Consider the following 57,148-nt stretch of genomic DNA (forward strand, 5'->3'; position numbering starts at 1 on the left):
TCCCCAGCACCCGGATCCGCCCATCTACCGCGAGCTGATGCGCACGTGGGCCGACCGCGGCCGCACCCTGCCCGGGCGCCACGACCCGGAGTGGATCCGGCTCGCGGCGCCGCAGGTCAAGCGGGGGCAGTTCAGCGTCCCTCGGGACCTGCTAGGTGACGGGCGATGACCATCCGCTGAATCTGGTTCGTGCCCTCGACGATCTGGAGCACCTTGGCCTCGCGCATGTACCGCTCGGCCGGGAAGTCCGCGGTGTAGCCGTAGCCGCCGAGCACCTGGACGGCGTCGGTGGTGACGCGCATCGCCGTGTCGGTGCAGTGCAGCTTGGCCATGGCCGCCTGCTTGGCGAACGGGCGGCCCGCGTCGCGCAGCCGCGCCGCCGCCAGGTACAGGGCGCGGCCCGCCTCGATCTGGGTCGCCATGTCGGCGAGCATGAAGCGCAGACCCTGGAAGTCGGCGATCGGCTTGCCGAACTGCCGTCGCTCGGTCGCGTACGCCACGGCCTCGTCCAGCGCCGCCTGCGCCACGCCGATCGCGCAGGCCGCGATGCCGAGCCGTCCGGAGTCGAGCGCGGACAGGGCGATCGCGAAGCCCTGGCCCTCCTCACCGAGGCGCCGCTCGTCGCCGACCCGGACGCCGTCGAAGTGGACCTGGGCGGTGGGCGAGCCCTTCATCCCCATCTTCTTCTCGGGTGCCGCGGCGCTCAGGCCGTCCGCGTCACCGGGCACGAGGAACGCGCTGATCCCACGCGGCCCTTCCTCGCCGGTGCGCGCCATGACCGTGTAGAAGTCGGCGATTCCGCCGTGCGTGATCCAGGCCTTGGTGCCCGTGAGCACCCAGCCGTCGCCGTCCCGCACCGCCTTGGTCCGCAGGGACGCCGCGTCGGAGCCGGACGCCGGCTCGGACAGGCAGTACGCGCCGAGCAGTCCGCCGCCGAGCATCGCGGGCAGGTGCTCGACCTGCTGCTGCTTGCTGCCGTAGGCGGCGAGGGCGTAGGAGGCGAGGGTGTGCACGCTGACACCGAGGCCGACCGTCAGACGGACGGCGGCGAGCTCTTCGAGGACCTGGAGGTAGACCTCGTACGGCTGGTCGCCACCGCCGTACTCCGCGTCGTACGGCAGGCCGAGCAGCCCTGATTCGGAGAGCAGGGTGAAGACCTCGCGGGGGAACCGCCCGGCGTCCTCCTCCTCGGCCGCCTTCGGGGCGATCTCGCGCTGCGCGATGTCGCGGACGAGCGAGATCAGATCCCGGGCCTCGTCCGTGGGCAGTTGACGGTCCACCGGCTGCGGGGCGCGGTCGGGCATGGCGACGATCCTCCCTGTCGGGCACATCGGCGGTCTGCCGCCTTGGGTGGGGCGACTCCGCCGGGTCTCACTGGTGCCGGGCCGATGCTCGCGTTCCCGGGTCTCGGAAGCTGCTGACCAGCGGCTGCGCTGTGAGTATGCCCGATCGGAGGCAGCGCGTCACCAGTTAACGACCGCTTACTTCAAGAAGTATCGAGCGACACGCGCGGCCATGGAAATTGGTCCGAACCATTGACGTACTGGTCTAGTCCTCCTAACTTGGCGGGACGATTCTCATCATCGCGTTCATGCCAATCGGCGCACGTCCCCCTCTCCCCCACGGAGGAGACTCCCCGATGCACACTTCGCACCGCCCCCGCACCCGGTTCCGGGCGCTCGTGTCCGCCGTCTGCGCGGCCGTCCTCAGTGCCGGCCTGCTCGCCGGCGCGGGCACCGCCACCGCCGAACCCGCCGCGGAACCCGCCGCCTCACCGAGGCTCGCCGCCGGCTCCAAGGTCGTCGGCTACTTCACCGAATGGGGCACCTACGACCGCAAGTACTACGTCAAGAACATCGAGACGTCGGGCTCGGCCGCCAGGCTCACCCACATCAACTACGCCTTCGGCAACGTCACGGGCGGCAGGTGCGCGATGGGCGACTCCTACGCCGCGACCGAGCGGACCTACGCCGCGGCGGAGTCCGTGGACGGCGTGGCCGACACCTGGGACCAGCCACTGCGCGGCACCTTCAACCAGCTGCGGGAGCTGAAGAAGAAGCACCCCGGCCTGAAGGTCCTGTGGTCCTTCGGCGGCTGGACCTGGTCGAGCGGCTTCGGTGAGGCCGCGCGCAACCCGGCGGCCTTCGCCCAGTCGTGCTACGACCTGGTCGAGAACTCCAGGTGGGCCGATGTCTTCGACGGCATCGACATCGACTGGGAGTACCCCAACGCCTGCGGCGCCACCTGTGACACCAGCGGGCGGGAGGCCTTCAGGAACCTGATGGCGGCGGTGCGCGCCAAGTTCGGCTCCGGCAACCTGGTGACCGCGGCGATCACGGCCGACGCGACGAGCGGCGGCAAGATCGACGCGGCGAACTACGCGGGCGCGGCGCGGTACGTCGACTGGTACAACCCGATGACGTACGACTTCTTCGGCGCCTGGGACGCGGCCGGCCCGACGGCCCCGCACTCGGCACTGCACTCCTACCCCGGCATCCCGAAGGCCGGCTTCCACACCTCGGCGACCATCGCCAAGCTCAAGGGCCTCGGCATCCCGGCCGGCAAGCTCCTCCTCGGCATCGGGTTCTACGGCCGCGGCTGGACCGGCGTCACCCAGTCGGCGCCGGGCGGCACGGCGACCGGGCCGGCGAAGGGGACCTACGAGATGGGCATCGAGGACTACAAGGTGCTCAGGAGCCGGTGCCCGGCGACCGGCACGGTGGGCGGCACCGCGTACGCCAAGTGCGGCAGCGAGTGGTGGAGTTACGACACCCCCGCGACCATCGCGACCAAGATGACGTACAAGAACCAGCAGGGGCTGGGCGGCACGTTCTTCTGGGAGCTGAGCGGGGACACGGCGGGCGGTGAGCTGATCAAGGCGATCAGGTAGCCGGACCCACGGGGGCCTGGGGCGGAGGACCACGAGACCTCCGCCCCTTGGCGCGGCCCGCGGCTCAGTCGCCCCGCCGGGCGGGCTCGGGAGCCTTGTACGCGGGGTCGAGCTCCTCGATGGCGCGCATGGCGCCGCCCAGTGTCCTCACCAGCAGATCGCGCATGGTGTCGCGGGGCAGTTCCGCATGGTCGATCCAGTCGAGGGTGGCGCCCTCCACGCTGCACACCCAGGACAGCAGTCCCATGCGAGCGAGGGGGGCGATGTCGGTGCGGCCGTACGCCCCCTCGGCGATGGTCGCGACGATGGCCTCGCGCACGCCGTCCCGGATGGCGTGCACCTCGGTGTCGAAGCCGACCCCGCCGCTGACGATGGTGCGGTAGGCGGCCTGGTTGTGCTCGGCGTAGCGGAGATAGCTGTCGATGGTGCGGTGGACCCGGTCCACCGGCTGGAGTTCGAGGCCGCTCGCCGCGTAGGTGACCAGGTCGGCGACGGAGTCCTGGATGATCGCCAGGTAGTAGCCGCGCTTGGACTGGAAGTAGTAGTAGATGAGCCCCTTGGCGACATGCGCCTGACGGGCGATGTCGTCCATGGACAGCGCGTCGTACGACGTGTCGGCGAACAACTTCCGCCCGATGGTGATGAGTTCGGCACGGCGCGCCACCGAACGCTCGGTGCCGCGAGCCTGGGGACGGGACACGTCACGTTGTTGACTAATATTCAATTTAGACCCTGGATCTCATCGGGCGGCGGGACATCGGCAGTATGGCAGACCTGCGCCACCCGACCGTTCGAGTCTGATCGATTTTGATGAGAGCGCCCCGGCCCGCGGCGGTATATGTCCGCCGATGAGGTCCTGTGTGGGTCAGGTCACAGCAACCCGAGCTGGGTGACGAGCATCGCGACGACCACGACGAGGGTCCAGCCCATGACGTGCTCGACGATCCTGGGGCCGTCGTCCTTGGGGCCGCCGGTACCGATGCGGGCGGCTGTGACTGAGTGCGCGGTCATATGCCCCACCTTGCCATCGGCCTGGGCCTTTGCGGCAGAGACGTTGCTCACAGCAAAGGCCCCGGTCACCCGGGGCCCTTCCACCCTTCACACCCGGCGGCTCAGCGCACGCCCACCGCGGCGAGCGCGCGACGCTGACCGGGCGACGGACACGCCGGGAAGTAGAGGTAACAGACCCCGCCCGTGCCGGAGACCACCTTGCCGCCGGCGTTGTACCGCTTGGTCCGCAGCCAGATGTTCTCCCATTCGCGACGCTTGTAGACGCGTCGCACCGCCTGGTTGGTCGGCGAGTTCGGGTCGTTGGCGATCACGTCGCCCTCGGCGGTGAAGCCGATGACGGTCATCAGATGCCCCGCGGTGCCGTACCCCGCCCCGGTCAGCTCCTCCTTCAGGAAGGACTGGGACGTTATGGCCGGGATGCCGGCGGCGATCAGCGTCTCCAGGTCGGTGAGGGAGCCGAGCCGGGTGACCACACCCTGGAGATCCTTGAAGGTGGCCGCGTAGGCGGCGTTGAACGGCCAGTTGCCGCACCCCTCGTACTGGTAGTCGAAGGTGAAGCGAGCCGCGTGGCAGACCTGCGGGTCGGCGAACGACGGGTCGACCCAGGCGAGCTGCTCCGGGGTGAGCCGGCCGCCCCAGTACTCGACGATCATCTGCGAGGAGGTGGGGCTGCACCAGGCCTCGCCGCCGTTGTCGTACTCCGGGTACTGGCCGATGTGGATCTCCTGCGAATAGCGCGGGACGATCAGCTCGTGGGCGAGGCCGGGGGTGGAGGCGGGGACGGTGAAGCGGTCGGGGACGTCCGAGCCCATCGCGCCGACCCGCCACACCTTGGGGGTGAGCCGGGTGCCGGGCTTGCGGTAGAGGGTGAGCCGCAGCCGGTACGAGGTCAGGCGCAGTCCGGTGGCCGGGTCGTCGATGGCGAAGGTGTCCGTCCAGATGCTGCTCCTGCCGTCGCTCTGGTCGTCGACGGAGGTGCGCCTGATGTCCTGGTCGCCGGCGGCCCAGCGGCCCATCACGTACCAGGGGGTGGCGGTCCCGTCGGAGTACGTGCCCTGCAGCTCGATCTGCAGCCAGGTCCCGTCGGGGGTGTGGGCGTTCCAGGAGGCGATCACCTCGGTCGCGGGGACGCCGAGCCGGTGGACCGGGGAGGTCCAGGTCGCGTACTCCCAGCGGGCGGTCCGGCCGGTGTGCGGGTCCGTGTAGTCGATGCTGCCGGCCGGAGCGGCGATCACGAGGCCGGGGCGTGGGCCCGGGACGGGTCGCGTGCCCCGGCCGGTGCCGCAACGCCAGTCGGGGTACGTGGTCCAGGCACGGTTGTCGACGGTACGGGCCGCCACCCGGGCGGCGGCCACGCCTTCGGCGCCGGTGTCGGCTGCGGCACGGCCCGCGCCGCCGGCGACGGCTGCGGCGACCGCGGCCGCCAGGACGGTTCTGCGGGACGGCTGTTCGGCTCTGCTCATGGGCGAAGACCCCCAGGTGTCCGAGTCGGGCGGGTCCTGTGCACGGCTGTCCGCCAACTATGGCCGCAGGCGGCACGCTCTGCCAGCACTTGGACTCCGGGCGCGCCTACGAATATTGGTATGGACCACTGATGGAAGCCGGCCGCCCAGGAGCCTCAACGACCCTTTCTGCGCGGCGAGATGAGCGAGCGGGGTCTCGGCGTACGGCACCGCGGGAGGGTACGGCGCCAGGAAGGCGCGCCGCGCCGCGAAGGCGTACGCCACCGCGACGGCGTACGCCGAGACCGGTGCATGACCGTCAGACGACGTCCATGGCCGCGACCTCGTCGGGCCGGCCGTAGCTGACCGGACCGTGGAAGCGGCGGCGGGCGCTGGCGAACCACCACACGGTGGCCACGACCAGGACGACGGCCAGGGCGATCGGAGCGTAGTTGAAGGAGTCGGCGGTGACGGGCGAGGCGTGCGGCAGCATGAACAAGGTGCTGCTGAGCAGGATCCATGTCACCGCGACGACCCCGACCGGCCGGCCCCAGCGGCCCAGGTGCCAGGGCCCTGGCTGGAACTCGTCACCCAGGCGCAGCCTGAGCAGGATCGGGACCGCGTAGGCGAGGAACAGCCCCACGACGTTGACGCTGACGATGGCCGTGAACGCGGTGTGCGACCACCAGCCCGGCAGCACGAGGGCCAGCGAGCAGGCGACCGCCAGCCACACCGCCTTGACCGGGGTGCGGGTGCGTGGTGAGACCGAGTGCCACCAGTGGGAACCGGGCATCGCACCGTCCCTGGAGAAGGCGAAGATCTGCCGGGTGTTGCTGGTGAGATTGGCGAGGCCGCAGAAGAGCATGGCGCCGATCACGATCAGCAGCAGCGCCTTCGCGGTGCCGAGTCCCAGTCCGTCGATCAGGATCTGCACCGGCGGTGCGTCGGCGCTCGCCACACGGTCGTAGTCACGAATGCTGTAGACCAGTGCGAGCATCAGGACCAGGCCCGTGATCGCCGACCAGCCGATGGCGCGTGTGATCCCTCTCGGCGCGTTCACCGTCGCCCGGACCGTTTCCTCGGACATGTGGAAGCTGCCGTCGAAGCCGGTGAAGGTCCAACTGGTGACGAGCAGGCCCAGCATGCCGCCGTAAAGGGCGCTCGTGAAACCGGTGTTGTTCACGAAATGCGTGGCAAAGGACGCCGGCTGATGGTGATCGGGCACGACGATCAAAGTGCTCACGATGACCACGAGCCCGATCAGCAGCCACCAGACGGAGATCCGGTTGAGTATCGCGACCAGGTGCACGGTGTAGGTGTTGGCGAGCCCTTGGAGCACGATGATCAGGGCCGTGAGCAGCACGGTCCGGTGCGGGCTCGGTTCGTACGAGGGCCACTGCAGGGCGAGGAAGGCCTGGAGGAAGGTGGCGGCCGCGTACCCGGTGGCGGCCGTGCCGCCGACCTGGCCCACGAAGTTCAGCCAGCCCGTGTACCAGGACCAGGCGCCCTTGTGCCGTTTGGCGAGCTTTCCGGCGGAGAAATACAGCGCGCCGCTCGTCGGATAGGCCGAGGCGACTTCCGCCATCGATGCCCCCACGAAGAGCACCATGACGGACACACCGATCCAGCCGAAGACGAGAATGCTCGGGCCGCCCGCGTTCAGGCCGAACCCGAAGCCCGAGAAGATTCCCGAGATGATGTTGATGATGGTGAACGAGATGGCGAAATTGTCGAACGCCTGAAAGCGCCGCGTGAGTTTTCTCGGATAACCCATCGCATGCAGGGTCGCGTCGTCGTCGAGCAGGAGCGGATCCGCTTCCCCACGCGCTCTGCCGCGCGGGGCCGTTATCCGTTCAGACACGGTCGGACCTTTCTCTTGGGTGGGGGGTCGCGGTACGTCAGACGGCCGGTACCGGCAGACCGCAGGCGCGACGCGCCCGGGACAGCTGCTCGGCTGGGTCGCCGAAGACGCACCAAGGCATGCGCGAGGCGTACGGCCCCATCGCCGCGAAGGCGGCGCATGCCTCCTCCTCGCGCCGGGACATGACCAGGCCGTGTGCGAGGTAGGCCAGGTCGAGGACCGGCGTGAAGCGGTATTCGGCCACCGTGGGCAGCCAGTTCCGGTGGATCGCCAGGGCGGTCGAGGTCCACTGCGGCTGCTCCCAGACACGGTCGGCGAGCAGCTGGGTCGGGTCGTAGCACTCCACCAGGGCGACCAGCGGCAGCAGGCGCAGCGGCGAGTCGGCCGGCGCGCGCTGGCCGAGGAAGGCGGCGACGTCCCAGGCTGCGGTCACCGAGCCGCCGTGCCGGGGGAAGAAGCAGGCCAGGAAGCGGTGGTGGGCCTCACGGTGCCAGGGGTCGAGGGAGAGGACGTGGGCGAACAGGCGCCAGGGCCCCGGGGGTGCCGTGAGCAGTCCGCGCGGTGCCCGGTCGCGCAGCCTGTGCAGCCGGGCCATGGCCAGCTTGGCCACCCAGGGCGTCGGATCGGCGGGGTCCGCGGCGGCGGCACGTTCGCAGGCGGCCAGCGCTATCCGCTCCAGCGCCTCGGTCCGCGGGTCACGCGCGTCGGCCGCGCGCAGCGCCCGCAGCACGGCCACCCGCGCCCACAGCAGCGCCGCCTCGGGGCCGGGCTCCTCGGCGAGCCAGCGCTCCACGAGGTCGGAGTCGGCGGCCTCCGAGGCGAGCACGAGGGAGCGGTGCGCGCGCAGGGCGAAGTCGCCATGGGTTTCGGCCAAGGCGTCACGGGCGCTCAGAAAACGGCCGGCGCGGACATCGACGCATACGCTGGCGAGCACACGGTCGTCGGCCGCCGGATGCCACACATACTGCCCCTCGAATAACCCCGCGGCCATCTGCCCCAGCCCATCCCCCGTAACGGCACCTCACAGTTGCGCACCAGGCACCTTACTCAGCGTGGGCCTCAACCGGAACGTAGATTTCACTGTGGCGGCCGGAGTTTTTCGGTGCCAATGCGCAATCTGCCGGCTAGTTCAAAGCGACACCTTTTCCCTTCCCCTCCCCCACCGGTGCCGTCACCCGCTTTCACCCGCTACTAGAATGTTCCAACGAAATATGCCGACCTCCACCTCACCCCGGGAAAAACGATTCACGACCTCGCCACCCGGCTCCGTCGCCTCCCCCCGTCCTGCGGCCCGGTCCGCCTGATCGGCGTGGACGGGCACGCCGGTTCCGGAAAGTCCACGTTCGCCGGGCGGTTGGCCCGTTCACTGGGCGCCGCGCCGGTGCTGCACCTGGACGACATCGCGAGCCACGGCGAACTGTTCGAGTGGACCGGACGCCTGCTGGCCCAGGTGATCGAACCGCTCGCACGAGGCGAGAGCGCCCGTTACGCCCCCTACGACTGGCGGGCCCGCCGCTTCGGACCGCCGCTCACCGTGCCGCCCGCGCCGGTGATCGTCATCGAGGGGGTCGGCGCCGGCCGCCGCGCGCTGCGGCCTCATCTCGCCCGGCTGCTGTGGATGGAGCTGCCGCGCGAGGAGTCCTGGTCACGGGGCCGCGCCCGCGACGGGGAGGAGCAGCGGGAGTTCTGGACGGGATGGGTCGAGGCGGAGCGAAGGCACTTCGCCGACGACCCGTCCCGGCCGTTCGCCGATCTTCTGATTCGGCAGTGCGGCAAGGGGTACGAGGTGCTCAACGGGCCTGCCGGGACCGTTGAATCGAACCATCCCCTCACCCTGGGTGACGATCCAACGGCAATGTGCTGAACGCGTGAAAGGCCTTGCGGGACAAGTTCCCGGAGTGCTTCAACTCGGCTTGACCCGGGGGCCGTACAGGACTTACGTTCTCAATGTGCGGCCAATCGAGGCCGCCCCAGGACGCGAAGCCCCCGGTTGTTCCCCCGTGATCGGGGGCTTCGTTCTGTCCTCACCCCACTTCTCCGGGCGCCGAGAGGCGTGATCCGATCACCCTCGGTCACCGAGCGCCCCTGCGCCCCATCTGCTCCCACCTCGCCGAACGGCCTGTGCGGCACCCTGGGGCGGGCCATGCCCCCGCGGGTACGATGCCCTCGGTGCGACCTACGGACGGCCGCTCTGCGCACCGTTGCAACTCCGGTTCGCGGTACGGCCGTTCGAACAAGGCGGCCGGCGGACGAGCGGTCGGCCAACCGACGGGGGCACGGTTTGTGGGGGACGTGATGGACTTCGGCACGCAGGGCCCCGAGGCCCCGGCCGACCTCGCCTGGCTGCGAGGTGTGGACGCCTACACGATGGGGGCGTATCCGCAGGCGGAGGAGGAGTTCCGCACCGCGGTACGCATCGATCCCGGGATGGCCGACGGCTGGCTCGGACTGCACGCGCTGCGCGTCGACACGACGACCGCGCTGCTGCGGATGTTCCGGCACCGGGACCGCTTCGGGGAACAGCGCTCCCGGCACCGGCGGACCATCAACTCCTGGTACTGGCTGGGCTGGTGGGTGCAGCCGGTGCTGGAGAGCCCGCGCGATCTGCTGCTGGCCCACGCCTCGCACTGGCTGGACGGACGGCATGTGCCGGAGCTGGACCGGGCGCTGGCCGGGCTGCCTCCCGTGGACGCCGACCACCAGGTCCGCTTCCTGCACGCGTGCCGTGCCTATCTGGTCAAGGACTGGGAGCAGCTCGTCCGGCACACCGACCCGCTGCTCGACGACCCCATGCTCGGCATCGAGGCGGGACTGTTCGGCGGCATGGCGCGGGTGCGGCTGGAGATGTACGGCCAGGCCGAACCGCTGCTGTCGGCCGCGCTGATGCGCTGCCGCAGCGAGCAGCCGCAGCGCAAGGAACTGCGGTACTGGCTGGCCCGTGCGTACGAGGGCACCGGCCGGTCGGCGGCCGCCTTACCCCTCTACCGCGCCGTCCACCGGGTCGACCCCGCCTTCATGGACACCTCGGCCCGGCTCGCGGCGATCGCCGAGGGCGACGGGTACGACGACACCGCCGACCTCGCGGCGATCACGCTCACCGGGGTCGGGCAGGACATGGCGGACGGCCCCGACGGGCTCGACCCGCTCTTCGGCACCGAGGGGCGGGACCTCAGGTTCCCCGACCCCGATCTGCCGTCGGCCGGTCCGCTGCCGTCGGTGGTCGATCCGGCGGTGCGCGAGAAGACGGCCCTGTCCTCGCAGCCGCTGCCCGCCGGGCCCACCGACCCGGCCCTGCTGGAGGAGGCGCTCGCAGAGCTGGAGCGCATGGTGGGTCTCGAGCCCGTCAAGCGCCAGGTCAAAGCCCTGTCCGCGCAGCTGAACATGGCCCGGTTGCGCGCCGGGCAGGGTCTGCCGGTGCAGCCGCCCAAGCGGCACTTCGTCTTCTCCGGCCCCTCGGGCACCGGCAAGACGACGGTCGCCCGCATCCTGGGCCGCGTGTTCTACGCTCTCGGACTCCTCGGCGGCGACCACCTGGTGGAGGCCCAGCGGGCCGACCTGGTGGGCGAGTACCTGGGCCAGACCGCCGTGAAGGCCAACGAGCTCATCGACTCCGCGCTCGGCGGGGTCCTCTTCGTGGACGAGGCGTACTCCCTCTCCAACACCGGCTACGGCAAGGGCGACGCGTACGGCGACGAGGCCCTGCAGGTGCTGCTGAAGCGGGCGGAGGACAACCGGGACCACCTCGTGGTGATCCTCGCCGGTTATCCGGAGGGCATGGACCGCCTGCTGGCCGCGAACCCGGGCCTGTCGTCCCGCTTCACGACCCGCGTCGACTTCCCCTCGTACCGGCCCCTGGAACTGACGTCGATCGGCGAGGTGCTCGCCGCCGAGAACGGGGACGTGTGGGACGAGGAGGCACTGGAGGAGCTTCGGTCGATCGCCGGGCACGTGGTCAGCCAGGGGTGGATCGACGAGTTGGGGAACGGACGGTTCCTGCGCACGCTGTACGAGAAGAGCTGCGCCTACCGGGATCTGCGGCTCTCGACCTATCCCGGGGCGCTGACGAGGGACGACTTGTCGACACTTCGGCTCCCGGACCTGATGCAGGCGTACGGGGAGGTGCTGTCGGGGAGGGGGCCGCAGGATCCGTCGGCGATGTGACGGACCCCGCGGCACGGCACCGGCGTCAGCCGGCCAGCGCCTCCTCCGGCTCCCCGCTGTTCAGCCGCGGCCCGGTGACCCGTACCTCGGCGAGGTCGCGGTGAGCCGGATCCCGTACCTCACCGACCAGGAGTTCCAGTACGTCCTCCAGCGCGACCAGGCCGAGGACCTTGCCCGAGGCGTCGGCCACCTGCGCGAGGTGGGTCGCGGCGCGGCGCATCACCGTGAGGGCGTCGTCGAGCGGCAGTTCGGACCGCAGGGTCGTCATCGGCCGCCACACCTGCTGCGGCACCGCCCGTTCCGACTCCTCCAGGTCCAGTACGTCCTTCACGTGCAGATAGCCCATGAAGGCGCCGTTCTCCGTCGCCACCGGGAAACGGGAGTACCCGGTACGGGCGGTGAGCTCGACGATCTGGCCCGGCGTGACCGAGGGGCTGACGGTGACCAGGGACTCGCGCCTGAGGAGCACGTCCGTCACCGGGCGGGAGCCCAGCTCCAGGGCGTCCCCGAGACGTTCCTGTTCCTCGGGGTCGAGCAGGCCCGCCTGGCCGGAGTCCTCCACGAGCCGGTTGAGCTGCTCGCTGGTGAACACCGCCTCGATCTCGTCCTTCGGCTCGACGCGGAAGAGCCGCAGGACGGCCTGCGCGACCGCGCCCAGGGCCACGGTGATCGGCTTGCAGAGGCGGGCGAACCAGACCAGTCCGGGGCTGAGCCACAGCGCGGCCTTCTCCGGAGCCGCCATCGCCAGGTTCTTCGGCACCATCTCGCCGATGACCAGATGGAAGAAGACCACCGCGGCGAGCGCGATGACATAGGTGAGCGGGTGGATCATGCCGTGCGGCAGATGGATCCACTCGAACACCGGCTCCAGCAGATGCGCCACCGTCGGCTCGGCGACCGCGCCGAGCGTCAGCGAGCAGACGGTGATGCCGAACTGGGCCGCCGCCATCATCTGCGGCAGCCGCTCCAGCCCGTACAGCACCTGGCGGGCGCGCGCCGTGCCCAGCGGTTCGATCTGGCTGCGCCGGACCGAGACGAGGGCGAACTCGGCGCCGACGAAGAAACCGTTGGCCAGGACGAGCAGCGCGGCGAAGAGGAGTTGGAGCACGCTCATCGGGCGACCTCCACCACGGCCCCGGTCCGGACCAGCCGGACGCGCTCGGCGCGGTAGTGGCCGACCCGGCGCACCGACAGCCGCCAGCCCGGCAGTTCCGCCTTGTCACCCACGGCGGGGATCCGGCCGAGCAGGTCGGCGACGAGCCCGGCGACGGTCTCGTACGGTCCCTCGGGCACGTCGAGCCCTATGCGCTGGAGGATGTCGACCCGGCAGCTGCCGTCGGCGTCCCAGGCGGGCCGGCCGTCCTCCGGTGGGGCGGCGGCCAGTTCGGCCGGTTCGTTGAGCACGTCGTCGTGTTCGTCGCGGACCTCGCCGACGATCTCCTCGACGATGTCCTCCAGGGTGACCACCCCGGCGGTGCCGCCGTACTCGTCGACGACGACCGCGATGGGCTGCTCGCTGCGCAGCTGGGCGAGGAGGGGCTGGACCGGCAGGGTCTCGGGGACGAGGAGCGCGGGGCGGGCGATACGGCCGACCGGGGTACGCAGCCGGTCACGCGAGCGGATCGCCAGGGCGTCCTTCAGGTGGACCATGCCGACGATCTCGTCGATCTTCTCCCGGTACACCGGGAAACGGGACAGGCCCGTCGCCCGCGTCAGGTTCACCACGTCCTCGGCGGTCGCCGACGACTGCAGCGCGCTCACCTTCACACGCGGCGTCATGACGTGCTGCGCGGTCAGCTCGCCGAGCGACAGGGTCCGGACGAAGAGGTCCGCGGTGTCCTGCTCCAGGGCGCCCGCCTGGGCGGAGTGCCGGGCGAGGGAGACCAGTTCGCCGGGGGTGCGGGCGGAGGCCAGTTCCTCGGCGGGCTCGATGCCCATGGCGCGCACCAGACGGTTGGCGACCGAGTTCAGCCCGGCGATCACCGGTCGGAACAGCCGCGCGAAGGCGTGCTGCGGGCCGGCGACGAAGCGCGCGACCTGCATCGGCCGGGACACCGCCCAGTTCTTGGGCACCAGCTCACCGATCACCATCTGCACGGCCGAGGCCAGCAGCATGCCGACGCCCACGGCCACACCGGGGACGGCACCCTCGGGGATGCCGACCGCCCTGAAGGGGCCGCCCAGCAGCTGGGCGAGCGCCGGTTCGGCGAGCATGCCGACGACGAGGGAGGTGATGGTGATGCCGAGCTGGGTGCCGGAGAGCTGGAAGGACAGCTCCTTGAGCGACTCGACGACCCGCAGGGCTCGTCGGTCGCCTTCGGCGGCGGCCTTCTCGGCGTCGGTCGTCTCGACCGTGACCAGGCCGAACTCGGCCGCCACGAAGAAGCCGTTGGCGAGGATCAGGACGAACGCGGCCGCCAGAAGCAGCAGGGGGACGCTCATGATGCCGCCGCCCCGGTATGTCGGGAGGGGGCGGCGCAGGTACTACAGGACGATCCGTCCATCGCTGGAGGGAATCACTCCTCGGGTAGCAGGGGGGACCTCTGGAGTCCGCTCGGAACATCAGAGGCGGAGGCGCCATGGAAACGCCTCCGCCAACAGATTAATCAAGACACGGGGATTTACGTCAGGGTGAACGTCACCGAGTCAGCCCCGCGGTTCCCCGGGCTCGCGCAGGGAACGGGCTTCCGCGAGGGCCCGCAGGGCGCGTGCGTCGGCGATGGCGCGCTCCTTGGCGATGCCGGGCTGGATGCCGAGCGCGGGCAGGCTGGTGCCGTCGCTGAGGTTGAGGAACACCCAGGGATCACCCGGGCGGAGGTTCACCTGGACGATCTCGGCCCAGTCGAGCCGGCGCCTGGTGGCGATGTTGACCACCGTCACGCCGCTCTCGTCGGCGACGACCTTCACCCGGGCCAGCATCGCCAGCACGCCGGACATCAGCGCGGCGGTGAAGACGAAGCTGAGGCGCTCCCCCGGGCTGAGCCGCTCCAGCAGCAGGGCGACCGTGGTGATCACCACGAAGATGGCGACGCCCGCGGTGAGCAGGACGGCCCGGGTGCGGCCCGGCCGGAAGGTGACGGGCAGGGTGGGAACTTCGGACATCGGCGTACGGCCTCCCGGGTTCAGAGGCGGCAGGCGTGGATGGCCGTGGTCAGGATGGCCCGGGCGCCGATGTCGTACAGGTCGTCCATGATGCGCTGGGCTTCCTTGGCCGGAACCATGGCCCGCACGGCGACCCAGCCCTCGTTGTGCAGCGGCGAGACGGTCGGGGACTCCAGGCCGGGGGTGAGGGCGACGGCCTTCTCCAGCTGCTCGACGCGGCAGTCGTAGTCCATCATCACGTACGTCCGGGCGACCAGGACGCCCTGGAGGCGGCGCAGGAACTGCTGCACCTTGGGCTCCTCGCCGTCCGCGCCGGTACGGCGGATGACGACGGCCTCCGACTTCATGATCGGCTTGCCGACGACCTCCAGTCCGGCATTGCGCAGCGAGGTGCCGGTCTCGACGACGTCCGCGATGACCTGGGCGACTCCGAGCTGGATGGCGGTCTCGACGGCGCCGTCGAGGTGGACGACGGAGGCGTCGACGCCGTTGTCGGCGAGGTACTTGGCGACGATGCCCTCGTACGAGGTGGCGACCGTCTTGCCCTTCAGGTCCGCGAGCTCGTCGCCGACGGTGCCGGGCTTGGTGGCGAACCGGAAGGTGGAGCGCGCGAAGCCCAGCGGGAGGATCTCCTCGGCATCGGCGCCGGAGTCGATCAGCAGGTCACGGCCGGTGATGCCGATGTCGAGCTGCCCGGAGGAGACGTAGATCGCGATGTCGCGGGGGCGGAGGTAGAAGAACTCGACCTCGTTCTCCGGGTCGACGATGCGCAGTTCCTTGGACTCGCGGCGCTGCTGGTAGCCGGCCTCATGCAGCATCTCCGCCGCAGGGCCGGACAGTGAACCCTTGTTGGGGACGGCGATGCGCAGCATGAGGTCGGCTTCCTTCGTTCGCTCTTACGGGTGTGCTGGGTGCTGGTGCTCAGAGGTGGGCGTAGACGTCGTCGAGGGAGATGCCGCGAGCGACCATCATCACCTGGACGTGGTAGAGCAGCTGCGAGATCTCCTCGGCGGCCGCTTCCTTGCCCTCGTACTCGGCGGCCATCCAGACCTCGGCGGCCTCCTCGACGACCTTCTTGCCGATGGCATGGACGCCCTTGCCGACCAGTTCCGCGGTGCGGGAAGTGGCGGGGTCGCCGTTTGCGGCCTTGTGCTGGAGCTCGGTGAAGAGCTCCTCGAACGTCTTCTTGGACATGGTGGCGCCCACTCTACGCGTAGTGCCGCTCCACCTAGCGCCACGGTTCAGATACTGAGCGGAGGGTGGCGGCGGTGGCGACCGCCGCCGTCACCGCCTCGTGTCCCTTGTCCTCGTTGGAGCCCTCGATACCCGCCCGGTCCAGGGCCTGTTCCTCGGTGTCGCAGGTCAGCACGCCGAAGCCGACCGGGACGCCGGTCTCGACGGAGACCTGGGTGAGGCCCTGGGTCACGCCCTGGCACACGTACTCGAAGTGCGGGGTGCCACCGCGGATCACGACGCCGAGGGCGACGATCGCGTCGTAGCCGCGGCCCGCGAGGACCTTGGCGACCACCGGGAGTTCCCAGCTGCCGGGGACCCGCAGCAGGGTCGGCTCGTCGATTCCCAGGTCGTGCAGGGCGCGCAGGGCGCCGTCCACCAGACCGTCCATCACCTTCTCGTGCCACTGTGCCGCGATGACGGCGACCCGCAGGTCACCCACATTGCGTACGGACAGCTCCGGTGCGCCCTTGCCGCTCACGTTCTTGCGTCTCCTCGGTGTGCTCTTACTGGTTGGTGCAGGTGGCCAGGGAGGCCGCGGGTGCCGGGTCCAGCCACGGCAGGTCGTGTCCCATCCGGTCGCGCTTGGTGCGCAGGTACCGCAGGTTGTGCTCGCCCGCCTGTACGGGCATCGGCTCGCGGTCGGTGACCTTGATGCCGTGGCCGACGAGCGCGTCGGTCTTGTCCGGGTTGTTGGTCAGGAGGCGGACGCTCGTCACCCCCAGATCGGCGAGTATCTGCGCGCCGGCGCCGTAGTCGCGGGCGTCGGCGGGCAGACCGAGTTCGAGGTTGGCGTCGAGGGTGTCGCGACCGCGCTCCTGGAGTTCGTAGGCGCGCAGCTTGGACATCAGTCCGATGCCGCGTCCCTCGTGGCCGCGCAGGTAGACCACCACTCCCCTGCCCTCGGCCTGGATGCGCTCCAGGGCCGCCTCCAACTGGGGGCCGCAGTCGCAGCGCTGGGAGTGGAAGACGTCTCCGGTGAGGCACTCGGAGTGGACGCGCACGAGGACGTCCTCGCCGTCACCGATCTCACCGTGCACGAGGGCGACGTGTTCGACGCCGTCGACGGTGGAGCGGTAGCCGTAGGCGGTGAAGGTGCCGTGGGCGGTGGGGAGGTGGACCTCGGCCTCGCGGCGGACGAGGGGCTCGGCCGGCCGGCGCTGCCCGGAGAGAGCGGTCCGCAGGCCGGGGAGGGTCCGCTCCCGCTCGGCCGGGGCCGGCTCCTGCCCGGCCGGTGCCGGGGACTCGACGCGGCGGCGGTGGGCGATCAGGTCCTCGATGGAGATGATCGTCAGGCCGTGCTTGCGGGCGAACGGGATCAGCTCGGGCAGCCGCAGCATCTCGCCGTCCTCGCCGGCGATCTCGACGATGGCACCGGCCGGGCGCAGTCCCGCGAGCCGGGCCAGGTCGACGGCGGCCTCGGTGTGGCCGTCGCGGACGAGTACGCCGCCGGACCGGGCACGCAGCGGGAAGATGTGGCCGGGGCGGACGAAGTCGGCCGGCTCGGCGGTACCGCTCGCGAGGAGCTGGAGGGTGGTGGCGCGGTCGGAGGCCGAGATGCCGGTGGTCACGCCGTGGGCGGCGGAGGCGTCCACGGAGACGGTGAACGCGGTCTTCATCGACTCGGTGTTGTCGTCGACCATCTGCGGCAGGCCCAGCCGGTCCAGTTCCTCGCTCTCCATGGGCGCGCAGATCAGGCCGCGGCACTCGCTCATCATGAAGGCGACGATCTCGGGGGTCACCTTCTCGGCGGCGATTACGAGGTCGCCCTCGTTCTCACGGTCCTCGTCGTCGACGACCACGATGGGGCGGCCCGCAGCGATGTCGGCGATGGCCTGCTCGACGGGGTCGAGCGTGAGGTCCTCGACCGCTTCGGTGCTGTACAGAACGGGTGCCGTGGTCATGCCGGCGCTCCTTCCAGGACGGGCCGCGCGTCCCCGCGGGAGCGCAGCCACCAGTCGCGCATGCCCCACAGGGCGAGTGCGCCGTAGATGACGTAGACGAAGCCGGAGAAGGCGTAGCCGTTGGCGAAGTTGAGGGGCACGCCGACGAGGTCGACGAGCAGCCACGCGAACCAGAACTCGACCATGCCGCGCGCCTGGGCGTACATGGCGACGATGGTGCCGACGAAGATGTACGCGTCCGGCCAGGGGTCCCAGGACAGGGTCGGGTACGCCTTGAAGAGCAGCGCCACCGCGACCGTCCCGGCGGCTGCCGCCGCGAGCATCGCCGCGCGCTCACGCCAGGTGGCGAACCGTACGGCGATGTGGCCGTCCTCCGCCCGGCCCTTGCCGCGCTGCCACTGCCACCAGCCGTACAGGGCGACGACCATGACGACCGCCTGCTTGCCGGCGCTGCCGGTGAGGTGGCCGAAGAAGGCTCCGAAGAGGATCAGGCCGGCGAGGAACTGCACGGGCCAGGTCCACAGGGAGCGCCGCCAGCCGAGAGCGAGGGCGGCGAGGCCGAAGAGGTTGCCGACCATGTCGGACCAGAGGATGTGCTGACCGAAGAGCGTGAAGGCCTCGGAGTTCAGCGAGTTCACTTGGCCGCCGCCCCTTCGGAGGAGAGCCGGTCGCCCAGCATCCGCTCGACGTACTTGGCGATGACGTCGACCTCGAGGTTGACCGGGTCGCCGGGCTGCTTCAGGCCGAGCGTGGTCAGGTCGAGGGTGGTGGGGATGAGGCTGACGGTGAAGTGGTCGGCTCCGGCGTCGACGACGGTGAGGCTGATGCCGTCGACGGTGATGGAGCCCTTCTCGACCACGTACCGGGAGAGGTCCGCGGGGAGCGAGATCTTCACCAGCTCCCAGTTCTCGGACGGCTTGCGCTCCAGCACCCGGCCGGTGCCGTCCACATGGCCCTGCACGATGTGCCCGCCGAGGCGCGCGCCCACGGCGGTGGGTCGTTCGAGGTTGACGCGGGAGCCGACGGTGAGGACGCCCAGGCTGGACCGCTTGAGGGTCTCGGCCATCACGTCGGCGGTGAACTCGTCGCCCTCGTGGTCGACGACCGTGAGGCAGACGCCGTTCACCGCGATGGAGTCGCCGTGCTTGGCGCCTTCGGTGACGACGGGACCGCGCAGTCGGAAGCGACAGGCGTCGTCGAGGGTCTCGACGGCCGTGACGTGGCCCAGCTCTTCGACGATTCCGGTGAACACTTCCCGGGTCCTCCTGCCTCGTGGGGCACGGACTCCGGGGCTGTCGATGACGACAGAATGTACGAGCAGGGACGCCGGGGGCGACGCCGGACAGGGCTCGTCCCATGGACGAACCGGTACGGCGGCGCGCACGAATGCCCGCCCGCCGCGCACTGCCTCCCATCCGGACTTTAACCGTCGGTCCAGGAATTTCACCTGGTCAACCGGCCGCTGGAGGCGACCGGGTCGCGGACTGTAACCGCCGGTTCGGACTTTCACCGACCCCGGAGTGCGCTGCTTCTGGTACAGGGCCAGTGTGCCACGCCCGCCAGACGTCCATGCGTGCGAATGCTGTGGGGTGCCTCACAGGCCACGGGGTCGACCACCCCGCACCGGAATTGGTCCATACCTATTGACCTTAGTGGTCTAGTCCTCCTAGGGTCGACGGGACCGATCCGCCAAGACGGCCCGGTGGCGGTGACGACGGCCCTTGCCCGCCGCCGGGTCTGCCCACACCCGCTCGCCGCAGCTCTGGCAGGGTGACCGTCATGACGACCGCCACCGCCGACGAGTTCGAGACGCACCGCCCCCGGCTGTTCGGGCTGGCCTATCGGATGCTCGGCTCCGCCGACGAGGCCGAGGACACCGTCCAGGACGCGTTCGTGCGCTTCAGCGGCGCCGACCGCAGCGCCATCCGGTACCCGGCGGCCTGGCTGGCCAAGGTCGTCACCAACCTCTGCCTGACCCGGCTGACCTCGGCCAGGGCCCGGCGCGAGCAGTACGTCGGGCCCTGGTTGCCGGAACCCGTCGTCACCTCGGACGGCACGCTCGGGCCACTGGAGTCCGCCGAGCAGCGGGACGCCGTGTCCATGGCGATGCTGGTGCTGCTGGAGCGGCTCACCCCGACGGAACGGGCCGTGTACGTGCTGAGGGAGGCGTTCGCGTACGGCCACCGGGAGATCGCCGAGGCGCTGGACCTGACCGAGGCGAACTGCCGTCAGCTGTACCGGCGGGCGGTCCGGCGGGTGGGTGAGCCGCGGTCGCGCTTCGAGTCGACTCCCGAGCGGCAGGAGGAACTGGTCGCGTCCTTCGTGGCTGCGGCACGGGAGGGTGATCTGGCCCGCCTGGAGAAGGTGCTGGCGGCCGGCGTGGTCTGGTCGAGCGACGGTGGCGGCAAGGTCTCGGCGGCCCGGCGGCCGGTCGAGGGCCGGGAGAAGGTGTCCCGTCTCCTGGTGGGCCTGGTCGAGCGGTTCATGGAGGGCGTGCACTTCACCACGGCCGAGGTCAACGGCGAGCCCGCGGTGGCCGCGTGGGCGGGCGGCACGCTCGTCGGCCTGGTCGTGCTCGAACTGGGCGACGGTCTCGTCGTACACGCCCGGGCCGTGGTGAACCCCGACAAGCTGGCGTTCGCGGGCCGTCAGCTGACCGGGGCGCAGAAGACGCCGTAGGCCGGATGTCACATTCCGCACCGGGTATTCGGTCCCAGCTGACGAGGGGCGGCTCCATCCGGGAGCGCCCGGCGTCCGAAGGGACCGAACGACATGACCACGATCCTGGTGACCGGCGGCACCGGAACGCTCGGCCGGCTCGTCGCCGAGCGGCTGCGCGCGGACGGGCACGAGGTGCGGGTGCTCAGCCGGCACGCCCAGCCGTACGCCGTCGATCTGCGCAAGGGCGGCCCCGGGCTGGACGCGGCGATGGCGGGCGTGGACACCGTCGTGCACTGCGCGTCCTCGCCGGGCGGCGGCGACGAGGAGGCCGCCACGCGGCTGATCGCGGCGGCGCGCGAGGCCGGTGTCCGGCATCTGGTGTACATCTCGATCGTCGGCGTCGACCGGGTGCCGTTCGGCTACTACAGGAGCAAGCTGGCCGTGGAACGACTGGTCGAGGAGTCCGGGCTCGGCTGGACGGTGCTGCGTGCGACGCAGTTCCACGACCTGATCGCGCAGTTGTTCGGGATGTTGTCCAGGTCGCCGGTCATGCTGGTGCCGGCCGGGGTGCGGGACCAGCCCGTCGAGGTGGCGGAGGTCGCCGACCGCCTCGCCGGCCTGGCCGTCAGCGCTCCCGCGGGACGGGTCGAGGACATGGGCGGTCCCGAGGTGCGGTCCCTGGACTCCCTGGCCCGCGCCTATCTGAAGGCGACGGGCCGCAGGCGACGTGTGGTGAGCGTGCCGCTGTGGGGCAAGGCGTACCGGGGCTTTCGTTCGGGAGGGCATCTGGCCCCCGGGCTCGCGGTGGGCAAGGGCACGTTCGAGGAGTATCTGCAAGGACGGCTCGCGGGGCGGCGGGAAGCCTGACGCCGCGCTTTCGCAGCACCGAGGCCGGCAGCTGTCCGGCGCGGCGGCGCCGACCGCTCCGCGGAACCACCGGTCCACGGCGGAGCCGCGGTCTCAGCGGCCCCGCGGTGCGAAGAGCTCGTCCTGGGCCGTGTCCCGTGCGGTGAGCAGCGCTCCACGCAGGACGGCGCCACCGCCGAGGCTGCTGGGGCGCACCACCGTCACCAGCGGCGACATCCGCCGAATCCGCTCCTCGACCCGCCGGGCGAGCACCTCACCGCCGGCCTGCCCGACCTCCCCGCCGAGCACCACGCAGCCGGGGTCGAGGATCGCCACCACGGAGGCGACGCCTATGGCGACACGGTCGGCGAGGGCGTCGAGGAATCGGGCGGCGCGTGCGGCGGCGCGGGGGCCGACGGGTGCTTCGGGCCGGGGCTGGGGGTCGGGTTCGGGTTCGGCTCTGATGTCGGCTGCGGCGGCCACTGCAGCTCCGGTTTCGGCCCCGGTGCGGGCGTCGGCCTCAACTCCCGCCAGCGCAACAGCCGCTCTGACGACCCCCGCCGCCTCCGGCTCGTACGTGGCGACTCCCTCGGCGGTCACCCCGTACGCTCCCGCCAGTTCCACGATCGCCGCCGCCCCCGCCAGCGAATGGAAGCCCCCCTCGCAGCCCCCGGAAGACGGCAGCCCCCTGGTCCCCGGCACCGGCAGGAACCCGATCTCGCCGGTGCCGCCCGAGGCGCCGCGGCGCAGTGCGCCGTCGAGGACGACGGCCGCGCCCGTGCCGTGGCCCAGCCAGAGCAGGACGAAGGTGTCCCGGTCCCGGGCCACTCCGTCGCGCTGTTCGGCGAGGGCCGCGAGGTTGGTCTCGTTCTCGACGGTCACGCGGGATTCGGGGAAGCGCTCCTGAAGGGCGGCCACCAGGCGGCGATGCCATTCGGGCAGCCCGGTGGAGTCGCGCAGCTCGCCGGTCCCCGGGTCGATCAGGCCCGGCGCGCCGATGCCCACCGTGTGCAGCCGGTCGGCCCCCGCCTCCTTGACCACGCGCTCCACCAGGGCCACGGCCTGCTCCACCGCGGGCCCCGTCCCGGTGTCGCCGCCGATCGGTACCGACGCCTCGGCGAGCACGTCCCCCACGAGGTCGGACACCACCACCGAGACGCCCTCGGTACGGACGTCCAGCGCCGCCAGATGGGCGCGGTCGGCGACGATGCCGTACACCCTGGCGTTCGGCCCGCGCCGCTGTTCCCCGGCCTCGCCGACCACCCCGATGAGACCGGCAGCGGTGAGGCGTTCGACGAGGTCGGCCACGGTCGGCCGGGACAGGCCGGTCAGCTGCTTCAACTGCCCTGCCGTCAACGGGCCCTCCTGCTGGAGCAGGCGCAGGGCGAGCCGGTCGTTGATGGCCCGGGCGGTGCTCGGGGATGCGGGCATGCCGGGATCCTTCCAGATCGACGGCGCCGTACTGGGCGGCCGGTAAATCCCCTATCTATCAGGAAGGGACCCTGATAGTTTACGCCGCGGCACATGCTCAGGGCGGTAGGGGTCGGTGACCGAGGACCAGGAAGGGTCGCACATGAGTCAAGTGGTCTACGACCTGCGCGAAGTGAAGCGCGCCCGGTACGCCGTGGCGGCCGTCTTCGCCGTGCACGGCGCTGTCACCGGCTCCTTCGCGACGCGGGTGCCGTGGATCCAGGACCATGCGGGGGTCAGCGCGGGCCAGTTGGGCCTCGCCCTGGCCTTCCCGGCGCTCGGCGCGTCCCTGGCGATGCCGGTCGCGGGCAGCATCACCCACCGCTTCGGCGCCCGCAACGCCTTGCGCGCACTGATCGCCCTGTGGACGCTCGCCCTGATCCTGCCGTCCGTGGCACCCGACCTCCTGACGCTCTGCCTGGCCCTGTTCACCTTCGGCGCCACCGCGGGCATGGCGGACGTCGCGATGAACGCGCTCGGTGTGGAGGTCGAGAACCGCCTCGACCGGTCGATCATGTCGGGCCTGCACGGCATGTGGAGCGCCGGCGCCCTGGTCGGCTCGGCGGCCGGCACGCTCGCCGCACACCTGGGCACCGACGCCCGGCTGCACCATGCGCTCGCCGCGACGGCCCTCACCCTCCTGGGCATCCTGGCCTGCCAGTGGGTGCTCGACCTTCAGCCCGCCGAGGACGAGGAGCCGCCGCCCCGGTTCGCGCTGCCGCCCCGCTCCGCCCTGCTCATCGGTGCGATCGGGTTCTGCGCGGTCTTCGCGGAGGGGGCGAGCCTGGACTGGTCGGCGGTCTACCTCCAGGACCAGCTCGGCACCTCGGCCGGCCTCGCGGCGGCCTGCACCACGGGCTTCACGCTCACCATGGCGCTCGCCCGGATCGCCGGCGACAGGGTGGTGGACCGCTTCGGAGCCGTCCGCACCGTCCGCTTCAGCGGCGTCCTCGCCACCCTCGGCGGTGTGCTCATCGTCGCGTCGGACCACCCGGCCGCTGCGATGGCGGGATTCGGATTGCTGGGACTGGGCATCGCGGTCGTCGTGCCACTGTGCTTCGCGGCGGCGGGCCGTAGCGGCCCCAACCCCTCCCAGGCGATCGCGGGCGTCGCGACCATCACCTACACCTCGGGCCTGATCGCACCCAGCGCGATCGGCGGGATCGCCCAGGCCACCAGCCTGGTGGTGTCCTTCTGCCTGGTCACCGCGCTGTCCTTCGGCCTCGTGGTGTGCGCGAGCGTGCTGCGCTCCGGTGACCGCGACCGTACGAAGGTCAGTCGGCCGGACGCAGCAGTTCCCGACCCGCGGCCCTGAAGGCGTCGCTCCACGGCGCCGGCCGCAGCGTCCCGGCGTCCAGCCGCACCAGCACACGGCTGCCGTGGGCGTAGGTGACCGCCCCGTCGGCCGAACAGAAGCGGAAGCCGTAGGTGAGGCCGGTGTTGCCGAGCCGTTCCAGCCACAGGTGGACGGCGTAGGCGCCCGGCCTGGTGACCGGCGCCTCGTAGCTGACGCGCAGTTCCTTGACCGCGTTGCAGGCGTCACCGGCCGCCGCCCAGTCGCCCTCGAAGCGGAAGCCGTGTTCCTGCCAGAGCTCGGCCCAGGCCCGCTCGACCATCAGGGGGTAGCGGGCGTTGTGCAGCAGGCCGAGCGCGTCCAGGTCGTCGAAGTGGACGGTGACGGGGACGAGCCGGCCATAGGACAGGGCGGGCGCGATCGGGGCTTCGGCGGTCACGGGCGGGACTCCTGAGACGTACGAGTTGACAGATCCCAGTCTAAGCGGACGCTCAGCATGCCTGTTCGGCACCCCTGTCGGCTCCTGCTCAGCCGCCGCTCGCCGTCGGCCGGCTCCCGGTCAGCCGCCGCTCGGACCCCATCGGCCCCCGGCCGACCACCGACCGGCCCACACCGGCCCCGGCCTACCACCGACCGGCCCCCACCGGCCCCCACCGGCCCCCAGCCGACCACCCACGGCCCCGGTGGGCCCCGCGCCCGACGCCCCCGGACAATGGTCCGAACGCCCACCCGCACGACGAAAGCGAACCGCACCATGGATCTCGGCGTCCGCTGGAAACTGCACGGCGACGGACGCACTCCGGCGCCCGGAGCGGTGGTCCGGCCCGACGAACGGCTCTCCTGGCCCCGCACGGCCGGGCTCGGCGCCCAGCACGTGGTCGCGATGTTCGGGGCGTCCTTCGTGGCGCCGGTCCTGATGGGGCTCGACCCCAACCTGGCGATCATGATGTCCGGCGTCGCGACGGTCCTCTTCCTGCTCGCCACCCGGGGCCGGGTGCCCAGCTACCTCGGCTGCTCCCTCTCCTTCGTCGGCGTCGCCGCCGTCATCCGGGCCGACGGCGGTTCGAGCGCGACGGTCACGGGCGCCGTCCTGGTTGTCGGCGCCGCGCTCTTCCTGGTCGGCCTCGCCGTCCAGCGCTTCGGGGCGCGGATCATCCACGCGACGATGCCACCGATCGTCACCGGCGCGGTGGTGATGCTGATCGGCTTCAACCTGGCCCCGGTGACGGCCTCCACTTACTGGCCTCAGGACCAGTGGACGGCGCTGCTGGTGATGCTGTTCACCGGACTCGCGGTCGTCTGCCTGCGCGGCTTCTGGTCGCGGATCGCGATCTTCCTGGGGCTGGTCTTCGGATACGGCATCTCCTGGGCCTTCGACCGGATCTTCGGCAGGATCCACTCGGTCGACGCGAGCGGCAAGCTCACCGACCACTGGCGCCTGGACCTGTCCGGTGTCGCCGAGGCCGACTGGATCGGCCTGCCCAATCTGCACGCCCCGTCCTTCCAGTGGTCGGCGATCCTGGTCGCGCTGCCCGTCGTCATCGCCCTGGTCGCCGAGAACGCCGGCCATGTGAAGGCGGTCGGCGAGATGACCGGCGACGACCTGGACGGCAACCTGGGCACCGCGATCTCCGCGGACGGCGCCGCCTCGATGCTCTCCACGGCGGTGGGCGGCCCGCCCAACACCACGTACTCCGAGAACATCGGTGTGATGGCCGCGACCCGCGTCTACTCGACCGCCGCCTACTGGGCCGCCGCCGGCTTCGCGCTGCTCTTCGGCGTCTGCCCCAAGTTCGGCGCTGTCGTCGCCGCGATCCCGGGCGGTGTCCTCGGCGGCATCACCGTCATCCTGTACGGCATGATCGGCCTGCTCGGCGCGCAGATCTGGATCAACGCCAAGGTGGACCTGCGCAATCCGCTCAACCTCGTCCCGGCCGCGGCGGGCATCATCATCGGCGTCGGCAACGTCACGCTGGAGTTCACCGACACCTTCGAGCTGAGCGGCATCGCGCTGGGCACGCTGGTGGTCATCACCGGCTACCACGCGCTGCGGACCTTCGCCCCTGCCCACCTCAAGACCCAGCACCCGCTGCTGGACGAGGGCACGTCCTCCTACGACGAGGCGAGCGCCACCGGCGAGGGCAGCGCCACCGGCGAGGGGACTCAGCGCGCCAGGTCATAGGCGTACGAGGCCGTGAAGGTCCCCGGCCTGCCCTTGCACCCGTCCGACTCCCCCGGCAGCTTCACCCACAGGTAGGCGTCGATCCGTGCCTCGCCCGTGCTGAGCGTCGGCGCCCGGCCCAGCTTGCGGCCGGCGGGATCGCACCACTCCCCGTCCGGCGGGGCGCCGGCTCCGTTGCGGCTGGTGTCGATGACGGCACCGAGGCCGGGCGGGCCGCCCAGGGCGTCCAGCACCTGCCGGTCGTAGGCGATCTCGGCGGCCGTGGTGTGGAAGTTGGAGACGTTGCTGAAGACGCCGTCGGAGGACGCCGGTGAGGCCGCGCCGGCCTGCCTGAGCCACTCCGCCTGCTCCCCCGGGGCGTTCCACCCCGAGTGCCCGGCGTCGTAGTAGACGCGGGCCCGGGGGTTCGCGGTCTTGAAGGCACGGCCCGCGCGGGCCAACGAGGCGAAGCGGTCGGCGCGTTCAGCGGCGGAGAGGCACTCGGACTGGGCTATGGAGTCCGGCTCCAGGATCACGATGACATCGCCGGAGCCGAGCCCGGCGGCGAACCGGTCGATCCAGGCGTCGTAGGCGGCGAGGTCGGGCGCCCCGCCCTGGGAGTGCCCTCCGCAGTCCCGGCCCGGGACGGCGTACGGCACGACGACGGGCACCCGGCCCAGCGCCGATCCGCCCGAGGTGACCGCGCGGACCCGGGCGGTGATGGTGTCCGGCGTGAAGTCGGCGAACCAGACCGCGGCCGGCTGCTCGGCGATCCGGGACCGGATGACCGCGTGGCGTGGGTCGTCGAGGTGGTCGCGGACCCAGTCGAGCACCTGGGAATCGGGATGGCGGTAGAGGCGGGCGGACACGGCGGCCCGCTGCTCCTGCGTCTTCTCCGTCACGGTCGGCGAGGGCGGCCCAAGGGTGGGCTCGCTCTTCGGCGTCGGTGGAGCGGGCGTGGGCGAGGTGGACCTCGTGGCCGACGGGGACGGCGAGGGCATCAGCGGCAGGGACCGCAGGCTCGGCGAACGCGTCACGTTCGGCGGCGCGGCCTCGTCGGTACGTCCTGTGCCGTCGAGCGCGGACACCATGCCGGTCACGGTGCCGACGGCGACGACGACCGTGGCCGCCACGACCATGGCGTGGCGCCGTGCCGCCCTCCTGCGCTCGGACCTGCGCGCGGCCAGTCGCTGGGCACGTAAGCCAGGCACCGTTCCGCTCCCCCTCCCCCGACGGCGGGCCCGTTCCCCCGTTCTGGGGAAGCGCCGGTCCCGCCGACACCGCCGTCAGCCTAAAGCTGGGACTCTGCCCCCATGGCGCAATGCGAACAATTCACCACACCCGTGGACGCGATCATCCGCCGTATGCGCGCCCTCGACGCGACACTGCCCGAGCGGGACGGGGTCGCGGTCTTCAACCGCGTCTACCTCACCGTCACCCAGGCGCTGGACCGGGACATCGACCGCGGCCGGTTCGCGGACACGCGGGCCGCGATCACGCTGGACGCGCTGTTCGCGGAGCGGTATCTGACGGCGGTGGAACAGGCTGAGGACGATCGGCGTCCGCCCGCCTGCTGGCGTCCCTTGTTCCAGATGCGCCGCCATCCCGGCGTACGACCGCTGCAGTTCGCGCTCGCGGGCATCAACGCGCACATCGGGCACGATCTGGCGCTCGCCGTGGTGGACACCTGTCGTAGCCTCGGCTGCGAACCGGCCGACCTGGAGGACGAGTTCGATCGGGTGGGTGATCTCCTCGTGTCGCTGGAGGAGCGCATCCGCGAAGAGCTGATGCCGGGTCCCGATCTGCTGCAGATCGCCGATCCGCTCACCCATCTGCTGGGCTCCTGGAGCCTTGAGCGAGCCCGGGACGCGACATGGTCGGCGGCGCGGGCGCTGTGGGCGCTGCGCCGACTCCCGGACCTGGTGGAGGAGTTCACCGAACGGCTGGACGCGGTGGTGGGATTCTCGGGACGCATGTTGCTCACGCCACTGCCGGACTGATCTCGGCCACACCCGGCGCGTGAACGCTCAATCCCCTTGCGCTCGCGTTATGTTGAGCGTTGAACTGCCCTTGGGCGATTCGACGCGAAGGAGCGTAGGCATGGCCATCCGTCTGGGACTGAGCCTCCCCCAAGCACCGCAGTACGACATCGGACGCGACGTACCCGACGTGGCGCGAACCGCCGAGGAGATCGGCTACGAGAGCCTGTGGGTCTACGAGCGGGCCCTGTTCCCCGAGCCCGCCACGCAGGGCCTGTACGGGGTGCCGGGCCTGCCCTGGCCCGACCACTACCGGGGCGTCCCGGACCCCCTGGTGACCCTGACCCTCGCCGCCGGGGCGACCGAGCGCGCGCGGCTCGGCACGGGCGTCCTGGTGGCCCCGCTGCACAACCCTTTCCAGCTGGCCAAGGCGCTCGCCACGCTGGACGCGGCGAGCGGCGGCCGGGTGACGGTGGGCTTCGGCACGGGCTGGTCGCTCGACGAGTACGCGGCGGCGGGCGTCGCCCCCTTCGAGGAGCGCGGCCGCATCCTCGACGAGGTCCTCGACGTGTGCCGGGCGGTCTGGGGCCCGGATCCGGTGTCGTACGACGGCTACATCACCAAGATCGCGTCGGCCGTCGTCGGGCCCAAGCCGGCCCGGCCGATCCCGGTGCTGTTGCCGGCCAACAGCAAGAAGGCGCTGACCCGGCTGGTCGACCGCGCCGACGGCTGGCTCCCCGTGGCCATGGGCGCCGATCAGCTCGCCGAGCAGTGGCGGCGGGTGCGGGACGTCGCCGCCGAGCGCGGCCGCACGGAGCCGATCCGGGCGGTGGCGCGGGTGAACACGCAGTACACACCCAAGGCGTACGACGGCGGCGACCGTGCTCCCTTCCAAGGTGACGTCGGTCAGATCGTCGAGGATCTCGCCGCCCACGCCGCCTGCGGAGTCGAGGAGTTCTTCCTCGACCTGCAGAGCACGGCGCGGGACGGACAGGAGCTGAAGGACGTCGCCGCCGAGGTGTACGAGGCGGTGCGGACCGCCGGGATCTGAGCCCCTTTGGGCTCAGTCCTCCGGCAGCTCGACCGGCGCGATCTCGTCGTAGACGTCACCCGGACCCGGGTTGGTCGCGTCGGTCGCCCCGCCGAAGTGGTGCATGACGCCCCAGACCGCGTTCAGCGCGGTCTGAATGGCGCCCTCGGCCCAACCGGCCGTCCAGGAGATGTCGTCACCGGCGAGGAAGATGCCGCGCTTGTCCTCCGGCAGCCGGTCCTGCATGAAGTGGGTGAACAGACGCCGCTGGTAGCGGTAGTGGCCGGGCAGGTTGGCCTTGAACGCGCCCATGAAGTAGGGCTCGTTCTCCCAGGAGACCGTCACCGGGTTGCCGATGATGTGCTTCCTGATGTCGACCTTCGGGTAGATCTCACCGAGCGACTTCAGCATGACCTCCATCCGCTCGCTCGCGGACAGCGGGAGCCACTTCAGGCTGTCGTCGCACCAGGTGTAGGAGAGGCAGATGACGGCGGGCTTGTCCGGGCCGTCGTCGAGCAGGTAGGTGCCGCGGGTCATGCGGTCCGTCAGCGTCATCGACATGACGTCCCGGCCCGTCGGATTTCCGCTGTCGTCGACGGCCTTGTCCAGCCAGAACGGCCGGTCGACGGGGACGAACAGCTTCGAGGACTCCATGTAGTGGGTGCGCTCGATGGCCGTCCAGTGGTCGATCGGGAACAGCGAGTCGTCGCAGGCGATCTTGGACAGCAGCATCCAGGACTGGGCGGTGAAGATCGCCGCCTGGTAGGTGCGGATGTCGCCGTTCGCATCGGTGACGGTGATCTGGTTGCCCGCGGTGCGGTGCAGCCGGGTCACGGCCGGCTTGGGCTGTCCGCCCTCGTGCAGCGTGGCGAGCGACGTGCCGTACTCCCAGTGGACGATCTTCTCCGGCTCGCGCTCCCACAGGCGCAGCGGCAGCTGCTGGGAACCGCCGACGATGCCGCGGTGGTGGTCGTCGGCCTCGGTGTAGACGACGCGCAGGATCTCCAGGATGGAGTTGGGGAAGTCGGTGTCCCAGCCGCCGGTGCCGAAGCCGACCTGGCCGAAGATCTCGCGGTGCCGGAAGGACTTGAACGCCTCGGAGTCGCACAGGAAGCCGTAGAAGGTCTGGTTGTCGAGCTTCTCGACGAGCTTCGCCCAGATCTCGCGGATGCGCGGCACGTCACGCTCGCGCATGGCGCGGTTCATGTCGGAGAAGTCGGCGCCCTCTTCGAGGCACTTGTTCCACGCCTCGGCGACGTCCCGGTAGACCTGCGGGAGGTCCTCGATCGTCTCGGCGTAGTGAGACTCGCCCTTGAGGTCGACGACCGTGGAAGGGGTCGCCTCGGCCAGAGGGTTGGGGAACGGACGGGTCTCGAGTCCGACCAGGTCGATGTAGTGCTGCAGGGCCGTGGAGGACGGCGGGAAGCGCATGGCGCCCATCTCGGCGGTCAGCGACGGGTCGCAGCCCTCGAAGCCCACCGTCCGCAGCCGGCCGCCGATCTGGTCGGCCTCGTACACGACGGGCTTGAGGCCCATCTTCATCAGCTCGTAGGCGGCCACGATACCGGAGAGCCCGCCGCCGATGACCGCGACCTCGGTGCCGTGCTCGGTCGCGGGTATCTGGCCGAGCCCCGCCGGGTGGGCGAGGAAGTCGTCGTACGCGTACGGGAAGTCCGGGCCGAACATGGTGATCGGCGGCTGCTGCTCGTCGGCGTGCTGGACGGCGTTGGGCACCGTGGACGTCATGGGGTACGGACTCCTTGCGACTGCGACTGCGACAGGGAAAGCGGGGGGGAGGGTCAGACCAGCGACCCGTAGAGACCGGGGCGGCGGTCCTGCAGGTACGGGTTCGCCTCGCGGGAGGCGGCGAGGAAGGCGGGATCGACGTCGGCGAGGACGAGTTCCTCACCGCGCCCGGCGCGGGTGCGGGCGATGCCGTCGGGGCCGGCGAGCGTGGAGAGGCCGACGAACTCGAACTCCCCTTCCCGGCCGACCCGGTTGACGTACGCGACGTACATCTGGTTCTCGAAGGCCCGCACCGGGATCATCGACTCGGCGACGAACTGGAAGGGGTGCATCTGCGCGGTCGGCACGACGAGCAGGTCGGTGCCGGCGAGGGCGTGGGCGCGGACGTTCTCCGGGAACTCGACGTCGTAGCAGATCAGGATGCCGACGCGGACGCCGTCGAGTTCGGCCTGGACGATCTGCTGCTCGCCCGGCGTGAAGTGGTCGCGCTCGAAGCAGCCGAAGAGGTGGGTCTTGCGGTAGTTGGCGAGCCGGGTGCCGTCGGCGCAGATCAGCTGGGCGGAGTTGAACACCGTCTCGCCGGCCCGCTCGGGGTAGCCGTAGGCGATCGCCAGGCCGTGCCGCGTCGCGGTCTCGGCGATCGCGTCCGCGCAGTCGCCGTCGGCGGGCTCGGCGAGGCGGGCGATGTCGTCGCCGATCGCGTATCCGGTCAGGAACATCTCCGGCGCCACCAGCAGCCCGGCACCCGCGGCGGCGGCGCGGCCCGCGGCCTCGTCGAGGACCTTGAGGTTCTCGGCGGTCGAGCCGGGGCGGCCGGAGCTCTGGAGCAGGGCGGTGCGCATGCGTGATCCTCACCGGACGGAAGGGGTTGGGGGCCATATGGAGGGCCACGTAGACGGTACGGGCGGCTGACCAGGGCGGACAAGAAGGAGCCGTTGCGCGCCGGTGAGCGGTTCGTTGCGTCCGGGACGGGGTGCGCGGCGATTCGTTGCGCGACCGTGGTCGTAGCTCCGCTCCTCCTCGCAGCCCGCCGTCCGGCAGGTTGCCCCGCCGGACGGCGGAGGCGGGGTCCCGTCTCCGGTGCGATGTGGCGCGGGCGCCGGATCGGCAGGGTGGTGACCATCCAGTCGACCAGCGGAAAGGACCCCGATGAACCGCCGTAGGAAGATCGTCCTGTTCGGCTCCGCAGTGCTGCTCACGGCCGGAGCGGCCGCGGCCGCGACGGCGTCGGACGAACCGCGGCAGCGCCGGGCGGCCGCCGCACCGAAGGAGGCCGCTGCTCTCACCGGAACGGCCGGTCTGTACCGCTCGGCCGGGGACGACATCACCTTCACCTTCGACGCGCACCTGGCGGCCGAGGACGCCGCCGACCCGTCGAAGGCCACGGGTTCCTTCGCGTTCAGCCATTACCTCGACGGCAAGGGCGCACGGGCCGAGGCGAAGGTCGACTGCCTGGTCACCGGCGGCAAGGTGGCCGTCGTCTCCGGTGTCATCACCGAATCCGACCTGCCGGGGGCCGAGGGCAAGCGGGTCGGCGTCACCGTCCATGACCTGGGCCGCCACGACCGGCTCGGGTACAGCTGGGCGGCGACGGGCAGCCCCGCCGAGACGAAGGGGCTGCCCAGGTGCGTGAGCTCCGCCCCCTTCGAGAAGGTCGAGAAGGGGACGGGCGACTTCACGGTCGTGCCGTGGCACCCCCGGCTCTAGGCTCGGCCGCCCGGCTCAGCAGCACTGCCGTCACCAGGTACGGCACCGCGAACAGGGCGAACACGGTGCCGTGCGCGGCGGCGCCACCGAGTACCGCGTAGCCGCCGTACACGGCGATCGTCGACAGGTCGGTGCCCAGTCCCGCGACCGAGGTGAGCGTGGCCCGCTCGCCGTCCTGGACACGGTGCTGGAGGCGTACGTCGGCGAGCACGGTGGCCAGCTGGAAGCCACCGAAGGCGAGGGCCACCAGGCCGAGCCCCACGGGTGTGCCCGCACCGGCCCCCAGGGCCAGGGCCAGGGCGGCGCCGGCGAGCAGCGCCGCCAGTCCCCGGGTCCCGAGGGACGCGGCCCGTCCGGCGAGCAGGCTGCCGGCGGTGGCTCCCGCCCAGATCAGCATGATCAGGTAAGGCACCAGTTCGTCCGGCACCCCGGTCTCCCGCACCAGCAGCGGTGTGTACTCGTCGAGTGCGCCCCATACCGCGCCGACGGCCGGCACGAGCAGCAGCGCGCCACGCAGGGACCGGTCGCGGCGGGCGGCGGCGAGCCCGGACCGCAGCGTCGCGGTCCAGCTGTCGCCCGCTGCCGTCGGCGCCCGGTGCTCGGGGAACCGGGTGGCCGTGGCGGCGGTCAGCAGGGCCGCCAGCACACTGGCCGCCCCGACCGCCGGGTAACCGCCGGTGGCGAACACCGGGCCGGCGATTCCCACCGCGAGGACCGTGGCCACGAGGCGTGCCGCCTGGGCCCGGCCCATGACCCGGGGGTACCGGTCGGCGGCGCCGAGCCGGTCCATCTCCTCGTACACCAGGGCCTCCAGGGCGCCGGAGCCGAGTGCTCCGCCGGCCCCCCACAGCACGAAGCCGAGCGCGAACGCCCAGTACGACGGCACCAGCACCCACAGCCCGAATCCGGCGGCGGTGAGCAGCGGGCCGACCCACAGCAGCAGTCGGCGCGAGACGGCGTCGGCCCAGGCGCCGGAGGGCACCTCCAGCAGGACACCGGTCAGCGACCACAGGGCGAACAGGGAGGAGATCTGCCAGAGCGACAGACCGGTGTCGGCGAACAGCAGCGCGTACACCGGGTAGAGCAGGACGAAGTCGTCGAGGAACGCGTAGCCGTACAGCGTGGCCGTGATGCGGCGGACACCGGTGGAGGGCACGCGTGCAGGTGAGAGTGTCATGAGGCCTTCCCGCAGGGACTGTTCGGACGCCGGGGGTGCGGCGTCCGAGGCGGCCCTCGGGCGGCGGCGCTGGAATATCAATGTCGCCAGGTCATGGCCTCGATGGTAGGCGGGCGGGACCCGGCAGCCCAGCGATATTGCCGTCGCAGGGCGCCCTCCCCGGGGAGGAGGCCGGCGCCCGGTCCTCCGCCGAGCGGCGAGCGGCGTCGGCCCGCGGGAGGACGCCGGCGTGTGGGGCCGGGCGGGAGACTGCCGGCATGGACGCCACAGCGAAACCCGACCTGCCGTTCGTCGACGCCCACACGTCACTCGTCGCTTCGGAACCGGACGCCGTCTGGCGGGCGGTCGCCGAGACGGTGCGTCACGGCTTCGGGCACCGGCGTGCCGAGGCCGTCGCCCGGCTGCTCGGCTGCCCCTGCCGCACCGTGTCGGGACCCTGGCCGCCGACGGAGGCGTCGACGGTCCCCGGGTTCCGGGTGGCGGCGGCGGTGCCGGGCAGGGAGCTGGTCCTCACCGGCAGTCACCGCTTCTCGACGTACACCCTGGTGTTCCGCCTGGAGGAGGCGGACGCGGGACGCACCCGGGTGCGCGCGGAGACATGGGCCGCCTTCCCGGGCCTGGCCGGCCGCCTCTACCGGCTCTGCGTGATCGGCACGCGTGGCCATGCACTGGCCGTGCGGCGCATGCTGTCGGCCGTGCGCGAACGCCTCCGGTAGCGGCGCGGGGCCATGGGCGAGCGCAACGCCCTGGGGCCTGGAGACTCCGCGGCGCGGGCGCGACCGGCTTCCGGATCGCCCCGCGGGCGGGGTGCTACGTGGGAGACCCGGAGGAGAACCTCCGCAGCAACGGAGACAGCACCAGCACCGACTTGGTCCGCTCCACGAACGGCTCCCCCGCGATCCGCTCCAGCACGCGCTCGAAGTGCCGCATGTCGGAGGCGAAGACCTGGACGACCGCGTCCGCGTCACCCGTGACGGTCGACGCGGCCACGACCTCCTGATAGCGCTCCAGGCCCCGCCGGATGGTGTCGGGCGAGGTGTTGTGCCGGCAGTAGATCTCGACGAACCCCTCGGTCTCCCAGCCGAGGGCCGACGGGTCCACCCGTACGGTGAACCCGGTGATGGCCCCGGTGGCGCGCAGCCGGTCCACGCGCCGTTTCACGGCGGGCGCGGACAGGCCGACGAGAGCCCCGATGTCCGCGTAGGAGCGGCGGGCGTCCTCGGCGAGGGCGTGCACGATGCGTTCGTCGAGATCGTTCAGCACTGCGGGTGGTTCACTTCACTTCTGACGCGACTGGTGCGCCCGCTGCGGCGAGACGCGAACGGCGATAGCCGTACACGAAGTAGAACACGAGACCCGCGGCCATCCAGAACCCGAAGACGACCCAGGTGACGGTGTCGAGGCTGAACATGTTGTACGCGCAGAACAGGAAGCCCAGGATCGGCAGCACCGGCCCCAACGGCACCCTGAACGTGCGCTCGAGCTCGGGCCGCGTGTAACGCAGCACGATCACCGCGATGTTGACCAGGGCGAAGGCGAACAGCGTGCCGATGCTGGTGGCGTCGACGAGCTTGCCCAGCGGGATGAGGGCGGCGAGCGCGCCGCAGAAGAGGGACACGATCACCGTGTTGAGGCGGGGTGCGCCGGTCTTCGGGTGGATCTTGCCGAGCGCCTTCGGGACCAGGCCGTCACGGGACATCGCGAAGAGGATGCGGGTCTGGCCGTAGAGCACGGTGAGGACGACGCTCGCGATGGAGATGACGGCGCCGAGGGCGAGCAGCGTGCCCCAGAAGGACTGGCCGCTGACGTCGTTCATGATCGCGGCGAGGGAGGCGTTGGAGCCCTCGAACTTGGTCCAGTGCCAGGCGCCGACGGCGACGCCCGCGACGAGTACGTACAGCGCGGTCACGATGATCAGCGACAGCATGATCGCTCGCGGCAGGTCCCGCTTGGGGTCCTTGGCCTCCTCACCGGCGGTGGAGGCGGCGTCGAAGCCGATGTAGGAGAAGAACAGCGTGGCGCCGGCGGCGCTCACACCCGCCATGCCGAGCGGCATGAAGTCGGCGTAGTTGCCGGACTTGAAGCCCATGAACCCGACCGCGCAGAACAGCACGAGCGCGGCGATCTTGACCGCGACCATGATCGTGTTGGCGCGGGCGGACTCGCGGACGCCGCCGAGCAGGAACACCATCGCCAGCAGGACGACGATCAGCGCGGGCAGGTTGATGATCCCGCCCTCGCCGGGCGCCGAGGACAGCACGGCCGGGATGGTGACGCCTATGGTCCCGTTCAGCAGCTCGTTGAGGTACTCGCCCCAGCCGACGGCCACGGCGGCCACCGAGACGCCGTACTCCAGCACCAGACACCAGCCGCAGATCCAGGCGACCAGCTCGCCCATCGTTGCGTACGCATACGAGTACGAGGAGCCGGCGACCGGGATGCTGCCCGCCAGCTCGGCGTAGGACAGGGCCGAGAACAGCGCCGTGAGACCGGCGATCACGAAGGCCAGGGTGACGGCGGGGCCGGCCTCCGGGACGGCGTCGCCGAGCACCACGAAGATGCCGGTGCCGAGGGTGGCGCCGATGCTGATCATGGTCAGCTGCCACATGCCGAGAGAGCGCCGCAGGGACCCTCCCTCACCCTGGCCACCCTCTGCGACCAGGTGTTCCACCGGCTTGCGACGCATCAGGCGCGCGCCGACGCCGGCGGGCGCGGGGGCGGCGGACTGGCTTGGGTTGTGCGGGGGTGCGCCTTGATCGAGCACGCGCGGGCTCCTTATCGCTGCCTTCCAGGGCGGCAGGGACCGGCGGCACCCCTGGGAGCAGGGACCCACCGAGCGGGGTCCCCGCCACGCCACGTACGAGGCGACAGCCTACGAGGAGCGGCGTTGCTGGTGAAATGCAGCAACCTTGCGCATACCCGCAAGATCATTGCTTTCCTGGGGGCTGGGTGGGTGTTCGTTGCGTCGCGGCTTTCGACCGTTGCACGGACGGCCGTCAGAGGGCCTTGACGAGGAACACGCAAGGATCGGCCTGCTCGTGCCGTACGCCGTCGGCCTCCCGGTACGCCCACCGGTCGACGTAGGCGACTGCGGGCAGGTATCCGAGCCTCGCGTAGAGGGCCGCGGCGCGCGGGTTGCCGTCGCCGACGCCGAGGCCCATCAGTAAGACGCCGCGCTCGCGCGCCAGCCGCTCGGCGGTGCGCACCAGGGCGGTGCCGATGCCCCGGGAACGCAAGGACGCGGGGCTGACGAGGAGGCCGTTGATCTCGGGGCAGTCCGGCAGGGCGGCCCGCACCTCGGGCGCGGCGCACCCGGTCCGGCGCACCTCCGCGTGCCCCGCGGGGCTGCCGTCCAGCCACGGGACGAGGTAGGTGCTGCGCCCCGCCTCCTGCCGGGCGAACCGGGCGGCATGGTCGCCGTCGACGCTGGACGACGGCATGAAGCGGTCGAGCACCTCGACGTCCTCGGCCCGGCAGGCGGCGATCTTCATCCCTCGACGGTAGCCGCGGGCATGCGAAACGGCCCCCGGTTTTCCCGGCAGGCGGGTCGACGGGGGCCGTTCGAGGAAGGGTTGACGCGACGTCAGCTCCAGCTGGCGTGCAGCGGCTTGCCCTCGGCGTAACCGGCGGCGCTCTGGATGCCGACGACGGCCTTCTCGGCGAACTCCTCCAGCGAGCCGGCACCGGCGTAGGTGCAGGACGACCGCACACCCGCGATGATCGAGTCGATCAGGTCCTCCACTCCGGGACGGGCCGGGTCGAGGAACATCCGCGAGGTGGAGATGCCCTCCTCGAACAGCGCCTTGCGGGCGCGGTCGTAGGCCGACTCCTCGGACGTGCGGTTGCGCACGGCACGCGCGGAGGCCATGCCGAAGGACTCCTTGTACGCGCGCCCCTGGGCGTCGTGCTGAAGGTCACCCGGCGACTCGTACGTGCCGGCGAACCAGGACCCGACCATGACGTTGGACGCACCGGCCGCGAGGGCCATGGCGACGTCCCGCGGGTGCCTGACGCCGCCGTCGGCCCAGACGTGCTTGCCGAACTTCCTCGCCTCGGCGGCGCACTCCAGGACCGCGGAGAACTGCGGCCGGCCGACGCCGGTCATCATGCGGGTGGTGCACATGGCGCCCGGACCGACACCGACCTTGATGATGTCGGCACCGGCCTCGACGAGATCCCGGACACCCTCGGCGGCGACGATGTTGCCGGCGACGATCGGCACCTGCGGGTCGAGCGCGCGCACGGTCCTGATCGCGGCGATCATCGACTCCTGGTGGCCGTGGGCCGTGTCGATGACGAGCGTGTCGACACCCGCGTCGAGCAGCTGCTTGGCCTTGCCCGCCACATCGCCGTTGATGCCGACGGCGGCCGCGATGCGCAGCTTGCCCTCCGCGTCGACGGCCGGCGAGTACAGCGTGGCGCGCAGGGCGCCCTTGCGGGTGAGGATGCCGGCGAGGCGGCCGTCCGCGTCGACGGCGGGGGCGTAGCGCCGGTTGTGGTGGTCGAGGGTGTTGAACGCCTCGCGGGGGTCCTGGTCCGCGTCGAGGAGCAGCAGGTCCCGGGACATGACCACTTCGAGCTGGGTGAAGCGGTCCACGCCGGACAGGTCGGAGTCGGTGACCACGCCGATCGGCTTGAAGTCCTCGTCGACGACCACACCGGCGTTGTGCGCACGCTTGGGCAGCAGGGCCAGGGCGTCGGCGACGGTCTGGTGCGGGGCCAGCACGATCGGGGTGTCGAGGACGAGGTGGCGGCTCTTCACCCAGGAGATGACGTCCGTGACCACGTCGATCGGGATGTCCTGCGGAATGACCACCAGACCACCCCGCCGCGCCACGGTCTCGGCCATACGACGACCCGCGATGGCGGTCATGTTGGCGACGACCAGCGGGATCGTGGTGCCCGTGCCGTCCGGCGAGCTGAGGTCCACGGCCTGCCGGGAGCCGACCGCGCTGCGGCTCGGGACCATGAAGACGTCGTCGTACGTCAGGTCGTACGCGGGCTGGATGTCATTGAGGAAACGCACGTGCTGCACATCCCAGTCGATCAGAGGTGGCCCCCGGACAGGTCAGCCAGGGGGAAGAGCACGTACTTCATTGTCCCATGCTGACCGGAATGCGAGGCACGGTCGCTTCATACGAGCAGGTCAGAGCCTGCTAGGAGGATCCTCCGAGAGCGAGCATCACCGTGAGTGACGGGGCTCGGTTCACGGCGGCGGAGAACACCTCCTGGGCGATCTCCCACTCCTCGGGCCGCGACTTGGCGTACCGCTGCCAGTTCCGTACGACGACCAGGAGCCCGTCCGCCGCCTCCGCGGGCCACACCGAAGGGTCGGCGAGGCTGTCGGCGAGGGCGTCCCAGTTGCGGCCGAACCAGTCGGGCAGCTCCAAGGTCTCCACGCAGCGGTCCATCAGGCCCGGCTTGTCCGTGACCCCGTCGAGGTCCAGCGTGACCACGAGTTCCGTCATATCGCTACCGCCCAACTTCTGGTGATCGTCGATGAGCGGGCCCGGGGACGGCCCACCGGCCGCCCCCTTCCGACGGCCCGTCAGTGTCCGTCCGGGTCGGCCCTGTTGAGCGCGGGCTTCGGCGTCGTACCGGCAGTCATGAGGTAGTCGGCGGCCGATGTGTCCGTCACCAGGCTGGTGACGAGGCCGGACCGCAGCACCGCGTCGATCGCCGGCCCCTTGCGCTGCCCGCCCGCGATCGCGACGACCTCGGGGATACGGCGGAGCTGGTCGGCCTTGACGGTGATGCACCGCTCCCCCAGATCCCGACCGACCCGGCGACCCTCGGCGTCGAAGAGGTGCGCGGACATCTCGGCGGCGACGCCGAGCGAGGCGTAGTGGGCCCGCTCCTCGTCGCTGAGCATGTCGTGCACCGTCGAGATGCCCGGCTCCCAGGAGCCGATGGAGACACAGGCGACCGTGACCTTGTCGAAGTACTCGAAGGCCCGGGCGATCCCGGTCTGGTGGCGCAGCGCCACCGCGGTGGCCGCGTCCGGCAGCAGCATCGGCGCGTAGATGGGGTGGGCGTCGCCGCCCGAGACCTGCGCGGCCCGCCGCACCGCCTCGACCGAACCGCGCTCGGCGGTCCCGGCGTCGTACACACCCGTCAACTGCACCACGGTGCACGGCGGCAGCCGGTCCAGGGCCGCTGCCATGTGGATGGTGGACCGGCCCCAGGCCAGGCCCAGCACATCCCCTTCGTTCACCAGCTCGCCGAGCAGGTCGGCGGCCACTTCTCCCAGGTTCTCGGGATCGGGCGTCTCCTCGGCCTCGGCCGGGGACTCGACCACCACGGCGTGCCTGAGGCCGTACCGGGCGCGCAGCGCGTCCGAGCGCTCGGCGTCCAGCTCGGCCGGCACGCGGATCTCGATGCGCACCAGATCCCGTTCGAGAGCGGTCTCCAGGACCCGGGCCACCTTGAAGCGGCTGACGCCGAACTCCTCCGCGATCTGGATCTTGGACTTGCCCTCGAGGTAGAAGCGGCGGGCCATGGCCGCCGCCTGCACCAGCTCAGCGGGTCCCATCCGCATGGCTGACCGGCCCGCCGACATACCCGACACGGCGATCTCCTCACTGCTGTTCACACTCTGGATTCGCCGTTCATCCTTGCAGATCCGGCGCTCTTGATCCGCCCTGATGGGCGCCGTTCACGTTGTCTTGGCTCAGTGGTCGCATGCCCAGGCGGCGGTCTTCGTGACCGCCTCCGCCTGAGCTCGCAGCGCACGGACCGCTTCGGCAGGGTCCTCGGCGCCGTACACCGCCGAACCGGCGACGAAGACATCGGCGCCCGCCTCGGCGCACTGCTCGATGGTCGAGGCGGACACACCGCCGTCCACCTGGAGCCACAGCTGCAGGCCGTGCTTGCTGATCAACTCGCGAGTGCGGCGAATCTTCGGAAGCATGATGTCGAGAAACGCCTGACCACCGAAGCCCGGCTCGACCGTCATGATCAGCAGCATGTCGAGTTCGGGGAGCAGATCCTCGTACGGCTCGATGGGTGTCGCGGGCCTGAGCGCCATGGAGGCACGGGCGCCCTTGGCCCGGATCTCCCGCGCCAGCCGCACGGGGGCCGCGGCGGCCTCGACATGGAAGGTGACGGAGGAGGCCCCCGCTTCCACGTACTGAGGGGCCCACCGATCGGGGGCCTCGATCATCAGATGGCAGTCCAGCGGAGTGTCCGTCGCACGGGCCAGAGACTCTACGACCGGCACGCCGAGCGTGAGGTTCGGGACGAAATGGTTGTCCATGACGTCGACGTGGAGCCAGTCGGCTCCTTGCACCGCCTTGGCCTCGTCCGCGAGGCGGGCGAAGTCGGCGGACAGGATGCTGGGGTTGATCTGCACGGCCATGCCCCAAGACTGCCATGCCGGAGCACGAATGTTCGCGCCGGTACAGACCTGAGACGTTCATCGGATGTTGTGTCCGGTTCGCCCGTGTCATGCTGGGCGGCCCACCGGATCGTTCTGCGGCTGCGGGGGTGGCCATGACGGAGATCCAGGAGAAGAGGGAGCCGGCGCGGCCTGGACGGCGGGGCGTCGCGCATCTGGTCTGCGGCCGGCGCGCCAAGTGGGTGGTGGTCGGCCTGTGGCTGGTGGTGCTGTTCCTGACGGCCCCCTTCGCCCAGAAGCTGACGGATGCCCAGGACAACGACGCGGCGTCCTGGCTGCCCGGCTCGGCCGAGTCCACACAAGTCCTGGAGATCTCCGAGAACTTCAGGCCGGAGCAGATACCCGCGATCGTCGTCTACGCCCGTGACAGCGGTCTGACGCCACAGGACCGGGCGGCGATCGCCGAGGACGTGGCGCAGCTCAAGCAGCTGACCGACCACGGCATCCGCGGCGCCGAGACCAGGGGCCCGGTGTTCGACCGGGAGGCGGATCCGCGAGCGGCCCAGATCCATGTGCCGATCACGATGGACGAGCAGGGCTGGGAGCGCATCGCGCCCGCCGTCGACTCGATCCGGGACGTCGTCGGCGAGGGCGGCGGCGGGATCGCCGTGCACATCACCGGCCCGGGCGGCACCTCCGCGGACTTCTCCGAAGCCTTCGAGGGCATCGACTCCACCCTCCTGCTGTCGGCGATGGCGGTCGTCATCGTCATGCTCCTGATCACCTACCGCAGCCCCACCCTGCTCCTGATCCCCTTGATCTCCGTGATCGTCGCCCTGTTCACCGCGCAGGCGTTCATCTACTTCCTGGCGGAACACGCGGGGCTGACGGTGAACGGCCAGAGCGCCGGAATCCTCACGGTCCTGGTCTTCGGCGCGGGCACGGACTACGCGCTCCTGCTCGTGGCCCGCTACCGAGAGGAGCTGCGCCGTCACGCGGACCGCCACGAGGCGATGGCCCTGGCCCTGCACCGCGCGGGCCCGGCGGTGATCGCCTCCGGCGCGACCGTCGTCCTGAGCATGCTGGTGCTGCTGGCGGCGGAGATGAACTCGACCCGGGGCCTCGGCCCGGTGGCGGCGATCGGCGTCACCGTCGCCCTGATCGCCATGATGAGCCTTTTCCCCGCTCTGCTGGTCCTCTTCGGCCGCTGGATCTTCTGGCCGGTGATCCCGCACCTGGGCGCGGAGAACCCTCACGAGCGAGGCGTCTGGGCCCGCATGGGCCGCCGTATCTCCCATCGCCCCCGCATGATCTGGGGTGTCACGGCCATCGCCCTCGCGGTCTGCTCCCTCGGCCTGATACAGATGCGGGCCGAGGGGCTGAGCAACGCGGACGCCTTCACCGACAAGCCGGAGTCGATCACCGGCCAGGAGGTCTTGGCGCGGTACTTCCCGGCCGGCAGCGGCGACCCGCTGGTCATCGTCAGCAACCAGGCACAGGCGCAGCAGGTGGGTCGCGCGGTCGCCGCCACCGCCGGCGTGGTCCCGGACTCCCTGGGCCTGCCCCCGGGCACCAGGCCGTCGTACGACGGCAAGGTGCTCTTCGAGGCGACGATGACGGCCCCGTCCGACAGCGAGGCCGCGAAGCAGACCGTGGAGCGGGTACGCGACGCCGTTCACGCGGTGCCGGAGGCGGATGCCCAGGTGGGCGGCGGTACGGCGGCCCTGCTGGACATGGACAGGGCGACGACGCACGACAACCTGCTGATCATCCCGCTGGTCCTGCTCGTGGTGCTGCTGATCCTCTGTGCCCTGCTGCGCGCGCTGATCGCGCCGCTCCTGCTGATCGGCACGGTGATCCTGTCGTTCACGGCCGCCCTGGGCATCAGCGCGCTGGCCTTCCGCCACGTGTTCGACTACGCGGGCGAGACGACCGACTTCCCGCTGTTCGTCTTCGTCTTCCTGGTGGCCCTCGGCATCGACTACAACATCTTCCTCACCACCCGCATCCGCGAGGAGGCCACCCACCAGGGCACCCGCCCAGGCGTGATCACGGGTCTCGCCGCCACGGGCGCGGTCATCACCTCGGCCGGCCTGGTCCTGGCCGGCACCTTCGCCGCCCTGGCCACCCTCCCCATGGTCGCGTTCGCCGAGATCGGCTTCGCGGTGGCCCTGGGCGTCCTCCTGGACACCTTCATCGTCCGCTCGGTCCTCGTGACCGCCCTGTTCATGGACGTCGGCCCCAAGGTGTGGTGGCCGCACCGACTGGCCCGGGAGGACGGGGGCGGCGCGGCGGCGAGGCCGGGGGCGGAGGAGAGGGTGGGGCAGCGAGGCGGGTGAGGGTCACCCACTTCGCTGCCCACCCCGTCCAGGCGGTACGGGGTACCCGCCACAGCCCACCTCGTCCGGGCCGTACGGGGTACCCGCCACAGCCCACCCCGTCCGGGCCGTACGGAGTACCCGCCACAGCCCACTCCGTCCGGGCCGTACGGAGTACCCGCCCCAAGGGGCGGACCGGTCCGTCGGGTGTCCTGGCCGACTCGCCGCGGTTCCACACCCACAAGGGGGACCGGCCCGTCGGGACCCACAAGGGGGACCGGACCGTCGGGCGGGCCTCCCGGGATGCCTCCACGAACGGCGGGACCGGCCCGTCGTGCGTCCCGGGACGCCTCGGCGCAGCCCACGCGCCACGGGCGACGCGGGGTGGGAAGACTCAGCCCACCCGTCGCATCAACGCCAGGTACATCGCGTCGGTCCCGTGCAGATGCGGCCACAGCTGCACATCGGGCCCCTCTCCCAGATCCGGCACCCCGGTCAGCAAGGGCCGAGCGTCCAGCAGCTCGACCTTCCCCCACTGCTTCACCACGTCATCGACGACCGCCCGCGTCTCGGCGAGATGCGGCGAGCACGTCGCGTACCCGACCACACCCCCCACCCGCACGGACTCCAGCGCCGACCGCAGCAACCCCCGCTGCAGCGGAGCGAACCCGTCCAGGTCCTCCGGGCGCCGCCGCCACCGCGCCTCCGGCCGCCGCCGCAGCGCCCCCAGTCCGGTGCACGGCACATCCACCAGCACCCGGTCGAAGCTCCCGGCCCGCCAGGCCGGCCGCGTCCCATCGGCGGCGATGACCTGGTACGGCCCAGGATTTCCCGCCAGCGCCTTGGCGACCAGCCCGGCCCGATGCGGCTGCTTCTCGGAGGCGACCAGCGCGGCCCCCCGCTGCGCGGCCAGCGCCCCCAGCAGGGCCGCCTTGCCCCCGGGCCCGGCGCACCCGTCGAGCCACTTCAGATCGGGCCCCTCCAGGGGAGCGTTGGCCAGGGCGAGAGCCACCAGCTGGCTCCCCTCGTCCTGCACCCCCGCACGCCCTTCCCGCACGGCCGTGATGGCCCCCGGCTCCCCGCCCTCGGCGAGCCGCACGGCATACGGCGACCAGCGCCCCGGAACGGCAGCCTCCGCACCGAGGAGTTCCTCGGTCGTGGCCCGCCCGGGCCGGGCGACCAGCGTCACCTCGGGCCGCTCGTTGTCGGCCTCCAGCAGCCGCTCGATCGCCTCGCGCCCACCCCCGAGCGAGTCCCACAACGCGGAGACGACCCAACGGGGATGCGAGTGCACCACGGCGAGATGGTCCTCGGGATCCTCGTCGTACGGCGGCGCGACCCGCTGGATCCACCCGTCGAGATCGTCCTGCGCGACCTTGCGGAGCACGGCGTTGACGAACTTCGCCCGCCCGTCCCCGAGCACGACACGGGCGAGCTCCACGGACGCGGACACCGCGGCGTGCGTGGGAATCCGCGTCCCGAGCAGCTGGTGCGCACCGAGGCTGAGCACATCGAGCACCGGCGGGTCGACCTCGCGCAGCGGCCGGTCCACGCACGACGCGATGACGGCGTCGTACGTCCCCTGCCGACGCAGCGTCCCATACACCAGCTCGGTCGCGAGCGCGGCGTCCCTGCCGTCGAAGTCGCCCTTCTCCCGCGCCTTGCGCAGCAGCGGCGGCAGTACGAGGTTGGCGTACGCGTCCCGCTCGTCCACGGCACGCAACGCCTCGAAGGCGAGGATGCGGACGGGGTCCTTCTTGGGCCGTCGGTAGGGCTTGCCGGGTTTGCGGGGCCGACGGGAGGTGTCGCTCACGAAAAAGGTGCTCCGGATTGCTGGATGAGATGTACGCCCAGCCTACGCCGCGCCTCCCGCCGGGCGTACGGCCCGGTCAGGCCCCGACGCTCTCCCCGTCCGCGATCCGCACGCCCCGCGCCCAGTCGGCCGCCCGCATCGGCTTCTTGCCCTGCGCCTGCACCCACAGCAACTCGACGACGTACGAGCCGGTCCCCACGTACACGTTGTTCTTCCCGACGGAGAGTTCACCGGGCGCGAGATCGTCCCGCCCGGGCACCTGCTGCACCTGGATCAGCTTCAGCCGCTCGCCCCGGAAGGTGGTCCAGGCGCCGGGGGCGGGCGTGCAGCCGCGCACCAGCCGGTCGACGCGCAGGGCGGGCGCGCTCCAGTCGACGTGGGCGTCCTCGACGTTGACCTTGGGTGCGAGGGTGATCCCCTCGGCCGGCTGCGGTACGGCCTTGAGCGTGCCGTCCTCGATGCCGTCCATGGTCGCGGCGAGCAGCCCGGCGCCGGCGAAGGCGAGCCGGGTCAGCAGGTCGCCGCTGGTGTCGGTGGCCCGGATCTCCTCGGTGACGGTGCCGTAGACGGGGCCGGAGTCCAGTCCCTCCTCGATGAGGAAGGTGGAGGCGCCGGTGATCTCGTCGCCGGCCATGATGGAGTGCTGCACGGGTGCGGCCCCCCGCCAGGCGGGCAGCAGCGAGAAGTGCAGGTTGACCCAGCCGTGGGCCGGGATGTCGAGGGCGACGCGGGGCAGCAGGGCGCCGTAGGCGACGACGGGGCAGCAGTCCGGCGCGATCTCCCTGAGCCGCTCCAGGAACTCGGGGTCGCGCGGCTTGGCGGGCTTGAGCACCTCGATCCCGGCCTCCTCGGCCCGCTCGGCCACCGGGCTCGCCACCAGCCGACGCCCACGCCCGGCCGGTGCGTCGGGCCGCGTGACGACGGCGGCCACCTCGTGCCGCCCGGAGGCGATCAGAGCGTCCAGAGCGGGAACGGCGACCTCGGGGGTACCGGCGAAGACAAGCTTCATGGGTGGGCACGGGCCTCTCGGGCGGGGTTGGTCGGGGCGACGCACAAGTCTATGTGCGCACGGCAAGGCGCCCCGCGCGGGCAGCACCTGGACATACCGCGCCTCGTCGCCGGGCTCGCGTCCGGAGCCGACGGCCGAGGCGCAACACCCCCGCGCAGGGGCGTGGGCATATGCCCATACGCCCCCGGTGCGTGACCCGCGGAGCGATCCCGCGTTGTCAAGACAGAGTTGACCACAACGGGCCGCATCCGCCGACACCGCGGCCCACTCCTTTTCACGCCGGTTCGAGAGGCTTGTTCATGGCCGACCACGCAACCCACGACGCCCAGGCTCGGGCCAGCCTGCACTTGCTGGTGCGGGACATCGAGCGGGTCCGCCGGCAGGTGGACGCACTGCGCACGCTCACCGCCCAGCTGGGCAACGTCTACCGTCCGCGCCGCTCGGGTCCCTCCACGGGCTTCGTCGTCTACGGACGCGCTCCCGCCCCGACCGTCCGCCTGGCCCAGGAGCTGCGGGACAGTGTCGAGACCCTGGTCACGGCAGCCGTGGACTTCGACCGCTCACTCGGCTTCTCCTGGGACGCGGTGGGCTCCGCCCTCGGTGTCACCAAGCAGGCGGTGCACCGCCGCTACGGCGCGCGCCGCGCCACCGCCCAGGCCGCGGCCGACCCCGAGCGCACGACCGAGCCGTCGGGAGCCCGCGCGGTGAACGTCGCCACCGCCGTCCCCGCCGTGCCCACGGTGCCCGCGGCCCGCTCCATGCCGACGCAGCCGACGGCGGGCAGTCCCGGGCTCCGCGACGAGGCCAGGCCCACGGCCTTCCCCGGTCCTCGCAACGGCTGAACCCCCTTCACCCTCTGCCCTCCTGGTGCGCACCCGGGAGGGCAGAGTCCTGCCGGGCCGCGGCGGGACGGCTTGCGCCGCGGCGGACACAGGTCACCCGATGTCCGGCGGGTCGATCCGAACCCGCACCCGAACCACCGCTTCCCCGCCGCCACGCGCCATCCTCGCCGCCTGCGCGGCCTTCAACGCGGACGCCAGCGCGGCCCCGCTTCCGGGCGGCACCCGGATCAGGGCCCGGTCCCAGTGTTCCCCGGGCGGCGGCGCCCCCGCCCGCCGCGGCCGGCCCGCAGCCGTGACGGGCAACGGCACCGGCCCCAACACCTCCGCCTCCGGCGGCAGTTCGACCGCATGGAGGAACTCGGCGACCGCCTCCCCGGGCCCGGCCACGGAAGCCATCCGCGACACCGGCGGAAACCCCAGCTCGGCCCGCTCGGCAAGCTCCCGCACCGCGTGTCCGACGGGATCCCACCGCACCAGCGCCTGCACCGGCCGCAGCGTGGGCTCGGCGACGACGACCACCGCGCCTCCGGCACCCTGCGGCCGTACCAGCGCGGCGGCACCGATCCACCGGCGCAACGCGTCCTCCCCGGCCCGCAGATCGGGCCGTCCCAGCATGGCCCATCCGTCCAGGAGCAGGGCCGCCGCATAGCCGCCTTCGGCGACGGGCTCGGCGCCCGGCGTACTGACGACGAGGGCGGGCGTGCCGGGCACGGTGTCCAGCACATGCTCGCGCCCGGAGGTGCGCACCGGAACGGCGGGAAAGGCCCGCCCCAACTCCTCGGCGGTCCGCCGCGCCCCCACCACCTGGGCCCGCAGGCGGAAGCCACCGCACTGCGGACAGTGCCAGGCGCCCTCCGCCCGTCCGCACCACCCGCAGCGCAGATCGGCGCCGGAGCCCTGCGCCTCCACAGGGCCGGCGCAGTGCCGGCACCGGGCGGGCGCACGGCAGTTGGCGCAGGCCATCCGCGGTACGTATCCGCGCCGGGGCACCTGCACCAGAACCGGCCCCTGACGCAGCCCCTCCCGCACCGTCTGCCAGGCGAGAGTCGGCAACCGGGCGGCCCGGGCGGCCTCGTCCCGGGCCAGATCCTGGTCCCCCACGGTCCGTACGAGCGGAGCGGCACCGCGCACCTGCTCCCGCGCGGCGGCCAGAGGCCGGGCCCAGCCGCTCTCCACGAGCTGGGCGGCCTCGACGGTGCAGCTCCAACTCCCCAGCAGGAAACCGCACTTGTCCTGGGCCGCCCGCAGCAGCAGCACCTCCCGCGCATGCGGCTGAGGCGCGTGCTGCTCGCTGTGGCTGTCGTCCCCGTCGTCCCAGAGGGCGACCAGCCCGAGATCGCGCACCGGTGCGAACATCGCGGCCCGAGTCCCCACGACAGCCCGCACGGACCCCCGCCGCACCGCGAGCCACTCCCGGTAACGCTTCTCCGGCCCGGCATCGGCGGTCAGCACCGCATGCCGCCCCTCCCCCATCAACGAGGTCAGGGCGGCGTCGACCCGCGCCACGGACCGCCCGTCCGGCACGACGACGAGCGCCCCTCGCCCGGAGGCCAGGGTCGCGACGACGGCACGGGCCAGTTCGTCACTCCACTCAGGCCCCGGCAACGCGTTCCACACCGCACGCGGCGCACCCCCGGCGGCCAGCGCCTCCAGGAAGAGGCCGCCTCGCTCGTACCGCACCCAGGACCCCGCCTCGGGCGCACCGGGCGGAGGCAGCGCCTCGGGCGAGGGTCGCTTCTCGGCCCGGGCACTGCGCGGCGGCACGGCCAGCTGCAGCACATCGGCGAGCCCCCCGGCGTACCGGTCGGCCACCGCCCGCGCGAGTTGGAGCAACTCCTCACTCAGCACCGGCTCGGGGGAGACGACCTGCGCGAGCGCCGCGAGCGGCCCGGAGTAGTCCGACTCGGCGACCCGCTCGACCAGGAACCCGTCGATGAGCCCCCCGCCCTCACGCCGCCCGTCCCGGACCCGTCCGCGCCCGGCCCCGAACCGCACCCGCACCCGCACCCCGGGCTGCGCGTCCGCGTCCAGCTCCTCCGGCACGGCGTAGTCGAAGTACCGGTCGAGGTGCAGCACGCCCTTGTCGACCAGCACCCGAGCAACAGGCAGCTTCTCCGCGAGCGCGGCCCCCCGCCAGGTCCTGGGCTTGGCCCGCGGTGCCTTCGCCTTCCGCACACTCTCGCGAATCAGCGCGAGCTGCTCGACCGACGCCCCCTCGCCCCGGCCACCCGACTGCTCGTTCTCGCTGCTCACGCTTGCATTCTTACCAAACGCCACTGACAACCGACGGCGCCCGAGCCCTCAGCACAGCGACGCAGCGGACCGCGACCCAGCGGGCGGCTTCACCCCGAAGTACCCGTCGCCGTCACACCGGCCGCTGCGTCAGCTGCCGAACCGCGCGGGGTGACACAGGCCGAGGCCCGGTACCCCGAACAGGGGTACCGGGCCTCGTAACGAATCCCGTGCAGTCGGGCCCTACAGCCCCACGGCCTTGCGCAGTGCCTCCACCCGGTCCGTCCGCTCCCAGGTGAACTCCGGCAGCTCACGGCCGAAGTGGCCGTACGCCGCCGTCTGGGCGTAGATCGGGCGGAGCAGGTCCAGGTCGCGGATGATGGCGGCCGGGCGCAGGTCGAAGACCTCGTCGATGGCCTTCTCGATCTTCTCGGCGTCGATCTTGGCCGTGCCGAAGGTCTCGACGAACAGGCCCACCGGCTCGGCCTTGCCGATCGCGTACGCGACCTGCACCTCGCAACGGGAGGCGAGGCCGGCGGCGACGACGTTCTTGGCGACCCAGCGCATCGCGTACGCCGCCGAACGGTCCACCTTGGACGGGTCCTTGCCGGAGAAGGCGCCGCCGCCGTGGCGGGCCATGCCGCCGTAGGTGTCGATGATGATCTTGCGGCCGGTCAGACCGGCGTCGCCCATCGGGCCGCCGATCTCGAAGCGGCCGGTGGGGTTGACCAGCAGGCGGTAGTTCTCGGTGTCCAGCTTGATGCCGTCGTCGAGGAGGGCCTTCAGCTCAGGCTCGACCACGAACTCCCGGATGTCGGGGGCGAGAAGCGAGTCGAGGTCGATGTCCGACGCGTGCTGTGAGGAGACCACGACGGTGTCCAGGCGGACCGCCTTGTCACCGTCGTACTCGATGGTGACCTGCGTCTTGCCGTCCGGGCGCAGGTAGGGGATCGTGCCGTTCTTGCGGACCTCGGACAGGCGCTTGGACAGGCGGTGCGCCAGGAAGATCGGGAGCGGCATCAGCGTGGGCGTCTCGTCCGTCGCGTAGCCGAACATCAGGCCCTGGTCACCGGCGCCCTGGCGGTCCAGCTCGTCGTCGTCGCCCTCGACCCGGGTCTCGTACGCCGTGTCCACGCCCTGCGCGATGTCCGGCGACTGCGAGCCGATCGAGACCGAGACCCCGCAGGAGGCGCCGTCGAAGCCCTTCTTCGAGGAGTCGTAGCCGATCTCGAGGATCTTGTTCCGGACCAGAGTGGCGATGTCCGCGTACGTCTTGGTCGTGACCTCACCGGCCACGTGGACCAGACCGGTCGTGATCAAGGTCTCGACGGCGACCCGGGAGGTCGGGTCCTCGCGCAGAAGCGCGTCGAGAATGGTGTCGCTGATCTGGTCAGCGATCTTGTCGGGGTGACCTTCGGTCACGGACTCCGAAGTGAACAGGCGACGGGACACAACGCTCCCTGTGGTTGCAGCGGCTGCTGGCTGATCATTGGCGGACGGGACGGGGGCTGCGCCCGGCGTCGTCCGAGGACAGTTTATCTGTCGTGCTCGGTCACGGACCCCCTGTCTCGCCTCTCGGGAGCGCTGTGACCTGCGGCACGGGCATTCTGCCCAATGTCACCCGCCCTGACCAGAGGCGCCACACCCCAATCGTGCGGCGCCCCGCGGAAGTCCGCAGCGCATCAAACATTCATCCGAACCGCCGCGTCACCAGGTCCCATACGGTTTCGGCCAAGGCTTCCTTGGGCCCGTACGGCACCGGGGTCTCACTGCCGTCGGCGCCCAGGACGACAGCCTCGTTCTCCTCCGAACCGAACGTCTTGCGCTCGCCCACCTCGTTCACCACAAGGAGATCGCACCCCTTGCGTTCCAACTTCCTGCGGCCGTTGGCCAGGACGTCGTCCGTCTCGGCGGCGAAGCCGACGACGACCTGGCCGGGGCGGGCTCGCTCGGCGGAGAGCTCAGCGAGAATGTCCGGATTCCGCACCAGAACGATGGGCTCCGGGTCCTGGCCGTCCTTCTTCTTGATCTTCCCGGCGGCGTACGTGGCCGGACGGAAGTCCGCGACGGCCGCGGCCATCACCACCGCGTCGGCGTCCGCGGCCGCCTTGAGGACCGCCTCCCGCAGTTGCAGCGCCGTGCCGACCGGGACGACGTCCACGCCCGCCGGGTCGGGGAGCCCGGCATTGGCCGCGATCAGCGTGACACGGGCGCCCCGGGCCGCGGCCGTACGGGCGAGGGCGTAGCCCTGCTTGCCCGAGGAGCGGTTGCCGAGGAAGCGGACCGGGTCGAGGGGCTCGCGCGTCCCACCGGCGCTGACGACGACGTGGCGGCCCTTGAGGTCCGGCTCGGCGGCACCCCGTGCCAGGACTCGGCGGCAGACCTCGAAGATCTCGCCGGGCTCGGGCAGCCGGCCCTTTCCGGTGTCCACGCCGGTGAGGCGGCCGACGGCGGGCTCGATGACGACCGCGCCGCGCCTGCGCAGCGTCGCCACGTTCTCCTGGGTGGCCGGGTGCTCCCACATCTCGGTGTGCATGGCGGGGGCGAAGACGACGGGACAGCGGGCCGTGAGGAGCGTGTTCGTCAGCAGGTCGTCGGCGAGGCCGTGGGCGGCCCTGGCGAGGGTGTCGGCCGTGGCGGGGGCGACGATCACCAGGTCGGCGTGCTGGCCGATGCGGACGTGGGGGACCTCGTGGACGTCGTCCCAGACCTCGGTGGAGACCGGGTTGCCGGACAGGGCGGACCAGGTGGCGGCGCCGACGAAGTGCAGTGCGGAGGCGGTGGGTACGACGCGCACGTCATGGCCGGACTCCGTGAGCCGGCGCAGCAGCTCACAGGCCTTGTACGCGGCGATGCCGCCGCTGACCCCCAGAACGACCTTCGGCTTGTCCACCGTCTCTCCCCGCACTCGGCAACGTACGACTCCACTACACACCACAGGCCCGGCAGTCGCGCTGCCGGGCCTGTGGAAAAGTCAGCTGCAAGCTGTAAATAGCACTTACTGCGCCGGGCCCTCGACGGCCTCGGACGTCAGCAGACCCGCGTTGATCTCGCGCAGGGCGATCGAGAGCGGCTTCTCGTGGACATGGGTGTCGACGAGCGGACCGACGTACTCGAGGAGGCCCTCGCCGAGCTGCGAGTAGTACGCGTTGATCTGGCGGGCCCGCTTGGCCGCGTAGATCACGAGGCTGTACTTCGAGTCGGTGGCCTCGAGGAGCTCGTCGATCGGCGGGTTGATGATGCCCTCGGGCGCGGAGATGGAAGAGGACACGCTCTACCTTCCGATGGATGGGAAAGATTCAGTGCGAGTGATCAAGCCTGAGCGATCACTTCTGAATGATCAGTCACGACCAGACAGTCAACGATCACACAGTCAACGATCACACAACGTCCATCAAGGCTAGCAGCTCGCGCGCCACGTCCTCGACGGAGGTGTTGACCAAGGTCACATCGAACTCCGGTTCCGCCGCGAGCTCGACCTTCGCCGCGTCCAGGCGGCGCTCGATCACCTCGGGCGGCTCGGTGCCGCGTCCGGTGAGTCTGCGCACGAGCTCCTCCCAGGAGGGAGGAGCCAGGAACACCAGCTGGGCCTCCGTCATGGACTCGCGGACCTGCCGGGCCCCCTGGAGGTCGATCTCCAGCAGGACGGGCTCACCCGCCTCCAGCCGCTCCTGCACGGCCGCACGCGGCGTGCCGTAACGGTTGCCGGCGAACTCGGCCCACTCCAGCAGCTCGCCATTGGCGATCAGCTTGTCCATCTCGTCGTCGGTGACGAAGAAGTAGTGGACTCCGTGCTGCTCGCCGGGGCGGGGCTTACGGGTCGTCGCCGACACCGAGAGCCAGACCTCCGGGTGTTCCTTGCGCATATGGGCGACGACCGTGCTCTTGCCGACCCCCGAAGGGCCGGAGAGCACGGTCAGCCGCGGACGTTCACTCATGCAGCGATTATTCCAGCAATCCCGGAGTGCCCGGGACTCCCGGTCCGGAGTACTCCGGACTCAGGAGCCGGTGCTGCCGAACTCACGCTCCAGGGAAGCGATCTGGTTCGAGCCGAGACCGCGCACGCGGCGGCTCTCGGAGATGCCGAGTCGCTCCATGATCTGCTTGGCGCGGACCTTGCCCACGCCCGGCAGCGACTCAAGGAGAGCGGAGACCTTCATCTTGCCGATGACGTCGTTCTCCTGGCCCTGCTTGATGACCTCGTGCAGGGAGGCGCCGGAGTGCTTGAGTCGATTCTTGACCTCGGCCCGCTCCCGGCGAGCCGCGGCGGCCTTTTCGAGCGCGGCTGCGCGCTGTTCAGGGGTAAGGGGCGGAAGAGCCACGCCTACGTCACCTCGGATGTCGAACTGTCGGATACGGACCGGTGAGGAACCTAGTCGCCCCACACCTGGGGAGGCACGAGCAACACGCTGCCCGTTCTCCCCCACTGCTTTGGAGAGCGTGGGAGGTGCCCCCACTCGTCGGAGACTAGCGGTCAAGTCCGCCAGAGTCAGCGAGAACAGCGGAAAAGTCCTGGTCAGCCTCCGTCAGGCCTGACATTTAGGACATAATGCCCCGGATTTGAGGATGTATTCAGACTCAAGTCGCCGCGAGCCGCTCGCCGGAGGTCCCGTGCGAGCGGCTCGAACGCACCTGACGACGGTCAGCCGGCCGTCACAGCCGCCCGGACCTCCTCGGCGAAGCGTGACGAGGCATCACGCAGCGCGACGACGTCGGGTCCGTGCCGCAGCACCCCCCGGCTGACGTTCGGGACGACATTGCGCACCGCGGTGCCGAAGACCCGGGGAAGGTCGGCCGGGGTGGCGCCCTGCGCGCCGATGCCGGGCGCGAGAAGCGGACCGTTGATGTCGAGGTCGTACGTCGACAGGTCGCCGAGCGTGGCGCCGACGACCGCTCCGAAGGACCCCATGGGCTCCTCCCCCACGTTCTCCGCCGCGAGGTGCGCCAGCATCGTCGCCGCTACGGTGCGGCCGTCCGCGCGCACCGCGTGCTGGACCTCGCCGCCCTCCGGGTTCGAGGTCAGCGCGAGCACGAACAGCCCGGCACCGCTCTCGCGGGCCAGCGCGAGCGCCGGGGACAGCGAGCCGTAGCCGAGGTACGGGGAGACGGTCAGCGCGTCCGAGAACAGCGGGGAGTCCTTGTGGAGGAAGGACTCGGCGTACGCGGCCATGGTCGAGCCGATGTCGCCGCGCTTGGCGTCCATCACGACCAGCGCACCGGCCGCCCGCGCCTCGGCCACCGACTTCTCCAGGACCGCGACGCCACGCGAGCCGAAGCGCTCGAAGAACGCGCTCTGCGGCTTGAGCACGGCCACCCGGTCGGCCATGGCCTCGACCACGGTGCGGCTGAACCGCTCCAGGCCGGCCACGTCGTCGTTCAGGCCCCACTCGGCGAGCAGGGAGGCGTGCGGGTCGATGCCGACGCACAGGGGGCCGCGCTCGTCCATGGCGCGGCGCAGCCGTGCGCCAAAGGGTTCCAGAGCACTCATGCGGTCTTCCTTGCCTTCCTGACGTCGGCACCGACTGCGTCGGCGAGGGTGTCGTAGGGGCTGGTGCGCAGGCGCGCGGCGAGCCCCTTGTGGATGGCGCGGCCCCAGAAGGGTCCTTCGTAGATGAAGGCGCTGTATCCCTGGACCAGCGTGGCGCCCGCCAGGATGCGCTGCCAGGCGTCCTCGGCGTTCTCCACGCCGCCCACGCCCACGAGGGTGATCCGGTCGCCCACGCGCGCGTACAGGCGCCGCAGCACCTCCAGGGAGCGTGCCTTGAGCGGTGCTCCGGAGAGCCCGCCGGTCTCCTTGACCAGGGAGGGTTCGGATTTCAGACCGAGGCCCTCGCGCGCGATGGTGGTGTTGGTGGCGATGATGCCGTCCAGGCCCAGCTCGACGGCCAGGTCGGCGACCGCGTCGACGTCCTCGTCGGCGAGGTCGGGCGCGATCTTCACCAGGAGCGGCACCCGACGGCGGGTCACCGTGCGGTCGGCCGCCTCGCGGACGGCGCCGAGCAGGGGACGCAGGGCCTCGGTGGCCTGAAGGTTGCGCAGGCCGGGCGTGTTGGGCGAGGAGACGTTGACCACCAGGTAGTCGGCGTACGGTGCCAGCCGCTCCGTCGACTTCACGTAGTCACCGACGGCCTCCGCCTCCGGGACGACCTTCGTCTTGCCGATGTTGACGCCCACGACGGTTTTGAAGACAGGCGTACGGGAGGCCAGGCGGGCCGCCACGGCCAGCGAGCCCTCGTTGTTGAAGCCCATCCGGTTGATCAGCGCGCGGTCCTTCACGAGCCGGAACAGCCGCTTCTTGGGGTTGCCCGGCTGGGCCTCCCCAGTGACCGTGCCGATCTCGACGTGGTCGAAGCCGAGCATCGACATGCCGTCGATCGCGACCGCGTTCTTGTCGAACCCGGCGGCGAGCCCGAAGGGGCCGTGCATGCGCAGGCCGAAGGCCTCCGTGCGCAGCTCCTCGTAGCGGGGCGCGAGCGCGGCGGCGACGAAGGTGCGCAGCACGGGGATGCGGACGGCGAGGCGGATCCAGCGGAAGGCCAGGTGGTGGGCCTGTTCGGGGTCCATCCGTTTGAAAACCAGACGGAAGAAGAGCTTGTACATGTCGGTGTCCTCTTGAAGTCTCGGGTGACCTCATGAAGAGGGGGACACCGTTTCCGGTGTCCCCCTCGTGGGCTGCTAGTCGCGGGCCGCGGTCAGGTGTTCCGCGTGTTCCTGGAGGGAACGGACGCCCACGTCACCGTGGTTGAGTGCGTCGATGCCCTGGACTGCGGCGGCGAGTGCCTGGACCGTCGTGAGGCAGGGGACCGACCGCGCCACGGCCGCCGTACGGATGTCGTAGCCGTCGAGGCGGCCGCCGGTGCCGTACGGGGTGTTGACGATGAGGTCGACCTCGCCGTCGTGGATGAGCTGGACGATGGTCTTCTCGCCGTTGGGGCCGGTGCCCTCGGACTGCTTGCGTACGACGGTGGCGTTGATGCCGTTGCGCTTGAGCACCTCGGCCGTACCGGACGTGGCGAGCAACTCGAAGCCGTGGGCGACCAGTTCACGCGCCGGGAAGATCATCGAGCGCTTGTCCCGGTTGGCCACCGAGATGAACGCGCGGCCCTTGGTGGGCAGCGGGCCGTAGGCGCCCGCCTGCGACTTGGCGTACGCCGTGCCGAAGACGGAGTCGATGCCCATGACCTCACCGGTGGAGCGCATCTCCGGGCCGAGGACGGTGTCGACGCCGCGGCCGTGGATGTCGCGGAAGCGCGACCACGGCATGACGGCCTCCTTGACGGAGATCGGCGCGTCGAGCGGCAGCTCGCCGCCGTCGCCGTTCGCCGGGAGCAGGCCCTCGGCGCGCAGCTCCGCGATGGTCGCGCCCAGGGAGATGCGGGCGGCGGCCTTGGCGAGCGGCACCGCGGTCGCCTTCGAGGTGAAGGGGACGGTGCGGGACGCGCGCGGGTTGGCCTCCAGGACGTACAGGATGTCGCCGGCCATCGCGAACTGGATGTTGATCAGGCCGCGCACGCCGACACCCTTGGCGATGGCCTCGGTGGAGGCGCGCAGGCGCTTGATGTCGAAGCCGCCGAGGGTGATCGGGGGCAGGGCGCACGCCGAGTCGCCGGAGTGGATGCCGGCCTCCTCGATGTGCTCCATGACGCCGCCGAGGTACAGCTCCCGGCCGTCGTAGAGGGCGTCGACGTCGATCTCGATGGCGTCGTCGAGGAAGCGGTCGACGAGGACCGGCCGGGTGGGGCTGATCTCGGTCGACTCCGCGATGTACGCCTCCAGGCGCGTCTCGTCGTAGACGATCTCCATGCCGCGCCCGCCGAGCACGTACGACGGCCGCACCAGGACCGGGTAGCCGATCTCGTCGGCGATGGCCTTGGCCTCGGCGAAGGTGGTGGCCGTGCCGTGCTTGGGGGCCGGAAGCCCGGC

General features: G+C 71.3%; 52 protein-coding genes and 1 riboswitch (1 of these 53 running past the window's edge). Of the genes, 13 read left to right on the forward strand and 39 right to left on the reverse strand.

The window, feature by feature from the left end:
• Positions 1-131: 131 nt before the first annotated feature.
• Positions 132-1,304 (reverse strand): acyl-CoA dehydrogenase family protein, encoded by a 1,173-nt coding sequence (locus ACWCPI_RS19845; RefSeq protein WP_451039355.1) that lies wholly within the window; start codon positions 1,302-1,304, stop codon positions 132-134.
• Positions 1,305-1,639: 335 nt separating this feature from the next.
• Here ACWCPI_RS19845 and ACWCPI_RS19850 point away from each other — a divergent pair, with 335 nt between their 5' ends.
• Positions 1,640-2,890 carry a glycoside hydrolase family 18 protein gene (locus tag ACWCPI_RS19850; protein ID WP_451039356.1) on the forward strand — a complete coding sequence of 417 codons (1,251 nt, stop codon included), beginning with the start codon at positions 1,640-1,642 and terminating at the stop codon, positions 2,888-2,890.
• 64 nt (positions 2,891-2,954) lie between these two features.
• On the opposite strand, the gene ACWCPI_RS19855 is transcribed toward ACWCPI_RS19850, so the two are convergent.
• The 5 genes from ACWCPI_RS19855 to ACWCPI_RS19875 all read right to left on the reverse strand — a co-directional run bounded on the left by ACWCPI_RS19855 (position 2,955) and on the right by ACWCPI_RS19875 (position 8,195).
• Positions 2,955-3,614, reverse strand: coding sequence for a TetR/AcrR family transcriptional regulator (locus ACWCPI_RS19855; protein WP_451039357.1), 660 nt, complete (start codon positions 3,612-3,614; stop codon positions 2,955-2,957).
• 146 nt (positions 3,615-3,760) lie between these two features.
• Entirely contained in the window at positions 3,761-3,901 is a 141-nt protein-coding gene (locus ACWCPI_RS19860) for an SCO1431 family membrane protein (RefSeq protein WP_451039358.1), read from the reverse strand.
• Positions 3,902-4,002: 101 nt separating this feature from the next.
• On the reverse strand, positions 4,003-5,364 hold the full coding sequence (locus ACWCPI_RS19865) for a peptidase C39 family protein (protein WP_451039359.1): 1,362 nt from the start codon (positions 5,362-5,364) through the stop codon (positions 4,003-4,005).
• Positions 5,365-5,662: 298 nt separating this feature from the next.
• A complete protein-coding gene (locus ACWCPI_RS19870) occupies positions 5,663-7,204 on the reverse strand; it encodes an amino acid permease (protein WP_451039360.1) in 1,542 nt (513 codons plus the stop codon).
• Between the two features lie 37 nt (positions 7,205-7,241).
• Positions 7,242-8,195, reverse strand: a complete 954-nt coding sequence (locus ACWCPI_RS19875) for a hypothetical protein (protein WP_451039361.1) — start codon at positions 8,193-8,195, stop codon at positions 7,242-7,244.
• Positions 8,196-8,447: 252 nt separating this feature from the next.
• Here ACWCPI_RS19875 and ACWCPI_RS19880 point away from each other — a divergent pair, with 252 nt between their 5' ends.
• Positions 8,448-9,068: a uridine kinase family protein gene (locus tag ACWCPI_RS19880; RefSeq protein ID WP_451039552.1), complete on the forward strand. Its 621-nt coding sequence runs from the start codon at positions 8,448-8,450 to the stop codon at positions 9,066-9,068.
• A 431-nt stretch (positions 9,069-9,499) separates the two neighbouring features.
• Positions 9,500-11,365: an AAA family ATPase gene (locus ACWCPI_RS19885; protein WP_451039362.1), complete on the forward strand. Its 1,866-nt coding sequence runs from the start codon at positions 9,500-9,502 to the stop codon at positions 11,363-11,365.
• Between the two features lie 25 nt (positions 11,366-11,390).
• Here ACWCPI_RS19885 and ACWCPI_RS19890 read toward each other — a convergent pair whose 3' ends face one another.
• The 9 genes from ACWCPI_RS19890 to ACWCPI_RS19930 form a co-directional block, all read right to left on the reverse strand.
• Positions 11,391-12,479 carry a hemolysin family protein gene (locus ACWCPI_RS19890; RefSeq protein WP_451039363.1) on the reverse strand — a complete coding sequence of 363 codons (1,089 nt, stop codon included), beginning with the start codon at positions 12,477-12,479 and terminating at the stop codon, positions 11,391-11,393.
• Entirely contained in the window at positions 12,476-13,807 is a 1,332-nt protein-coding gene (locus ACWCPI_RS19895; protein ID WP_451039364.1) for a hemolysin family protein, read from the reverse strand. Before ACWCPI_RS19895 ends, ACWCPI_RS19890 begins: the two co-directional genes overlap by 4 nt.
• 204 nt (positions 13,808-14,011) lie before the next feature.
• Positions 14,012-14,467, reverse strand: coding sequence for a PH domain-containing protein (locus tag ACWCPI_RS19900; RefSeq protein ID WP_451039365.1), 456 nt, complete (start codon positions 14,465-14,467; stop codon positions 14,012-14,014).
• A 20-nt stretch (positions 14,468-14,487) separates the two neighbouring features.
• Positions 14,488-15,339: an ATP phosphoribosyltransferase gene (gene hisG / locus ACWCPI_RS19905; protein WP_388807187.1), complete on the reverse strand. Its 852-nt coding sequence runs from the start codon at positions 15,337-15,339 to the stop codon at positions 14,488-14,490.
• 49 nt (positions 15,340-15,388) lie between these two features.
• Positions 15,389-15,661, reverse strand: coding sequence for a phosphoribosyl-ATP diphosphatase (locus ACWCPI_RS19910; RefSeq protein ID WP_031486114.1), 273 nt, complete (start codon positions 15,659-15,661; stop codon positions 15,389-15,391).
• Between the two features lie 34 nt (positions 15,662-15,695).
• Complete coding sequence (gene ribH, locus ACWCPI_RS19915) at positions 15,696-16,181, reverse strand: 6,7-dimethyl-8-ribityllumazine synthase (protein WP_003988915.1); 486 nt, start codon at positions 16,179-16,181, stop codon at positions 15,696-15,698.
• 25 nt (positions 16,182-16,206) lie between these two features.
• The gene (ribA, locus tag ACWCPI_RS19920; protein ID WP_451039366.1) at positions 16,207-17,604 is read right to left on the reverse strand and encodes a GTP cyclohydrolase II; all 1,398 of its coding nucleotides are present in this window, start codon (positions 17,602-17,604) and stop codon (positions 16,207-16,209) included.
• Positions 17,601-18,242 carry a nicotinamide mononucleotide transporter family protein gene (locus ACWCPI_RS19925; protein ID WP_451039367.1) on the reverse strand — a complete coding sequence of 214 codons (642 nt, stop codon included), beginning with the start codon at positions 18,240-18,242 and terminating at the stop codon, positions 17,601-17,603. Before ACWCPI_RS19925 ends, ribA begins: the two co-directional genes overlap by 4 nt.
• A complete protein-coding gene (locus ACWCPI_RS19930; RefSeq protein WP_451039368.1) occupies positions 18,239-18,856 on the reverse strand; it encodes a riboflavin synthase in 618 nt (205 codons plus the stop codon). The genes ACWCPI_RS19925 and ACWCPI_RS19930 overlap by 4 nt, the downstream gene beginning before the upstream one ends.
• Before the next feature lie 145 nt (positions 18,857-19,001).
• Positions 19,002-19,132, reverse strand: a riboswitch (FMN riboswitch).
• Between the two features lie 251 nt (positions 19,133-19,383).
• Here ACWCPI_RS19930 and ACWCPI_RS19935 point away from each other — a divergent pair.
• Entirely contained in the window at positions 19,384-20,283 is a 900-nt protein-coding gene (locus ACWCPI_RS19935; RefSeq protein WP_451039369.1) for an RNA polymerase sigma-70 factor, read from the forward strand.
• Between the two features lie 93 nt (positions 20,284-20,376).
• Positions 20,377-21,132, forward strand: coding sequence for an SDR family oxidoreductase (locus tag ACWCPI_RS19940; protein WP_451039370.1), 756 nt, complete (start codon positions 20,377-20,379; stop codon positions 21,130-21,132).
• 93 nt (positions 21,133-21,225) lie between these two features.
• Here the strand turns inward: ACWCPI_RS19940 and ACWCPI_RS19945 are convergent, their stop codons facing one another.
• The gene (locus ACWCPI_RS19945) at positions 21,226-22,542 is read right to left on the reverse strand and encodes an ROK family transcriptional regulator (RefSeq protein ID WP_451039371.1); all 1,317 of its coding nucleotides are present in this window, start codon (positions 22,540-22,542) and stop codon (positions 21,226-21,228) included.
• 142 nt (positions 22,543-22,684) lie between these two features.
• On the opposite strand from ACWCPI_RS19945, the gene ACWCPI_RS19950 reads away from it, so the two are divergent.
• The gene (locus ACWCPI_RS19950) at positions 22,685-23,896 is read left to right on the forward strand and encodes an MFS transporter (protein WP_451039372.1); all 1,212 of its coding nucleotides are present in this window, start codon (positions 22,685-22,687) and stop codon (positions 23,894-23,896) included.
• Here ACWCPI_RS19950 and ACWCPI_RS19955 read toward each other — a convergent pair.
• A complete protein-coding gene (locus ACWCPI_RS19955; protein ID WP_451039373.1) occupies positions 23,856-24,314 on the reverse strand; it encodes an acyl-CoA thioesterase in 459 nt (152 codons plus the stop codon). The genes ACWCPI_RS19950 and ACWCPI_RS19955 overlap by 41 nt on opposite strands.
• A 315-nt stretch (positions 24,315-24,629) precedes the next feature.
• On the opposite strand from ACWCPI_RS19955, the gene ACWCPI_RS19960 reads away from it, so the two are divergent.
• Entirely contained in the window at positions 24,630-26,057 is a 1,428-nt protein-coding gene (locus ACWCPI_RS19960; RefSeq protein WP_451039374.1) for a uracil-xanthine permease family protein, read from the forward strand.
• On the opposite strand, the gene ACWCPI_RS19965 is transcribed toward ACWCPI_RS19960, so the two are convergent.
• Entirely contained in the window at positions 26,039-27,175 is a 1,137-nt protein-coding gene (locus ACWCPI_RS19965; protein ID WP_451039553.1) for a glycoside hydrolase family 6 protein, read from the reverse strand. The two genes, ACWCPI_RS19960 and ACWCPI_RS19965, sit on opposite strands and share 19 nt — an antisense overlap.
• A gap of 174 nt (positions 27,176-27,349) precedes the next feature.
• Between ACWCPI_RS19965 and ACWCPI_RS19970 the strand changes: the two genes are divergently transcribed.
• A complete protein-coding gene (locus ACWCPI_RS19970; protein ID WP_451039375.1) occupies positions 27,350-28,036 on the forward strand; it encodes a DUF5995 family protein in 687 nt (228 codons plus the stop codon).
• A gap of 100 nt (positions 28,037-28,136) precedes the next feature.
• Positions 28,137-29,066 carry an LLM class F420-dependent oxidoreductase gene (locus ACWCPI_RS19975; RefSeq protein WP_451039376.1) on the forward strand — a complete coding sequence of 310 codons (930 nt, stop codon included), beginning with the start codon at positions 28,137-28,139 and terminating at the stop codon, positions 29,064-29,066.
• A 12-nt stretch (positions 29,067-29,078) separates the two neighbouring features.
• Here ACWCPI_RS19975 and ACWCPI_RS19980 read toward each other — a convergent pair whose 3' ends face one another.
• Together ACWCPI_RS19980 and ACWCPI_RS19985 are read right to left on the reverse strand one after the other, a co-directional pair.
• Positions 29,079-30,791: a flavin monoamine oxidase family protein gene (locus tag ACWCPI_RS19980; protein ID WP_451039377.1), complete on the reverse strand. Its 1,713-nt coding sequence runs from the start codon at positions 30,789-30,791 to the stop codon at positions 29,079-29,081.
• A 53-nt stretch (positions 30,792-30,844) separates the two neighbouring features.
• Positions 30,845-31,633, reverse strand: a complete 789-nt coding sequence (locus ACWCPI_RS19985; RefSeq protein WP_451039378.1) for a carbon-nitrogen hydrolase family protein — start codon at positions 31,631-31,633, stop codon at positions 30,845-30,847.
• Positions 31,634-31,940: 307 nt separating this feature from the next.
• Here ACWCPI_RS19985 and ACWCPI_RS19990 point away from each other — a divergent pair, with 307 nt between their 5' ends.
• Positions 31,941-32,498: a Repetin gene (locus ACWCPI_RS19990; RefSeq protein WP_451039379.1), complete on the forward strand. Its 558-nt coding sequence runs from the start codon at positions 31,941-31,943 to the stop codon at positions 32,496-32,498.
• Here ACWCPI_RS19990 and ACWCPI_RS19995 read toward each other — a convergent pair.
• Positions 32,467-33,675: an MFS transporter gene (locus tag ACWCPI_RS19995; protein ID WP_451039380.1), complete on the reverse strand. Its 1,209-nt coding sequence runs from the start codon at positions 33,673-33,675 to the stop codon at positions 32,467-32,469. The genes ACWCPI_RS19990 and ACWCPI_RS19995 overlap by 32 nt on opposite strands.
• A 257-nt stretch (positions 33,676-33,932) precedes the next feature.
• Here ACWCPI_RS19995 and ACWCPI_RS20000 point away from each other — a divergent pair, with 257 nt between their 5' ends.
• Positions 33,933-34,391, forward strand: a complete 459-nt coding sequence (locus tag ACWCPI_RS20000; RefSeq protein ID WP_451039381.1) for a hypothetical protein — start codon at positions 33,933-33,935, stop codon at positions 34,389-34,391.
• Positions 34,392-34,485: 94 nt separating this feature from the next.
• Here the strand turns inward: ACWCPI_RS20000 and ACWCPI_RS20005 are convergent, their stop codons facing one another.
• The 7 genes from ACWCPI_RS20005 to rpe all read right to left on the reverse strand — a co-directional run bounded on the left by ACWCPI_RS20005 (position 34,486) and on the right by rpe (position 41,032).
• A complete protein-coding gene (locus ACWCPI_RS20005) occupies positions 34,486-34,938 on the reverse strand; it encodes an Lrp/AsnC family transcriptional regulator (RefSeq protein WP_388807160.1) in 453 nt (150 codons plus the stop codon).
• Positions 34,939-34,948: 10 nt separating this feature from the next.
• A complete protein-coding gene (locus ACWCPI_RS20010) occupies positions 34,949-36,439 on the reverse strand; it encodes an amino acid permease (RefSeq protein ID WP_451039382.1) in 1,491 nt (496 codons plus the stop codon).
• Between the two features lie 232 nt (positions 36,440-36,671).
• Positions 36,672-37,166, reverse strand: coding sequence for a GNAT family N-acetyltransferase (locus tag ACWCPI_RS20015; RefSeq protein WP_451039383.1), 495 nt, complete (start codon positions 37,164-37,166; stop codon positions 36,672-36,674).
• Between the two features lie 92 nt (positions 37,167-37,258).
• Positions 37,259-38,701, reverse strand: coding sequence for a GuaB1 family IMP dehydrogenase-related protein (locus ACWCPI_RS20020; protein WP_451039384.1), 1,443 nt, complete (start codon positions 38,699-38,701; stop codon positions 37,259-37,261).
• 130 nt (positions 38,702-38,831) lie between these two features.
• A complete protein-coding gene (locus tag ACWCPI_RS20025; RefSeq protein ID WP_388807297.1) occupies positions 38,832-39,143 on the reverse strand; it encodes a barstar family protein in 312 nt (103 codons plus the stop codon).
• 80 nt (positions 39,144-39,223) lie between these two features.
• Positions 39,224-40,267: a sugar-binding transcriptional regulator gene (locus tag ACWCPI_RS20030; protein ID WP_388807152.1), complete on the reverse strand. Its 1,044-nt coding sequence runs from the start codon at positions 40,265-40,267 to the stop codon at positions 39,224-39,226.
• 78 nt (positions 40,268-40,345) lie between these two features.
• Positions 40,346-41,032 (reverse strand): ribulose-phosphate 3-epimerase, encoded by a 687-nt coding sequence (rpe, locus tag ACWCPI_RS20035; RefSeq protein ID WP_451039385.1) that lies wholly within the window; start codon positions 41,030-41,032, stop codon positions 40,346-40,348.
• 134 nt (positions 41,033-41,166) lie between these two features.
• Between rpe and ACWCPI_RS20040 the strand changes: the two genes are divergently transcribed.
• Positions 41,167-43,350, forward strand: coding sequence for an MMPL family transporter (locus ACWCPI_RS20040; RefSeq protein ID WP_451039386.1), 2,184 nt, complete (start codon positions 41,167-41,169; stop codon positions 43,348-43,350).
• A 373-nt stretch (positions 43,351-43,723) separates the two neighbouring features.
• On the opposite strand, the gene ACWCPI_RS20045 is transcribed toward ACWCPI_RS20040, so the two are convergent.
• Entirely contained in the window at positions 43,724-45,142 is a 1,419-nt protein-coding gene (locus ACWCPI_RS20045) for an RsmB/NOP family class I SAM-dependent RNA methyltransferase (RefSeq protein WP_451039387.1), read from the reverse strand.
• A gap of 76 nt (positions 45,143-45,218) precedes the next feature.
• On the reverse strand, positions 45,219-46,151 hold the full coding sequence (gene fmt, locus ACWCPI_RS20050; RefSeq protein ID WP_451039388.1) for a methionyl-tRNA formyltransferase: 933 nt from the start codon (positions 46,149-46,151) through the stop codon (positions 45,219-45,221).
• A gap of 299 nt (positions 46,152-46,450) precedes the next feature.
• Here fmt and ACWCPI_RS20055 point away from each other — a divergent pair, with 299 nt between their 5' ends.
• Entirely contained in the window at positions 46,451-46,993 is a 543-nt protein-coding gene (locus tag ACWCPI_RS20055; protein ID WP_451039389.1) for a hypothetical protein, read from the forward strand.
• Between the two features lie 93 nt (positions 46,994-47,086).
• On the opposite strand, the gene ACWCPI_RS20060 is transcribed toward ACWCPI_RS20055, so the two are convergent.
• From ACWCPI_RS20060 to carB, 9 genes are all read right to left on the reverse strand, one after another.
• On the reverse strand, positions 47,087-49,246 hold the full coding sequence (locus tag ACWCPI_RS20060) for a primosomal protein N' (RefSeq protein ID WP_451039390.1): 2,160 nt from the start codon (positions 49,244-49,246) through the stop codon (positions 47,087-47,089).
• 222 nt (positions 49,247-49,468) lie between these two features.
• Positions 49,469-50,677: a methionine adenosyltransferase gene (gene metK / locus ACWCPI_RS20065; RefSeq protein ID WP_451039391.1), complete on the reverse strand. Its 1,209-nt coding sequence runs from the start codon at positions 50,675-50,677 to the stop codon at positions 49,469-49,471.
• A 238-nt stretch (positions 50,678-50,915) separates the two neighbouring features.
• The gene (gene coaBC / locus ACWCPI_RS20070; RefSeq protein ID WP_451039392.1) at positions 50,916-52,118 is read right to left on the reverse strand and encodes a bifunctional phosphopantothenoylcysteine decarboxylase/phosphopantothenate--cysteine ligase CoaBC; all 1,203 of its coding nucleotides are present in this window, start codon (positions 52,116-52,118) and stop codon (positions 50,916-50,918) included.
• A 105-nt stretch (positions 52,119-52,223) separates the two neighbouring features.
• Positions 52,224-52,496 (reverse strand): DNA-directed RNA polymerase subunit omega, encoded by a 273-nt coding sequence (gene rpoZ, locus ACWCPI_RS20075; RefSeq protein WP_003988945.1) that lies wholly within the window; start codon positions 52,494-52,496, stop codon positions 52,224-52,226.
• Positions 52,497-52,605: 109 nt separating this feature from the next.
• The gene (gene gmk, locus ACWCPI_RS20080; protein WP_388807134.1) at positions 52,606-53,163 is read right to left on the reverse strand and encodes a guanylate kinase; all 558 of its coding nucleotides are present in this window, start codon (positions 53,161-53,163) and stop codon (positions 52,606-52,608) included.
• A 60-nt stretch (positions 53,164-53,223) separates the two neighbouring features.
• Positions 53,224-53,547: an integration host factor gene (locus ACWCPI_RS20085; RefSeq protein ID WP_003977346.1), complete on the reverse strand. Its 324-nt coding sequence runs from the start codon at positions 53,545-53,547 to the stop codon at positions 53,224-53,226.
• Between the two features lie 320 nt (positions 53,548-53,867).
• On the reverse strand, positions 53,868-54,713 hold the full coding sequence (pyrF, locus tag ACWCPI_RS20090; protein ID WP_451039393.1) for an orotidine-5'-phosphate decarboxylase: 846 nt from the start codon (positions 54,711-54,713) through the stop codon (positions 53,868-53,870).
• Positions 54,710-55,825: a quinone-dependent dihydroorotate dehydrogenase gene (locus ACWCPI_RS20095; protein WP_451039394.1), complete on the reverse strand. Its 1,116-nt coding sequence runs from the start codon at positions 55,823-55,825 to the stop codon at positions 54,710-54,712. Before ACWCPI_RS20095 ends, pyrF begins: the two co-directional genes overlap by 4 nt.
• 75 nt (positions 55,826-55,900) lie before the next feature.
• Positions 55,901-57,148, reverse strand: partial view of a carbamoyl-phosphate synthase large subunit gene (gene carB / locus ACWCPI_RS20100; protein ID WP_451039395.1) — the 3' end only. It continues 2,061 nt past the right edge of the window; 1,248 of the gene's 3,309 nt are visible here — the last part of the coding sequence; its start codon lies beyond the right edge, outside the window; it ends in the stop codon at positions 55,901-55,903.

The sequence above is a fragment of the Streptomyces sp. NPDC001920 genome (assembly GCF_053594495.1).

Bases quoted from the DNA above. Each gene is read 5' to 3' on its own strand.
- ACWCPI_RS19965 (WP_451039553.1), bottom strand. From the start codon at position 27,175: ATGGTCGTGGCGGCCACGGTCGTCGTCGCCGTCGGCACCGTGACCGGC.
- ACWCPI_RS20015 (WP_451039383.1), bottom strand. From the start codon at position 37,166: ATGAAGATCGCCGCCTGCCGGGCCGAGGACGTCGAGGTGCTCGACCGC.
- ACWCPI_RS19945 (WP_451039371.1), bottom strand. From the start codon at position 22,542: ATGCCCGCATCCCCGAGCACCGCCCGGGCCATCAACGACCGGCTCGCC.
- ACWCPI_RS19970 (WP_451039375.1), top strand. From the start codon at position 27,350: ATGGCGCAATGCGAACAATTCACCACACCCGTGGACGCGATCATCCGC.
- ACWCPI_RS19845 (WP_451039355.1), bottom strand. From the start codon at position 1,304: ATGCCCGACCGCGCCCCGCAGCCGGTGGACCGTCAACTGCCCACGGAC.
- rpe (WP_451039385.1), bottom strand. From the start codon at position 41,032: ATGGCCGTGCAGATCAACCCCAGCATCCTGTCCGCCGACTTCGCCCGC.
- ACWCPI_RS20000 (WP_451039381.1), top strand. From the start codon at position 33,933: ATGGACGCCACAGCGAAACCCGACCTGCCGTTCGTCGACGCCCACACG.
- ACWCPI_RS19995 (WP_451039380.1), bottom strand. From the start codon at position 33,675: ATGACACTCTCACCTGCACGCGTGCCCTCCACCGGTGTCCGCCGCATC.
- ACWCPI_RS19975 (WP_451039376.1), top strand. From the start codon at position 28,137: ATGGCCATCCGTCTGGGACTGAGCCTCCCCCAAGCACCGCAGTACGAC.
- ACWCPI_RS19940 (WP_451039370.1), top strand. From the start codon at position 20,377: ATGACCACGATCCTGGTGACCGGCGGCACCGGAACGCTCGGCCGGCTC.
- hisG (WP_388807187.1), bottom strand. From the start codon at position 15,339: ATGCTGCGCATCGCCGTCCCCAACAAGGGTTCACTGTCCGGCCCTGCG.
- ACWCPI_RS19895 (WP_451039364.1), bottom strand. From the start codon at position 13,807: ATGAGCGTCCCCCTGCTGCTTCTGGCGGCCGCGTTCGTCCTGATCCTC.
- ACWCPI_RS20095 (WP_451039394.1), bottom strand. From the start codon at position 55,825: ATGTACAAGCTCTTCTTCCGTCTGGTTTTCAAACGGATGGACCCCGAA.
- ACWCPI_RS19935 (WP_451039369.1), top strand. From the start codon at position 19,384: ATGACGACCGCCACCGCCGACGAGTTCGAGACGCACCGCCCCCGGCTG.
- ACWCPI_RS19990 (WP_451039379.1), top strand. From the start codon at position 31,941: ATGAACCGCCGTAGGAAGATCGTCCTGTTCGGCTCCGCAGTGCTGCTC.
- ACWCPI_RS19950 (WP_451039372.1), top strand. From the start codon at position 22,685: ATGAGTCAAGTGGTCTACGACCTGCGCGAAGTGAAGCGCGCCCGGTAC.
- ACWCPI_RS19985 (WP_451039378.1), bottom strand. From the start codon at position 31,633: ATGCGCACCGCCCTGCTCCAGAGCTCCGGCCGCCCCGGCTCGACCGCC.
- ACWCPI_RS19875 (WP_451039361.1), bottom strand. From the start codon at position 8,195: ATGGCCGCGGGGTTATTCGAGGGGCAGTATGTGTGGCATCCGGCGGCC.
- ACWCPI_RS19900 (WP_451039365.1), bottom strand. From the start codon at position 14,467: ATGTCCGAAGTTCCCACCCTGCCCGTCACCTTCCGGCCGGGCCGCACC.
- pyrF (WP_451039393.1), bottom strand. From the start codon at position 54,713: ATGAGTGCTCTGGAACCCTTTGGCGCACGGCTGCGCCGCGCCATGGAC.
- ACWCPI_RS19865 (WP_451039359.1), bottom strand. From the start codon at position 5,364: ATGAGCAGAGCCGAACAGCCGTCCCGCAGAACCGTCCTGGCGGCCGCG.
- ACWCPI_RS19885 (WP_451039362.1), top strand. From the start codon at position 9,500: ATGGACTTCGGCACGCAGGGCCCCGAGGCCCCGGCCGACCTCGCCTGG.
- ACWCPI_RS19860 (WP_451039358.1), bottom strand. From the start codon at position 3,901: ATGACCGCGCACTCAGTCACAGCCGCCCGCATCGGTACCGGCGGCCCC.
- fmt (WP_451039388.1), bottom strand. From the start codon at position 46,151: ATGAAGCTTGTCTTCGCCGGTACCCCCGAGGTCGCCGTTCCCGCTCTG.
- ACWCPI_RS20025 (WP_388807297.1), bottom strand. From the start codon at position 39,143: ATGACGGAACTCGTGGTCACGCTGGACCTCGACGGGGTCACGGACAAG.
- gmk (WP_388807134.1), bottom strand. From the start codon at position 53,163: ATGAGTGAACGTCCGCGGCTGACCGTGCTCTCCGGCCCTTCGGGGGTC.
- ribA (WP_451039366.1), bottom strand. From the start codon at position 17,604: ATGACCACGGCACCCGTTCTGTACAGCACCGAAGCGGTCGAGGACCTC.
- ACWCPI_RS19980 (WP_451039377.1), bottom strand. From the start codon at position 30,791: ATGACGTCCACGGTGCCCAACGCCGTCCAGCACGCCGACGAGCAGCAG.
- ACWCPI_RS20040 (WP_451039386.1), top strand. From the start codon at position 41,167: ATGACGGAGATCCAGGAGAAGAGGGAGCCGGCGCGGCCTGGACGGCGG.
- ACWCPI_RS19910 (WP_031486114.1), bottom strand. From the start codon at position 15,661: ATGTCCAAGAAGACGTTCGAGGAGCTCTTCACCGAGCTCCAGCACAAG.
- ACWCPI_RS19960 (WP_451039374.1), top strand. From the start codon at position 24,630: ATGGATCTCGGCGTCCGCTGGAAACTGCACGGCGACGGACGCACTCCG.
- ACWCPI_RS19850 (WP_451039356.1), top strand. From the start codon at position 1,640: ATGCACACTTCGCACCGCCCCCGCACCCGGTTCCGGGCGCTCGTGTCC.
- ACWCPI_RS19890 (WP_451039363.1), bottom strand. From the start codon at position 12,479: ATGAGCGTGCTCCAACTCCTCTTCGCCGCGCTGCTCGTCCTGGCCAAC.
- ACWCPI_RS20055 (WP_451039389.1), top strand. From the start codon at position 46,451: ATGGCCGACCACGCAACCCACGACGCCCAGGCTCGGGCCAGCCTGCAC.